Here is a 54,209-nt window from a genome sequence, read left to right on the forward strand (position 1 = left end):
GGCGCCCGCAGGACGGGGTCGCCGAAGAAGCGGATCTGCCGGACGGTCATGCTGCGGCCGCCGGGGAGCGCAGGCCCTCGACCACGGCCGCCGCGAGCTCGCGGGCGGCCTGACGGGTGCCGGGCTGAAGGTCGCGGAACGAGATCGCGCTGCCGGTGGCGATGAGCGGGTCGTACGGCATCCGGATGACCGCGCGCACGCGCGTGCGGAAGTGCGTCTCGAGCTCGCTCTCGCGGACCAGCGGGGTGCCGGGTCGCGCGTTGTTCAGCACGACGACCGCGTCGCGCACGCGGTCCGCGTACCCGTTGGTCTCGAGCCAGGTGAGCGTCTCGGATGCCAGGCGCGCCTCGTCCACCGAAAGACCGGCGACGATGACGAGACTGTCGGACTGCTCGAGCGTCGCCCCCATCACCGAGTGGACGATGCCCGTGCCGGTGTCGGTGAGGACGATCGAGTAGTAGTGGGCGGCCACGGTGGCGACGTCGCGGTAGTCGTCGTCGCTGAAGGCCTCGCTGACCCGGGGGTCGGCGTCGGAGGCGAGCACGTCCAGGCGGGTCGCGTCGCGGGCGACGATCGAGGACACGTCCGCGTAGCCGGTGACCTCGTCGCGGGCGCGGACCAGGTCGCGCACCGTGCGGCCGTTCGGCCGGCCGACGCGATCGGCGAGGGTCCCGCGGTCGGGGTTGGCGTCGACCGCGATGATGCGGTCGTCGCGGGCGTCGGCGAGGGCCATCCCGAGGAGGGCCGTGACGGTGGTCTTGCCGACCCCGCCCTTGCGGGAGAGCACCGGGACGAACCGCGCGCCGCCGGGCAGCGGCGACGAGATGCGGCGATCCAGCTCCTTGCGCGCGCGGGCACGGCGGCCGTCGCCGAGGTTGATCCGGTGGCGCGACAGCGAGTAGACGAGCTGCTGCCACAGGCCCTCGGGCTCCGGGCGGGCGATCTGCCGCGGGTCGAGCAGCCGATCGGCGGTGAGCAGATCGGGGCTCTCGCGGGTGTCGTCGAGCTCGCCGAGGCGCTTGGACGACAGCGTCACCTCGGGCGCCGACGTGCGGACGCGCTCCATCGCATGGGCGCGATCCACCCGGGCGGCCTCGTCCGCCTGGTGCACCTCGCGACGCGTCAGCGGGACGGTGCCGATGACGCCGGTGGCGGCCCGGCGCGTGGCGGGGGCGGGAGGGGATGCCGCGGCGGCGGCGTTCTGCGCCTCCGGCTGGGGGGCGCGCTCGGCGGCGGGGGCCACGGGCTGCGCGCTCGGCGCCGCCGCGGGCGCGTCGGGCTCGACAGCCGGAGCGACCGCGGGCTCCGCGGCGCGCGCGGCGGCGAAGGGCACGGATGCCGGCGCGGCGGCGGAGGGCTCGGATGCCGGCGCGGCGGCGGCGGCCTCGGACGCCGGCTCGGTGGCGGCGAAGGGCACGGATGCCGGCTCGGCGGCGGGCGCGGGAGCAGACTCCCCCGCCTCGTCGGACGGCGCGTCGGCGACCGCGGCCGTGACGCCGCCCTCCTCGGGGGCGACCCACGGAGCGCGGGTCAGCGGCTCCGCGGGCGCGTCGTCGTGCTGCTCGGGGGCGGCGACGGGCTCGGCGTTCTGCTGCGCGGGCGCGGCGGAGGGCGCGTCGACGGAAGTCCCGTCGATGCCGTCGGCCGGTGCGACGTCGTCGCCGCTCTCCGTGACGGACTCGTACGCGTCGACGGACTCGACGACGTCCGCGTCGTCCGGCGCTTCCGTGAAGGCGTCCGCCTCGGCCGCGGCGAGGGCGGCGTCCGCATCGGCCCCGACGTCATCCTGCCCGGCGTCCGCGGAGGCGGACGGGTCGGGGTCCTCCCCCGCGGCCGCGTCGGCATCCGGTGCGGGAGACGCGTCGTCGCCGCCCTCGTCGAGGTGGTCCTCGGACACGAGCTCGGCATCGACGACCTCGTCCTCGCCGTCACGGCCGTCGTGGTGCGCAGTGTCGTGACCGTCGTCGAGGGTGTGCGGCTCGAGGATGATGTCGCCGGTCGGGACCTCGTCGATGTGGGCCTCGACCACCGGGGCCGACGCGGCCTCGTCCTCGCCGTGCGGCAGCGCGGGGGCGGCATCCGGGATCACGATGTCGTCGACGGGGAGCTCGTCCTCGACGACGTCGTCGTCACGATCGTCGTCGACCGTGGACGGGAGGCTGACGTTCACCTGGGCGATGTGCCCGCCGAGGATCGAGATGCTGGCCGTGTCGAGGGTTCCGCTGTCGTCGAGGACGCCGTGTTCGGCGTTCTCCTCGGGGGTCTCGTCGAGGCGGTCGGGCGTCACTGCGGTCTCCAAACGGGAAGAGGGCGCGAGAAGCGCCCCCTTCCACGTTACTGCGAGGGACGGACGGTGAGCAAAAGGTCACCGGCCTCGACCTGCTGCGTCGCCCGCACCGCGATCCTTTCGATCGTCCCGTCGACGGGCGACGTGATCGCCGCCTCCATCTTCATCGCCTCGATCGACGCGACGGCCTGTCCCGCGCGGACGCGGTCCCCCGCCGTCGCCTTCACGGTCACCACGCCGGAGAACGGTGCGGCGACCTGACCCGGCTTGGACGTGTCGGCCTTCTCCGCCTGGCGCGCCTCCACCTCGATCGACCGGTCGCGGACGAACACCGGCCGCAGCTGGCCGTTCAGCGTGGTCATGACCGTCCGCATGCCCTTGTCGTCCGCGTCGCCGATGGCTTCCAGCCCGACGAAGAGCTGGACGCCGCGCTCGATCTCCACGATGTGCTCGCCGCCGGGACGCAGGCCGTAGAGGTAGTCCGCCGTGTCGAGGACGCTGAGGTCGCCGTAGGTCTCGCGCATCTGGGCGAAGGTGCGGGTGGGCCCGGGGAACAGCAGCGTGTTCAGGCGCGCGCGCCGCGTGGCGGCGTCGCCGGCGAGGGCCGCCGCGTCGTCGTCGGTCAGGGGCGTCACGCCCGTCTTGACCTCGCGCCCGGCGAGGACCTTCGAACGGAACGGCTCGGGCCAGCCGCGCGGCAGGTCGCCGAGCTCGCCGGCCATGAAGGACACGACGGAGTCGGGGACGTCGTACCGCTCGGGGTGGCGCTCGAAGTCGTCGGGGTCGGCCTTCACCGCCGCGAGGTGCAGGGCCAGGTCGCCCACCACCTTCGACGACGGCGTCACCTTGGGCACCCGGCCGAGGATGCGGTCGGCCGCGGCGTACAGATCCTCGATGAGCTCGAAGTCGTCGGCGAGCCCGAGGGCGATCGCCTGCTGCCGCAGGTTCGACAGCTGCCCGCCGGGGATCTCGTGACGGTACACGCGGCCGGTGGGACCGGGCAGGCCCGACTCGAACGGGCGGTAGAGGTGACGCACCGACTCCCAGTACGGCTCGAGGTCCGACACCGCGTCGAGGTCGAGCCCCGTGTCCCGCTCCGTGTGGGCGAGCGCGGCGACCAGCGCCGAGAGGGAGGGCTGGCTGGTCGTGCCCGACATGGGCGCCGCGGCGGCGTCGACCGCGTCGGCCCCCGCCGCCGAGGCGGCGAGCAGCGTGGCGAGCTGCCCCCCGGCGGTGTCGTGCGTGTGCACGTGCACCGGCAGGTCGAAGCGCTCGCGCAGCGCCGCGACCAGGCGGGCCGCGGCCGCCGGACGCAGCAGCCCCGCCATGTCCTTGATCGCGAGGACGTGCGCGCCCGCGTCGACGATCTGCTCGGCCAGACGCAGGTAGTAGTCGAGGGTGTAGAAGTCCTCGGACGGGTTCAGCAGGTCGCCCGTGTAGCAGACCGCGACCTCCGCGACGGCGGTGCCGGCGCTCAGGACGGCGTCGATCGCCGGCCGCATCTGCGAAACGTCGTTGAGCGCGTCGAAGATGCGGAAGATGTCGACCCCGGATGCCGCGGCCTCGCTCACGAAAGCGTCCGTCACCTGCGTCGGGTAGGGCGTATAGCCCACGGTGTTGCGTCCCCGCAGCAGCATCTGGATGGCCACGTTCGGCAGCGCGCTGCGGAGAGCGTCGAGCCGCTCCCACGGGTCCTCGCCGAGGAACCGGAGGGCGACGTCGTAGGTCGCGCCGCCCCAGGCCTCCACGGACAGCAGCTGCGGCGTCATCCGTGCGACGTGCGGGGCCACGCGGACGAGGTCGCGGGTGCGGACCCGCGTCGCCAGCAGGGACTGGTGCGCGTCGCGGAACGTCGTCTCGGTGACCGCCAGCGCGGTCTGCTCGCGCAGCGCGCGGGCGAAGCCCGCCGGCCCCAGCTCCTGCAGGCGCTGGCGGGACCCGGCCGGAGCGGGCCGGGTCGTGTCGAGCGGCGGGAGCTTGGTCGCGGGATCCACCGACACGGGGTTCTCGCCGTGCGGCCGGTTGACCGTGGTGTCGACGAGCCAGGAGAGGATCTTCGTGCCGCGGTCCTTGGACTCCCGTCCGCGCAGCAGCTCCGGGCGCTCGTCGATGAAGGACGTGCTGAGGTCGCCCGCGACGAAGGCCGGGTCGTCCAGCACCGCCTGCAGGAACGGGATGTTGGTCGAGACGCCGCGGATGCGGAACTCCGCGAGGGCGCGGCGGGCGCGCGCGACGGCGGCGCCGAAGTCGCGGCCGCGGCACGACAGCTTCGCGAGCATCGAGTCGAAGTGCGGGCTGATCTGCGAGCCCGCCGCCGTCGTCCCGCCGTCGAGGCGGATGCCCGCGCCGCCGGGAGAGCGGTAGGTGGTGATCTTGCCCGTGTCGGGGCGGAAGCCCTGCGTCGGGTCCTCCGTCGTGATGCGGCACTGCAGGGCGGCGCCGCGCAGGCGGATCTCGTCCTGCGTGAGGTGCAGCTCCGAGAGGGTCTGCCCGGCGGCGATGCGCATCTGCGACTGCACGAGGTCGACGTCGGTGACCTCCTCGGTCACCGTGTGCTCGACCTGGATGCGCGGGTTCATCTCGATGAAGACGACCTCGCCGGCCCGCGGTCCCGCCGTCTCGAGCAGGAACTCGACGGTCCCGGCGTTCTGGTACCCGATCGAGCGGGCGAAGGCGACGGCGTAGCGGTGCAGGTCGGCGCGGATCGCGTCGTCCAGGTTCGGCGCCGGCGCGATCTCGATGACCTTCTGGTGGCGACGCTGCACCGAGCAGTCGCGCTCGAAGAGGTGGACCGTCTCGCCCGCGGCATCCGCGAGGATCTGCACCTCCACGTGACGGGGACGCTGAACGGCCTGCTCGAGGAACATCCGCGGGTCGCCGAAGGCGCTCTGCGCCTCGCGCATGGCCTCGGCCAGAGCGGGGGCGAGCTCGCCGATCGACTCCACGCGACGCATCCCCCGCCCGCCGCCGCCGGCGACGGCCTTGGCGAAGAGGGGGAAGCCGATCTCGTCCGCCTGCGCGACGAGGTGGTCGATGTCGTCGGATGCCGCGGTGGAGCGCAGCACGGGCACCCCGGCGGCGATCGCGTGCTCCTTCGCGGTGACCTTGTTCCCCGCCATGGACAGCACCTCGGCGGGCGGCCCGATGAAGGTGATGCCGTTGGCGGCGGCCTTCTCGGCCAGCTCCGGGTTCTCGGACAGGAAGCCGTACCCGGGGTAGATGGCATCCGCCCCGCACTCGAGCGCGACGCGGATGATCTCGTCGACATCGAGATAGGCGCGCACCGGGTGTCCGCGCTCCCCAATCAGGTAGGCCTCGTCCGCTTTGAGACGGTGCAGAGAGGCACGGTCCTCGTAGGGGAACACCGCGACCGTGCGCGCTCCCACCTCGTAGGCGGCTCGGAACGCGCGGATGGCGATCTCTCCGCGGTTGGCGACCAGGATCTTCGAGAACATGCGCACCTCACGTCAAGCTGGCGGAGCTGAATGTGCTCACAGCCTAGGGGAAGGTAACGTAGACGCTCGTGCACGTACTCTCCGTCAGCTCTTTGAAAGGCGGGGTCGGCAAGACGACCGTGACGCTCGGGCTGGCTTCCGCCGCCTTCGCGCGTGGCGTACGCACCCTCGTCGTCGACCTCGACCCGCAGTCCGACGTGTCGACCGGCATGGACATCCAGGTCGCCGGACGCCTCAACATCGCCGATGTGCTGGCGAACCCGCGCGAGAAGGTCGTCCGTCAGGCGATCACCTCCAGCGGCTGGGCCAAGGTCCACCCCGGCACGATCGACGTGCTCATCGGCAGCCCGTCCGCGATCAACTTCGACGGCCCGCACCCCAGCGTCCGCGACGTCTGGAAGCTCGAGGAGGCCCTCGCCACCATCGAGGCCGACTACGACCTCGTGCTCATCGACTGCGCCCCCTCGCTGAACGCCCTCACGCGCACCGCGTGGGCGGCGAGCGACCGCGTCGTCGTCGTCACGGAGCCCGGTCTGTTCTCCGTCGCCGCGGCCGACCGCGCGCTGCGCGCCATCGAGGAGATCCGTCGCGGCCTCTCCCCCCGTCTGCAGCCGCTCGGCGTCGTGGTCAACCGCGTCCGCCCGCAGTCCATCGAGCACCAGTTCCGCATCAAGGAGCTCCGCGACATGTTCGGCCCGCTGGTCCTCAACCCGCAGCTGCCCGAGCGCACCTCGCTCCAGCAGGCGCAGGGTGCGGCAAAGCCGCTGCACGTCTGGCCCGGCGACTCCGCCCAGGAGCTCGCCGCCGACTTCGACGCGCTGCTCGACCGCATCGTCCGGACCGGCCGCATCCCCGTCGAGGGCGACGCCGCTCGCGCCTGAGGCGTCGTCACGAGAAGGACCCCGGATGCCGCGGCATCCGGGGTCCTTCTCGTCGAAGACGGTGGTGGTCAGGCGGTGCGGGCCGCGCGACGGGCGGCGAGCTCGTCGACGGCCTCGGGCGCGGCGGCCTCGAAGTCGACGAGCGTCGACTCGACCTCGCGCAGGACCTTGCCGACGGCGATGCCGAACACGCCCTGGCCGCGGCTGACGAGGTCGATGACCTCGTCGTTGGAGGTGCACAGGTAGACGGAGGCGCCGTCGCTCATCAGCGTCGTGCCCGCCAGGTCGCGGATGCCGGCGGCGCGGAGCTGGTCGACGGCGGTGCGGATCTGCTGCAGCGAGATGCCGGTGTCGAGGAGGCGCTTGACGAGCTTGAGCACGAGGATGTCGCGGAAGCCGTACAGGCGCTGCGTGCCCGAGCCGTTCGCTCCACGGACGGTGGGGACGACGAGCTCGGTGCGGGCCCAGTAGTCGAGCTGGCGGTAGCTGATACCGGCGGCGCGCGCCGCGACGGCGCCGCGATAGCCCGTGTCGTCGTCCATCTCGGGCAGACCGTCGGTGAAGAGGAGTTCCGTGGCGAACCGGGGTTCGCCGACTGTGTCGCCAGCGGTCATGCTCGCGTCCCTCCTCGTCGGGTCATTGGTTCCACGCTAGATCAGCGATGCCCGCCCGGCAACGACATCCGCCCGAGCGATTCGGCGTGTCGCGCTCAGGAGAGCACGCGGTCGATGGCGCTGCGCACGAAGATCGCCCGCACCTCGTCCAGCCGCGCGGCCAGCTCGGGGGCGAGCTCGCTCGCGCGGGCGCGCGAGGCGGCGTCGGGGCGGCGCAGCAGGGCGGAGAGGGCGGACTCGACGAGGGAGGCCTCGCGCTCCGCGCTCTGCCGCAGCGACCGCACGTGACGCGGCTCGATGCCGTGACGGTCCAGCGCGACGAGCGCGCGCAGCAGGGTCACGGTCTGCTCGGGATAGGACTCCGCCGCGGTGACGACACCGGTGCTGATGGCGTCGTTCAGCAGCTGCGGCGCGGCACCGGAGGCCGACAGCAGCTCGTCGCGGCGATAGCGGCGTGGGGCCGCGGTCATCGACGGCATGGCCGTGGGCGGGGCCGGGTTGCGGCCGGCATCCAGGTCCTCGAGGTAGTCGCGGATGACGGCGAGCGGGAGGTAGTGGTCGCGCTGCAGGGTGAGCGCCAACCGCAGCCGCTCGAGGTCGGCGGGCGAGAACTTGCGGTACCCGGAGTCGGTGCGCGTCGGCGAGACGATGCCCTGCACCTCGAGGAAGCGGAGCTTGCTCGAGGTGAGCGCGGGGAACTCGGGGGTCAGGCGCGCCAGCACCTGGCCGATACTCAGCAGCCCCGCAGCCGTGGGACGACCGCGGGCGGGGGCTGCCGCCATCAGTGCTCTGCCGCGGCGAGATCGACGGGCGAGACGAAGAAGTTCAGGCGGAACTTGCCGATCCGCACCTCGGCGCCGTTGACGAGCGCCGAGCGGTCGACCCGCTCGCCGTTGACGTAGCTGCCGTTGAGGGAGCGCTGGTCGACGATCTCGAACGCGGCGCCCTGACGGGTGATCTCCGCGTGCCGGCGCGAGACGGTGACGTCGTCGAAGAAGATGTCGGCCTCGGGGTGACGGCCGACCGTGGTGACGTCGGTGTCGAGCAGGTAGCGCGCGCCGGTGGTGGGGCCGGAGCGGACGATGAGCAGGGCCGCCCCGGAGGGCAGCGCCTCGATCGCCTCGAGCTCGGCCTCGCTCAGGTCGGCGCCGAAGGGCACGAAGGAGAGGTCGGCGTCGTGACCGAACGTCTGCGTCGTGTCGTTCGCGCGCGCAGCGGGGGCGGCGTCGGCGGCACGACGGATGTCGTCGCGTTCGAATCGGCGGGTCTCGTCCACGGCTTCTCCTTCATTTCCACCATAGCCGATCGATTCCGGCGCAGAACGGTCGTATCGACCATGGCGCGGACCGTGCTGGTGCGTCGTCGTATGTCCTCGTATGTCGGCGTCGGGCACCTCAGTTCGGGTGGCGGCCTAGCCTGACGGGACACTCGAACCTACCGAGCAGGAGACCATCGTGTCGAGTCCGCACCTCCGTTCCACGCCCGCACCGTCGACCCCGGTCGCCGCCTGCATGTGCGCCCGGGGTGCCGCCTGCTCGTCGTTCGCCCCCGGCCACGCCGTCCACCTGCTGCAGCGGCGCGTGGTCGCCGCCACCCCGTCCGAATGGATCGACGGCGTCGTGACGCACGCGGATGCCGCCGCCGGCGAGGTGGTCGTGCACGCTCTCGACGGAAGCGAGCTGCGGCTGTGGAACGCGGCCGGAGCGGCCGCCTCGGCCGTGGCGGGCGAGCCCGTCGCGGTGCACGGGCGCTATCACGCGCTCTGGGCCGCCGGACGCCTCTTCAACGTCGCGCGACTCGACCGGCTCTGAGTCAGGCCGTCTGCATCGACTCGCGCAGGGCCATGCAGGCGTCCATGCAGGCGCGGCACGACTCGGCGCACATCGCGCAGACCGCGCTGTGATCGGCGTGCGCGGCGCACTCGTCCATGCACGAACGGCACATCGCGATGCAGGCGTCGAGCATCGCCATGGCCGTCGTCGGCGTCATGCCCTGCATCCGCAGCAGCGACCGCATCATCGTGTGGCACATGTCGGCGCAGTTCATGCAGGCCGGCGCGCACGACATCTCCATGGTCGAACAGACGGTGCACGCCTGCTCGCAGGCCGCGCAGGCGTCCAGGCAGGCCTGCAGCAGGTCCTGGTCGATCTCGGCCATGGCCGACATCGTCGCGCTGTCGTTCTCCTGCATCATCCGCATCGCGTCCATGAGCGTTCCTTCCGAAGGGTCGACGTCGACGGACCCGCCGTCCGCCTGCGCTCAGGGTAGAACCGCCCCCGGCGGCGCGGTACCCCTTTGACGCGGCTCCCAGCCGGGTGCGAACGGGGGTGGTTAGGGTCGAGGAGTGACTTCCTCGGCCGCGCCGCGTCGGCGCCTCCTCCCCGCTCTCCTGGCCGCAGCGGCCCTCGCCGCCGCCGCCGTCCTCACCACCGCCGCCCCCGCCTCCGCGCACGACGAGCTTGTGTCCAGCGACCCGGCCGCCGGCGCCACCCTGGACGCCGTCCCCGCCGAGATCACGCTGACCTACAGCGCCGAGATCCTCGCGGAGGACGGCGCGACGCAGGTGCAGGTGACCGACGAGACGGGCGCCTCGCTCGCCGAGACCGCACCGGTCGTGTCGGGCACCGAGGTCACGCAGACCCTCAGCCCGGCGGCATCCGGAGTCGTCTCCGTCGTCTGGCGCGTCGTCTCGAGCGACGGCCACCCGATCTCCGGCGACTTCACCTTCACCGTCCCCGCCGCCGCCGCCGCCGCGCCCACCCCGACCCAGACGGCGAGCTCCGCCCCGTCCGCGTCGCCGAGCGCCACGACGTCCGAGACCGCTGCCCCGGCGGCCACCCCGGAGGCCACCGACCCGGCCACGGCGGAGGCGTCGGACGCCTCGCCGCTGCCGTGGATCCTGCTCGTGGTGGCGCTCCTCATCGTCGCCGGTGCCATCGCCTATCTCTTCGTCGCACGCGGGCGCCGCGGAGCCGGCGACGGCGGCTCGACCGGCACCCCCGGACGATAGGCTGGAGCCATGCCTCATTACGACTTGGTCATTCTTGGTGCGGGTCCCGGCGGGTACGTCGCGGCCGTGCGCGGCGCGCAGCTGGGGCTGTCGGTCGCGATCGTCGAAGAGAAGTACTGGGGCGGTGTGTGCCTCAACGTGGGCTGCATCCCCTCGAAGGCGCTGCTGCGCAACGCCGACCTCGCCCACACGTTCCACGCGAAGGCCGACCTCTTCGGCATCTCGGGCGACGTGCACTTCGACTTCGGCAAGGCCTTCGACCGCAGCCGGTCCGTCGCGGCCGGCCACGTCAAGGGCATCCACTACCTGATGAAGAAGAACAAGGTCACCGAGTACGAGGGTCGCGGTCACTTCGTCGACGACCACACGCTCGACGTGACCAAGACCGACGGCTCGAAGGAGCAGGTCACCTTCGACAACGTCATCATCGCCACGGGCTCGACGGTCCGCCTGCTCCCCGGCGTCACCCTCTCCGAGAACGTCGTCACGTACGAGGAGCAGATCCTCACGCGCGAGCTCCCCTCCTCGATCGTCATCGTCGGCGCGGGCGCCATCGGCATGGAGTTCGCCTACGTCATGACGAACTACGGCGTGAAGGTGACCATCATCGAGTTCCTCGACCGCGCCCTCCCCAACGAGGACGCCGAGGTCTCGAAGGAGATCCAGAAGCAGTACAAGGGCTACGGCGTCGACATCCTGACCTCGACCAAGGTCGAGTCGGTCACCGACCACGGCGACAAGGTCACCGTCGCGTACACCGGCAAGGACGGCAACGCCGGTTCGATCGACGCCGACCGCGTGCTCATGTCCATCGGCTTCGCCCCGAAGGTCGACGGCTTCGGCCTGGAGAACACCGGCGTGAAGCTCACCGAGCGCGGTGCGATCGACATCGACGACCTCATGCGCACCAACGTGCCGCACATCTACGCGATCGGCGACGTCACCGCCAAGCTGCAGCTGGCCCACGTGGCCGAGGCGCAGGGCGTCGTGGCCGCCGAGACCATCGGCGGTGCCGAGACGCAGACGCTCGGCGACTACCGCAACATGCCGCGCGCCACGTTCTGCAACCCGCAGGTCGCCTCGTTCGGCCTGACCGAGCAGCAGGCGCGTGACGCCGGTCACGAGATCAAGGTCGCCAAGTTCCCGTTCTCCGCCAACGGCAAGGCGAACGGCCTCGGCGAGCCGGTCGGCTTCGTCAAGCTGATCGCGGACGCGGAGCACCTCGAGCTGCTCGGCGGCCACCTCATCGGCCCCGATGTGTCCGAGCTGCTGCCGGAGCTGACGCTTGCGCAGAAGTGGGACCTCACCGCTCTCGAGGCCGCGCGCAACGTGCACACGCACCCGACGCTGTCCGAGGGTCTCCAGGAGGCCTTCCACGGTCTCACGGGACACATGATCAACCTCTGATCGCCCCGCGACACGACGACGCCCGCCCGGTTCTCCGGGCGGGCGTCGTCGTATGTGCAGGTCAGTGTCCCAATGCGCGTGCGAGCTTCGAGCCGGACGACGCCGGGCGGCCGCCGGCAGCGAAGACCGCCGCATCGACCGCGGCGAAGAACGCGGCGCGCTGCGCGGCGTCCTCCGGTCCGGCGGGACCGAGCTCGACCTCCCACTCGCGCCACGACGACTCCGTGCCGCTGCGCTCGTCGCGCGCGCGGACGTGGTCGTCGACGAACTCGGCCACCATCCCGCCGTCGGCGTCCCGGAGCGCGTACGCCGTGCGGTGGTTGCGGACCCGGGCCAGCGGCACGAAGGGCGGCGCGGCCCAGGAGGAGACGGCATCCACGATCTCGTCCGGCACGACGGGGTCGGCCTCGTCGTCCGCGACCTCACCGATCGGCCAGCCGGTCTCGGACCGCCCGCCCTCCGCCGGGGCCTTCATGTGCCAGCCCTCGTCCGGACCGCCGCGGCGGCGGCGCACGGCGACCCCGTTGCGGGCGAGGTCGAGACCGGCGGTGTCGACGTACCGGGCGTCGAGGTCGCGCGGCTCGGGCGCGCCGACCGCGACGATCCCGGGCAGCGACGACCAGTCCGGAAGCGGGGTCGCCTCATCGACGTCGTACTTGGACTCCACCTCGATCGAGGCGGAGCCGTGCCCGGGGTCTGCGCTCAATCGTCGCGCTCGTTCACGTCGCGGTTGATCTCCTCGGTCTCCTCCGCGTAGGCGAAGACCGCCTGGGTCGGACCGTCGGCGTCGCCGGTGTTCTCCAGACCGCCGTCGCGGCGGTAGACGATCTGCCCGTCGCTGTAGGGCAGGACGAGGGTGTCGTCGGAGTCGTTGTCGAGGGGGATGACCTGACCGTCGAGCGGTCCTCCGGTCAGTCGTGCGATAGCCATGTCCCCAGCGTAGGGGCGGGGCCCGCCCCGTCCGAGCGCCTTGACACCCGTCGCCTAGAATCGCTCGGGTGACCGCGCCCGCCCTGCCCGGGACCCGACCCTTCGTGCTGCTGGCCACGCGCGCGCAGGACGGCCCCGCCGACGAGGAGTACGCCCTCTTCCTGCGTTACACGGGCCTGCCGCCCGAGCGTCTGCGGCGCGTCCGCCTCGAGCGCGACTGCCTGCCCGACCTCGATCTCGACGAGCTGTCCGGCATCCTCGTCGGCGGCAGCCCGTTCAACGCGTCGGACCCCGTCGCGCGCAAGTCGGAGGTGCAGCGGCGGGTCGAGAGCGAGATGGCATCCCTCCTCGAGGACGTCGTCGCGCGGGACGTGCCGTTCCTCGGCGCCTGCTATGGCGTCGGCACCGTCGGGACGCATCTCGGGGCGCCCATCGACGGCACCTTCGCCGAGCCCATCAGCGTCGTCGACGTCAGCCTGACCGCGGCGGGACGGGAGGATCCCCTCCTGGCCGGGATGCCGCCGACGTTCCCCGCCTTCGTCGGGCACAAGGAGGCCATCGCGGCGCTGCCGTCCGCGGCGACCCTGCTGGCGTCGTCGCCGACCTGCCCGGTGCAGATGTTCCGGGTCGGGCGCAACGTGTACGCGACGCAGTTCCATCCGGAGCTCGACCTGGACGGCATCGTCACCCGCATCTACGCGTACGCGTCGTTCGGGTACTTCGCGGCGGACGAGCTCGACCTCACCCTCGCGGCCGTGCGTCGCGCGGCCGTCACGCACACCGGCCGGATCCTGCGCCGCTTCGCGGAGCGCTACGCGCGGTAGCAGGCCCTCCGCCGCGAGAACACGCGATCTCGTCGAGAGCGCACGTTCGCGCGCACCGGAGCGTGCGACGTCGGCGGGATCGCGTGATCTCGACGTCGACGACGCAGCAGCGGGACGTCAGGCGGGCTGCGTCGCCGGGATCGTCTGGATGTCGACGGGCGCGGTCGTCGCGGGCTGGACCCGCTGCAGGTGCGGCTGCAGCCCGAGGTCGACGAGGTGGATGCGTCCCGCGAGCCGCGGACCGTGCCCGCGGACGAGTCCGGCCTTGACCGCGCCGAACGTGACCGTCGTGTGGGCGGGGAGGACGGAGGCATCCGCGTCTCCGGTATCGGGATGCAGTCCGCTCGGCAGGTCGACGGCGATCACCCGGGTGCGCCCGGACGTCACGGCGGGCAGGAGCGCCTCGACCACCGCGCGCGCGGTGCCGCGCAGGCGCGGGTCGGCCGACGCCCCGATGCCCAGGATGCCGTCGAGGACGAGCGCGTAGTCCGCCGCGCCCTCGCAGATGTCGGATGCCGGGCGGATGACCGCCCCCGCCGCGCGCGCCGCCGCCAGGGATTCGCGGTGCACGCGGTCGCGGGTCAGCACGACGTCGACGCCGTCGGCGACCGCGGCGAACTCGGCGGCGGCGAACAGGGCGTCGCCGCCGTTGTCGCCCGACCCGACCAGCACCAGGACGCGACCCGGTCGCGTCCGCAGCTCGGCCAGGACGACGGATGCCAAGGCGGACGCCGCCTCGCGCATGAGCGGTCGACCCTCGGCGAGCAGCGGGGCCTCCGCGGCTCGGACGGCGGCGGCCGAATACGCCGCGACGCGTGCAGTGCTCATAGCGTCACCCTAGGACCGGGCCGGAGCCCCACGGGTGGCCTTGCCCCCGCGCCCGTCCTGTCCTAGACCCGCGTGGGGCGCGGGCGTCACTCCGCCTTCGCGAGCGTCTCCCGCTCGGTCTTCTCGGCCTCGCGCGCCGCGACGAGCTCGTCCGTCGCGGACTGCACGGCCCGCTCCGCCCGCTGGACCCGGAACTGCACGAACGTCGACGCCCCGTACTTGGCGCGCACGCGGTTCTCGTCCTCCTCCACGCCGACGGTGATGAAGGCGCCGGCGATGAGGATGACCTGGCTCGAGAGATTCAGCCACAGCAGCAGCGCGATGAGCGAGGCGAACACCCCGAACAGCGGGTTGCTCGTGGCACCGCCGACGAACAGCCCCGACAGCTGCTGCAGGACGACGAGCCCCACGCCGCCGAGGAGCGCCCCCGTCCAGAGGGTGCGACGGCGTGCCCGAACCCCGGACAGCGCGGCGAAGGCCACCCCGACCGCGAGCGTGTCGAGCGCCAGCACGACGGCGGTCGAGACCAGCCATGTGACGAACCCGGCGACGACGGAGTCCTGCGGGATCCCGAGCCACGACTCGACGAGGTTCAGGCCCGCGGTGGCGAGGAACGTCGCGGCGGCCGCGGCGACGAGGGCCGCGCCGATGCCGAGCGCGAGGAGGAGGTTGCGCAGGAGCACCCAGACGAAGAGCACGTCGTCGGTGCGGACGCCCGCGATCTGCCGCAGCGCCGCACGCAGCGAGCCGATGGCGCCGATGGCCGCGCCGGTCAGACCGAGCGACCCGAGGACACCCGCGACGGAGAGCGCGCCGGGCGCATCGATGTCCCGCACATCGATCAGCCCGTCGGTGCCCACCAGCCCCGGCACGACGCCGTCGACCGCGTCCGTGACCGACTGCAGCGCGGCGGGGTTGCCCGAGAGCCACAGGGCGGCGAACGAGAACCCGATGAACACGCCGGCGAACAGGCTGAACAGGGTGCGGTAGGTGATGCTGTCGGCGAGCATGGGGCCGCGGGCCCCGGCGTAGACGAAATAGGCGCGCACCACGCGGAGCGAGAGGGCCCAGGCGGTGACGCGGCGGATGAGGGCGGCCATGGCCCCACGCTATCGGCGGGGACCGGCCCCGGTCGGCGGCTTGACCCGCGCGCCGTGACGATACGTGGATGCCACCCCTCCCCGCCCCACTCCCCCTCCTTGCCGTGAGTTGGCGCAGATGTCCGCCGGGAGGGCGGTGGGGCGTACATCTGCGCCACCTCACGGGCTCAGCACGGCACGGCACCGGGGAGCGCGACGGCGGCGGAGCATGCGGGGTCGGAGGGCGGCGGAGCATGCGGGGTCAGAGGGTTGTGGCCAGACCCCGCCAGCACCCGGCGAGGGGGGCGGGGTCAGAGGGTCGCCGCCAGACCCCACCAGCACCCGGCGAGGAGGGGCGGGCCCAGCGGGACCTCTCCCCCGCGGCGGACGCTGAGCGCCCCGGCCCCCGCCGCCCCGCTCAACAGCGCGCCGGCCGCGGCGCCGAGGGCGATGACATCCATTCCTCGCCAGCCCAGGTGCAGCCCGACGAGGGCGGCGAGCTTGACGTCTCCCCCGCCCCAGGCGACGGGACGGGCGACGTGCACGACGAGCGCAGGGGCGAGGAGCACCCCCGCACCGAGGAGGGCGCCGGCGAGCCGTGCCGGGTCGTCGCGGCGGACGGCGGCGAGGAGGAGCAGCGCGAGCGCGACCGCCGCGGCGGGGAGGACGACGGCGTCGGGCAGGCGGCGGGTGCGCGCGTCGATGGCGGCGAGCGCAGCGCTCGCGACGGCGAACACCGCGAACGCGAGAACGGCCACGGGTCAGGCGTCGATGACGGCCAGCCGGACCGCGACGACGTCGTCGAGGCCGAACCCCTCCGCCTCGCGGACGGTCCGTTTGAGCGGCAGCACGTACGCGCCGTCGGCCTGGGGGAAGATCGACGTCCGCCAGACGGATCCGCCGATGGTCGCCTCGACGCGCACACCCCCGAAGCCGCGCCGGTACGTCTGCGTCTCGCGCACGGCCTCGCTGAGCTCGAGCGGCACGGACACGAAGAACCAGTCCGCGTCGCGCCGCGCGTTCCAGCGCCAGACCTCGCCCTCGAACTCCATCAGCATGCGCGACTCCCCTCGGTCGACCCCGGGCCGTCCGTTCCGAGGCGACGCCACTGTATCGGCGCCGGCCGCCGGCCGCGACGTCTCCTCCCCTGGGGAGGAGAGGTCACCGGATGACGACGGGTGTGCCGGTCGGCAGCTGCGCGAGGCGGTCGATCGCGGCGGCGTCGAGGCGGATGCAGCCGTTCGAGATCGCCCCGCTGTGGGAGTCGTGGTAGTGGAAGGCGGTGACGGCGACCGTCGCGCCGCCGAAGCCGTCGAGCGTCGGGGACTGCACGCCGAGGTAGACCAGCGGGTGGCCCCGCGTGTAGCCGAACGACGGCTCGGCGCGGACGAGCATGACGAAGGTGCGTCCGCGCGGGGTCGGGGTCGCGTCGGTCCCCCACGCGAAGTCCTGGGCGACCCGCTCGCGCGACCCGTCGGCGCCGACGATGTCGAGGGTCCGCGCCGCGATGTCGACCTCGATGGTCTGCGTGGTCGGCGTGAACTGCAAGTCGGCGACGCGCAGCCACCCGCTCAGCTGGGCGGGATCGCCCTGCGAGGGGACGGCCGACCGCCCGGCGAGGAGGACGCGCACCCAGTTCTCCTGGCGTTCGACCACGGGGAGGGTGGTCCCGTCGTAGGCGTCGTCGCGCGGCAGCGCGGCCACGGGGGCCGCCGTGGGGTCCGCGAACACCGGGACGAGGTCCGCCGACGCGCGCACCAGCTCGCCGGTGAAGGCGCCGCCCGGGTCGGGGTCCACCGGGAGCGCCGGCACGACCGCGAAGACGTCGGTGCGGGGCAGCCCCGACAGGTCGTACGCCGCGGTGTTCGCGGGGAAGCCCGTCGGGGTCGGGGTCGGGGTGGGCGTCGGCGTCGGTGACGGCGTCGGCGACGCGGAGGTCGGCACCGCGGTCGGGGTGGGCTGAGCGACCGGCTGCTCCGCCCACGGCCGCGTCAGCACGAGCACGAGGACGGCGACGGCCACGAGGACCCCGAACAGCACCCCGACACCGAGGAGCACGGGGCGGGGGCGGGAGGCGGTCACCGAACCATCGTCCCGCGGGCGGGGCGTCCCCGGCAAGGAGAACGGCGCGACCACTATGTCCGTTACCCCGGGCGCCCGCCGGCCCTGTGCCATGATCGGCGGAATGGATGCCGTCCCCGCGCTCACCGAGATCCCCGTCCCTCAGTACGTCATCGTGGGCGACACCACCCGCCTGGCCACCTACACCTGGGGCGACCCGGAGGCCGAGCCCGTGCTGTGCGTGCACGGCTTCGGCTCGAGCACGCGCGACAACTGGGTGAACACCGGATGGGTGCGGGACCTGCTGCGCGCGGGCTTCCGCGTCATCGCCGTCGACCAGCGCGGACACGGGGCCAGCGAGAAGCCCCACGACCCGGCCGCATACCTGATGGCGACCCTCGTCGCGGATCTCGTCGCCGTCCTCGACACCTATCTCGTCGACCAGGCGCGCTACCTCGGGTACTCCCTCGGTGGTCGCGTCGGCTGGCAGCTCGCCGTGGACGCCCCCGAGCACGTCGAGCGCGCCGTCCTGGGCGGCATCCCGGACGGGACGCCGCTCGCGCGCTTGAAGGTCGACCAGGCGCGGGCGTTCCTCGACCGGGGCGAACCGGTTCAGGATGCCGTGACGCAGAAGTACGTGAGCCTCGCCGAGCGCGTGCCGGGCAACGACCTGCGCGCGCTCGTGGCGATCGCGGAGGGGATGCGGCTCGGCGAGAGCGACCCGGACCCGGCGTCGCCGCCGCAGCAGCCGGTCCTCATCGCCACCGGGACCGACGACCCGATCTTCGAGCAGTCCCGCGGACTCGCGGCCCTGACGCCGCAGGGCGAGTTCGCCGAGATCCCGAAGCGGCACCACGTCAACGCACCGGGCGCCCGCGCCTTCCGCGAGGCGGGGATCGCCTTCCTCACCCGCTGACGCGGGAGGACCGTGGATGCCACCGCGGTGGCATCCACGATCCCGGTCAGGTCGCGGTGACGGTGAGCTTGGGCGAGGACGGCGTGCGCGTGGCCGCGACCTGCAGCCCGACCCGGACGGTCTGCCCCGGGGCGAGCGAGGTCGCCCAGCCCGAGCCCTTGCACGTGATGATCGAGGACTTGATGCTGCAGCTCATCCCCCACGTGTTCGTGATGGACACCGCCCCGCGCGACTCCCACGAGACCGTCCACGACTTCGCGGCCGTCGCGGCGGTGACGTCGAACTCGGCGACGTAGCCGCCGCGCCACGAGTTCTGCAGGATCCAGGTCGCCGAGACGCGGGCCGGCGCGGGCGTGGTAGTCGGCTTCGGCGTCGGGCTCGCGGATGCCGTGGGCGTGGGCGTCGGGGACGCCGTCGGCTTCGGCGTGGCCGTCGGCGTGGGCGAGGCGGTGGGCTTCGGCGTCGCCGTCGGCGTCGGGGACGACGTCGGCTTCGGGGTCGCCGTGGCGGTCGGCGTCGGCGTCGGCGTGGTGGTCGCCCGCGGGGTCAGGATCGGCCGCAGCGCTTCGAGCTTGGCCGTCTGCCACGTCTTCCAGTCGTCCTTGACGAGGCCGCCGGTGTCACCGCTGTCGGCGTTGTACGACCAGTAGGCGTAACTGATCCCGTTCTTCGCGATGTAGTCGACGATCGTCGCCAGCCACGTCTTGTCGCTCTGGGTCTCGTACTTCGTGCCGAACTCGCCGACGAGCACGGGCGCGATGTTCTCCTTGACGAGGTAGCCCCAGTTCGCATCCCACAGGGGCGCGAGGTTCGCCGGGTACTCCGGCGCCGAGAACCAGGGCTGGTTGTAGACGGAGGCGGGGTAGTCGTGGGGCGAGTACACGACCCTGTTCGGCACGGAGAGCGTGATCGGCGTCGTGCGGGCGTCCTTCAGACCGCCTCCCCACCACGTGTACGTCCCGTCGTTCTGCCGGTCGACGCCCTCCACGACGATCAGGAGGTTCGGGTTGACGGACAGCACGGCGTTGCCCGCCCGCGTGGCCGCGGCCGCCCAGTCGCGCGCCGGGTCGCCGCAGCCCCAGCACGCCGGGCCGTTGGGCTCGTTGTGCAGGTCGACGCCGATGACGGTGGAGTCGTTCTTGTAGCGGGCGGCGAGCATCTTCCAGTCGTCGATCCAGCGCTGCTCGCTGTAGGCGGAGGTGTACCAGAGCTGGCTCTGCGCGTCGGAGCCGGGGCGGTGCCGATCGAGGATCACGGACAGGCCGTGCGCCCGCGAACGCTCGATGACCTTGTCCATGAGCTGGAGCGGCGTCAGCGTCATCAGATCCGGGTTGATGTTCGGGTCGATCGCGGACGCCGAGCTCGCGGCGAGGCATTGGTTGGAGAAGGGCAGGCGGATGGTGTTGAACCCCATCGCCGCGATGTCGGTGAGGGCCTGCTCCATCGTGACCGCCCAGAGGCCGTGCGGCGCGCACTCCGGCGTCTCGAGGCCGAACCAGTTGGCAGCCCGGATCGTGTACGGCGTCCCGGACGCCGTGACGATCTTGGCTCTGTCCGTCTTCAGCCAGCCCGGCAGCGACTCCGCGGCGGAGGCCGGTCCCGCGGCGGCCGCCAGGCCGCCGACGATCACCATGCCGACCGCGCCGATCGCCGCCGTCCACCGCCTTCTGACACGTTCCCCTACGCGATTCATGGCACCCGAATCCCCTTTTTGTTGCCGTGATCATAATGGGCGCCCGCGTCCGGGAGAACGGCGGCAGGTTTCGAGATCGCAACATCTGGCCGGGAGGGGCCGGCGACGGGGCGGAAGAAGGGGGCGGGTAGGATCGAGACAGTGAGCAGCACCCGGACCGAAGCCGCATATCTGCGCTCGGTGACGGCCTTCAAGAACCCGACGCTCGACCTTCTGCACGGCCGGTTCGCCCCCTTCGTCGTCGCCGTCCTCTCGGTCGTGTTCACCGCCGACCGCCCCGCCGTCGCCGTCGCGGACGCGCACGCCGAGGTCGCCGAGGCGATCGAGGAGCTCCGCGCCGCGGGTCACGACACCGAGGACGACCGCCGCATCCCCGCCGGCACCGCGCGGGAGATCTGCCGCGGATGGGTCCGCGTGGGCTGGCTGAGCCTGCAGATCGAGGACGACGTCGAGGTGTACCGTCTCTCGGCGCACGCCGTCGGCGCGCTGGAGATCGCCGGCCGGGCGGGCGGCGGCCGCGCGCGGGTCTCCCGCTCCCGCATGCGCACCCTCCTCGACGCCGTCGAGCGTCTCGCCCGCGACGCCGAGTCCGACCCGGAGCGCCGCATCGAGCTGCTCACGGCGGAGCGGGACGCCCTGGATGCCGAGATCGCGGCGCTCCGCGCGGGGACCGTCGACCACCTCGACGACGAGCACCTCCTGGAGGAGGCCGAGAACGTCATCCATCTCGCCCGCGAGCTCCCCGCGGACTTCTCCCGCGTCGCCGAGTCGATCGCCGCGATGCAGCGCGACGTCGTGTCGGAGCTGCGCCGCGACGCGCGTCCCACGGGCGACGTGCTGCGCGAGTACCTCGAACGCGGCCGCCAGGTGATGCAGGCGACGCCCGAGGGGCGGGCGTTCCAGGGGGCGCTGCGCCTGATCGGCGACCCCGAGCACATCGACGACCTCACGGAGCAGGTGCACGGCGTGCTCGTCCAGCCCTTCTCGCGACTGCTGACCGCGGAACAGCGGGCGGAACTGGATGCCATCGCGCGGCGCGTCGAAGCGGGTGTGCACGAGGTGCTCACGGCGCAGCGGCGCGCCTCGCACGTCATCACGGCGCAGGTCCGCACGCACGACCCGATCCGCGACCGGCAGGTCGACGACCTTCTGCGCGGCGTCATGTCGGGCCTGCACCGCTGGAGCCAGACCCGCGCGCCCGGTCGCGTCGACCCGGTCCGGACGCTGCCCCTCGCCGACGTCGGGCACCTCCGTCGGTCGCTCGGCAGCGTCGTCCCGCCGGGTGCCCCCGCCCCTCTCGCCGACGACGCGGCCGACGTCGAGTTCGTCGACGCCGACACGCGCGCCTGGGGCGGTCCGCACTACGCCGAGCTGGAGCGGTACGTCGCGACGCTCGACGACGGGTTCGACCTCGCGACCGCCTTCGACGGCGTCGAGGCGGACTCGCGCCGGCCCGTCGACCTCGTCGGCCTGCTGGAGATCGTCCACCGCCGCGGCCTCGACGAGACGGACGAGGTGTCCGTCGTCTCCGCCCGCCGCCCCGACGGCTCCATCCGTCGCTTCGCCTTCGGGGCGGTCACCGCCGCCCGCACGACCAGAACGGACGCCGATGACTGACGTCGACACCCCCGTCCGCGCCGCCGACCCGTCCGCGGCGGACGCCGAGCCGGAGACCCCCTTCATCGCGCCCGTCGCGATGGAGAACGACCCCGACACCCTCTTCCCCGGCGACCGCGGGATCCTGGATGCCGACATCCGACGCGTCCTCGTCCGGGTGCTGCAGCGCCGGTTCCTGCTGGCCGAGAGCAGCCCCGCCGAGTGGAAGCTGCTGATCGCGCACCAGCAGATGATCGAGTCGCGCCTGAACGACCTGTTCGTCCGGCTCGTCGTCGACCACCAGCGCGGCGTGGCGTACAAGGAGCAGGTGCGCTCGGACGAGATGGACGTGCCCATCCTGCTCAAGGACGAGGCCTACTCCCGCGCCGAGACCCTCGTGCTCGTGTACCTGCGCGCGGTGTTCCAGCGCGAGACCACCGCCGGCGCCGCCTCCGCCCGGGTGGACGTGGAAGAGGTCGAGCAGACCGTCCTCACCTACTTCGCCGAGTCCGACGGCACGCGCGCGAGCCAGCAGCGCGCCGTCCGCACCGCCATCGCCCGCCTCGACCGCGAGGGCATCATCGAGGAGGAGTCCGAGGGCCGCTACCGCATCGGCCCCCTCGTCGAGGTGATCCTCAGCGCCGACACCCTCCGCGAGCTGCAGCGCTGGCTCGACGAGCGCACGTCGGAGGGGGTCCCGGATGCCGCCGCCTCGCGGCCCGGCGACACCCCCACGGCGGCCGGTCCGGGCGTGACGCCGGAGGGCGCGGCATCCCTCCCCCTCGACGTGGTCCAGGAGGACGCACCGTGACGATGCTCGACACCCTCTTCGGCCTGATCCCGGCCGCCTCGCGCGGTCAGCAGTGGGTCGCCGACGAGCTGCAGCTGATCAACTGGGGTGGCTACGACGGCCCGCACCGCGTGCGCTTCGCGCCCACCGCCACCCTGCTGTGCGGCGGGTCCGGGTCGGGCAAATCGACGCTCATGGACGCCTACGTCGCGCTCATGATGCCGCACACCACCCCCTTCAACGGCGCCTCCAACGGCGCGGTGGTCGGGCGCCCGCGCGGGCAGGAGCAGCGAAACATCCTCTCCTACGGCCGCGGCAAGCTCGACGAGTCCCGCACCGACGAGGGCACGCGCGTCCGCGTGCTGCGCGGCGACGGCACCGACACGTGGACGGCGATCGCGATGACGTGGCTCGACCACGACGGGTCGCGATTCACGGCGGTGCGCGCCTGGTACATCCCCGCCGGGGCACGCGTGCTCGACGACGCCGTCAAGGTGCGCGGCACGATCCACGGCGCGTTCGACCTGCGCGATCTCGAGCGCGCCGCCATGCAGCAGCTCAGCGACGCAGCGGTCCGGGCCGTGGGCCTCGACACCCTCGCCACCGATCGCGAGTTCTCGGCGCGGCTGCACACCGTGCTCGGCATCGGCGCGGCCGGCGCGGGCACGAAGGCGATGAGCCTGCTGGCCCGCATCCAGGCCGGGCAGCAGATCACCACCGTCGACGACCTGTACAAGCGGATGGTGCTCGAGGAGCCCGAGACGCTCGCCACCGCCGAGGCCGTCGTCGCGCACTTCGACGAGCTGGAGGGCACGCGCACCCGCATGCTCGAGGCCCGGCAGCAGGTGCGGGCGCTGCAGCCGATCCGCGACATCCGCGCCCGCATCGACGACGCCGCGGAGCGCGCGCGCCTGATCGAGGCGCTCGGCCGCTTCGGCGCGCCCGACTCGCGCGCGTCGCTGTGGCGCGCGCAGCGGCGCATCGACCTGCTCGGCGCGGTCGAGGCGGAACTGCGCGAGCGCACCCACGCCGCCGACCAGCTCGTCCGCGAGCGGCAGGCCCTCGCCGACGCCGCCGAGACCGAGCGCGAGAGCCTCGGCGACGTCCTCCGCGCCGCCGGCGGCGACCGCCTCGAAGCCGCGCAGCGCGAGCTCCGCACGCTCGAGCGGCGCCTGGCGGACATGCAGCGCGACCGCGAGCGGTTCGAGTCCGCCCTGACGGCCCTGGGCGCGGAGGCATCCACTCCCGCCCGCTTCGCGGCGCTGCGCGACGACGCGCGCACGGCCCTCGCGGACGCCGACCACAAGCGGCGGGTGCGCGAGGACTTCGTCGCCGCGAGCAGCCGTCACACCGAGCTGCGTCAGCGCCTGTCCGGGCTCGAGGCCGAGCATCGTCGCACGCAGACCCGCGACGACAACATCCCGCCGCGCCTGCACGAGGCGCGGGAGGCGCTCGCCCAGGCCGCCGGCCTGACCGCGGCCGAGCTCCCCTTCGTGGCGGAGCTCGTCGACGTCCGCACCGAGTTCGAGCCGTGGCGCGGGGCCTTCACCCTCGCCCTCGGCGGCTTCGCCACGACGCTGCTCGTCGACGCGGTGCACTTGCCCGCCTTCCGCGCGGCGATCGACGGGGTCCGCCTCGGCGAGCGCCTCCGGTTCGAGGGCGTGTCGACGGACCTGCCCGAGCGCGGCGCGCTCGACCCTCGCACCCTGCCGGGCCGTCTCGACTTCCGCCGCTCCCCCTTCGCGGGGTGGTTGCAGGACCGGCTCGAGCAGCAGTTCGCGTTCGTGTGCGTGGATGCCGCGGGCGAGCTGTCGCAGCATCGGCTCGCCCTCACCATCTCGGGGCAGACCAGCAGCGGTGCGCGCGGCGCCCACGGCGGCTCGGTGCGGCAGAACATCCTCGGCTTCTCCAGCCGCGCACGTCTCGGCGAGCTGGGCGAGGAGATCGCCGCCGTCCGCCGCGACCTCGAGACCGCCCGCGCCGCCGCCGACGCGGCCGCGGCGGCGCTGGACTCGCTCGACGAGCGGCGCAGCGCGCACGAGCGGATCGCCGACCTGTCCTGGGAGCAGGTGGACGTGGCATCCGTCCAGTCCGAGATCAACCGCTGGAACGAGACGATCGTCGAGGTCACGGCCGGGAACCCCCGCATCGCGGAGCTGCAGGAGCAGATCTCCGGCGCGCGGTCGCGGGCCGCGCGGCTGCGGGAGGAGATCGGCGGCGCGAAGGCCGAGCATCAGCGACTCGCCGCCCGGTGGGCCGACATCACCGACGAGGTCGACGACGCGCGGATCCGCCTGGAGGACGCCGAGGACGCGGATGTGGCCCTCACCGACGACGAGGCCGCCTACCTCGACGCCCTCTTCGTCACGCCGTCCGACGCCGACGTGTCGCCCTCTCAGCAGCTGGCCCGCTTCGACTCCGCCCTGGAGTCCGCCGGCAAGCGCCTCGCCGAGGAGCAGCGGGCCGCGCACGAGACCTGGGCGGACCAGCGCGAGAGCCTGCGCCGCACGCTGACCGCGTTCACGGACCGGTGGCCGAGCCCCAACCTGCTCGACGACCCGGACGAGTCGCTCGGCGACTTCGAGCGCATCCTCGCCGACCTGGAGGCCAGCGGCCTGCACGAGCTGGAGGCCGAGTGGCGCGACAGCCTGCTGCGCCTGTCCGGCAACGACCTGACCAACCTCGACTCGACGCTCACCCGGTCGCTGCGGGAGATCCGCGAGCGCATCGCGCCGATCAACCTGATCATGCAGGATCTGCCGTTCTACGACGACGAGCACCGGCTGCAGATCGTGCCGCGCGAGAATCAGTCCGAGGTGCGCCGCCGGTTCCGCCGCGAGCTGCGCGACGTCCGCGGGCTCATCGACACGGCCGGCAGCGACGACGAGCGGGAGGCGGTCTATCACCGCATGGCGCGGATCATCAATCGCATCCGCCCCACGGCACCGGACTACGCCGACCTCATCGACGTCCGCAACCACGTCCGGGTCAGCGCCGAGCGCTTCCGCGCGGACACCGGCGAGCACGTCGCGCTGTACGACCACATCGGCGAGAAGTCCGGCGGCGAGTCGCAGGAGCTCATCGCGTTCATCGTCGGCGCGGCCCTGCGGTACCAGCTCGGCGACGCGGGGGCCGAGCGTCCCCGCTACGCGCCGGTCTTCCTCGACGAGGCGCTCATCAAGGCGGACGCCCACTTCACCAAGCGAGCGATCGGCGCGTGGCGGGGCCTCGGCTTCCAGCTCGTGATCGGCGCCCCGAACGACAAGTACAGCGCCATCGAGCCGCACGTCGACGTCGAGTACGACATCCTCAAGGACACCCGCGGGCGCTCCTGGGCGAAGGCGAAGGTGGGTCTGCCGGCCTAGCGGATCCCGGATGCCGCTCCCCCGGCGTCGCGATCGGGTCTGGGGAATGTCCGCGGGCCTGTCTACGCTGTGCCCTGGGGGCGCGAGGAAGGCGGTACGCATGCAGGGTCTCGAAGTCACGGTCCTCCTCGGTGTCGCGATGCTCGTCGGCACCGTGCTCGCGCCGCGCCTGCGGGTCGCGACCCCGCTCGTGCTGCTGGTCATCGGCCTCGCCCTCGGGTTCGTGCCCGCGCTGCGCGCGATCGAGCTCCCGCCCGAGACGGTGCTGCTGCTGTTCCTCCCCGTCATGCTGTTCCGTGAGGCGTGGACCACCTCGCTCCGCTCGGTCCGCCGCTCGCTGCGGTACATCGTGCCGATGAGCACGCTGCTGGTCGTGGCATCCGCCTTCGCCGTCGCCGCCGTCGCGACCTGGATGGGCGTGCCGTGGGAGGCCGCGCTCGTCCTGGGCGCCGCGGTCGCCCCGCCCGACGCGACGGCCGTCGCCGCGCTCGGCCGTCTGCTCCCCCAGCGCACGTTCCAGAAGCTCAAGGCGGAGAGCCTCACGAACGACGGCACGGCCCTCGTGCTGTACGCGATCGCGGTGACGCTCCTGCTCGGCGACCACATCACACCGCTCGAGATCACCGGCATGGTGCTCGTGTCCTACCTCGGCGGGGCGGCGGCCGGCATCCTCGTGGCCGTGCTCGCCTACTTCGCGCTGCGCCGCATGGAGTCGACGCTGACGATCAACCTCACGCTGCTGATCGTCCCCTTCCTGTCGTTCCTGCTGGCCGAGCTCGTCGAGGCGTCGGGCGTGCTCGCCGTCGTCTTCGCCGGCCTCATCGTGGCCTGGGTCTCGCCGCGCATCACCACGGCGGTGTCGCGTCGCGCCGCCGACGCGACATGGCCGTTCGGGGTGTTCCTGCTGAACGGCGCCCTCTTCGTGCTCATCGGGCTCGAGGTGCAGCTCGTCGCGCACGAGATCTCCGGGTCCGAGATCGGCATCCTGCTGCTCGTGACGGTGGCGGCCTGGGTGGCGCTGTTCGTGGTGCGCTACCTGTTCCAGTGGCTGTTCTCGCCGTTCTCGCGGCCGCCGGCCGGGACGGACCGGTCGCTGCGCCATCGTTCCCGGGTGGTGAGCACGGTCGCGGGCTTCCGCGGCGCCGTCTCGCTGGCCATCGCGCTGTCCGTGCCCACGACGATGGCCGACGGCTCCCCCGTGCCGGGGCGCGACGCGATCGTGTTCGTCACGGCCGGCGTGATCGTGCTCACCCTCCTCGTGCAGGGGCCGCTGCTCCCCGTGGTGATCCGGTGGGCCAAGCTGCCGTCGGACGACGCCGCCATCGAGGAGTACGAGCTCGCCCAGCGCGCCATCTCGGGCGCGGCCCTCGCGGCGCTGGACGACCTCGCCGTCGAGCACGGCATCAGCGACCGGGTGCGCGACCGCGCCCGCCGCGAGGGCTACGAGCAGCTCGAGCTGGCGAACGCCCGCGCTGTGGCGCGCGTCCGGGCCGCGGAGGAGCGCGAGATGGCCGAGCTGGACCAGATGATGGATGCCGCCGACTCCCCCTCCGCGATGGGCCCCGTCCCGCCGGGCACCGGTTCGGAGGACGGCCGGCGCACCGCGGGACCGTTGGAGATGATCGCGGTCAGCGACGACATCGACCTCACCCAGCGGTCGCCGCTCACCCGGCACCAGGAGGCGCAGCGGCTGCGCCTGGCGATCCTCGACCGCAAGCGCGAGGTGCTGCTGCGGCTGCGCCGCGAGGGCACCATCGACGACCTCGTCGCGCGCAAGATCCTCGCGGGTCTCGACCTCGAGGAGATCCGCGCCCGCGGCATCGAGAAGCCGACCGACTAGGACCGAGGGCTCACTCCAGGACGAGGTCGATGTTCGGGTGCCCCGCGAACACCTGGCGCACGAGGTCGAAGTACGTCTCGCCGGTCCCCGCCTCCAGGGCGTCGAGCGCCCGCCGGGCCGGACCGGCGGCGTAGATTTCGGGGCGCGCGAGCTTCGCCGCGTACCATGCACGGGTCGCCGCGGTCCCGAGCGCCTCCGCCGAGACCGCATGGTCGGCCCAGACCACCCGCACCGGTGCCGCGCCGTCGAGCACCCCGAATCCGCCGTAGAGCAGGTCGTCGAGGGCGTCGAGGGACTCCCCCAGCGTCCAGTCCTCGTCCGGCATGAAGACGCGGTTCAGCTCGCCGTAGAGCGACGGGATGCCGCTGATCCGGGCACCCTCGATCCGCAGGGTCGCGACGGTCATCGTCTCGCCGTCCGCGCCCGCGGGACGCCGCCGGGAGCTCCGCGCAGGTCCCGACGGAGGCGCCCCTCAGCGGCCGGCATGCAGCAGCCCGCTCTCATACGCGGCGATCACCAGCTGCGCGCGGTCGTGCGCGCCGAGCTTGACCATCGTGTTCTTCACGTGCGACTTCGCCGTGTGCGGGGAGATGAACAGCTGAGCGGCGATCTCGTCGTTCGACCATCCCCGGGCGACGAGCAGCAGCACCTCGCGCTCGCGGTCGGTGAGCGCGTCGAGCGCGGCCGTCGTCGTCCGACCGGTCGGCGCGGACCGGACGTACGTCTCGATGAGCGCCCGCGTCGCGGTCGGCGAGAGCAGCGCTCCCCCGTCCTGCACGGCGAGCACGGCGCGGACGATCTCGTCGGGCTCCGCGCCCTTACCGATGAACCCGCTCGCCCCGGCCCGCAGCGCCGCGACGACGTACTCGTCCTCCTCGAAGGTGGTGAGGATGAGCACCCGCGTCTCCGCGAGGTCAGGATCGGCGCAGATCGCCGCCGTCGCGTCGATGCCGTCCATCCGCGGCATCCGGATGTCGCACACGACGACGTCGGGCCGCAGCCGCCGGGCCAGCTCGACCGCGGCCTCCCCGTCGGCCGCGTCGCCGACGACGGAGACGCCGTCGGCGGCGTCCAGCAGGTCGCGGACGGCGGAGCGGATGAGCGGCTGGTCGTCGACGACGATCACGGTGGTCACGAGGAGGTCTCCGATGCGGCGGGGGCGGGAAGGGGAAGTCGGGCGGCGAGGCGGAAACCGCCGGGAGCGAGACCGGCCTCGAGCTCGCCGCGCACGGCCTCGACGCGCTCGCGGAGGCCGATCAGTCCGAAGCCGGAGGTCGGCGGCGGGTCGGACACGGGCAGACGGTCGAGCGGGTTCGTCACGACGATCTCCAGCGCCTCGCCGTCGCGGCGGAGCAGCAGGTGGGCACGGCGGGTGGTGCCGTGCTTCATCGCGTTCGTCAGCCCTTCCTGCACGACCCGGTACGCCACGATGCCCGTCCCCATCGGGATGCCGGCCGCATCGGCATCCGCACCGACCTCGTCGCGCACGGCCACCTCCCACCCCGCCACCCGCACGGATTCGACCACCTCGGCCACGCGGGCCAGTCCGGGCTGCTCCTGCGGCGCGGCATCCTCCGGCGCGCGGAGGACGCTCAGCATCGCCCCGATCTCGCCCAGCACGTCGCGCGAGGTGGTGCGGATCGTGGCGAGGGCCTCCCGCGCCCGTTCCGGACGGGTCTCGAGCGACGACGACGCGACGCCGGCGTTGAGGCTGATGACCGAGATGCGGTGCGCCACCGCGTCATGCAGGTCGCGCGCGATGCGCAGCCGCTCCTCGGTCACCCGGCGACGGGCCTCGGCCTCGCGCGTCTGCTCGGCGCGCCGCGCGCGCTCCTCCACCGCCTCCACGTACGCCCGCCGCGAGCGCGCCGCGTCGCCGAGGGCGCCGGCCAGCGCGAGGGCCAGCCCGACCTGGATGACACGCGTGTCGGTGCCGGTGACCAGCGAGAGGACGATGCTCACCCCGGCGGTGACGACGACGGCCAGAAGCACCGCCGGGGCCGAGATCCGCCGGGGCGCCCACTGGGCGACGGCGTACGCGGCGACGATCATGGCGACCGTCGCGCCGGGCGACAGGGTGCCCAGCGCGAGCGCGCCGAGGAAGAGGGCGACGCAGGCGGCGAGCGCGAGACGCGGGCGGACGCGGCGGAACGGGAGCACCACGGCCGGCAGCAGCACCAGCGCGAGCACGGCGGGCGTCTCCGGGCGCAGCTCGGCGGCCGGGATCGGCGCGAAGGCGGGGGCGGCCACGAGCAGGGCGAGCCCGAGGTCGACCAGCCGGCGTCGCGCGGGCCGCGCGGCGCGCGGGGACGTCGTCGGGTCGGGGGCGCTCACCGGTCCAGTCTGTCCCTTCGCGCCCGTCCGGACGATCGCCCCGTCGGGGGCATTCGCAGATCACCCCGTGGGGGGAGGCGGTCCGCCCGCCGAGGGGACGCGTGCACGAGGCGCCGGCGGGAGGGTGGGGTCATGGCATCCGATCATCCTCCCCCGCTTCTCTCGGTCACCGATCTGCACAAGTCCTACGGTCGCGGTTCCGCGCGCTTCGATGCGCTCCGCGGCGTGAGCCTCGACATCCACCGGGGCGAGAGCATCGCCGTCGTCGGCAAGAGCGGCTCGGGCAAGTCCACGCTCATGCACCTGCTGGCCCTGATGGACGCCCCCACCCACGGCACCGTGCGGATCGACGGGGTGGATGCCGCGACCCTGCGCGGGCGTCGCCTGAACGCCACCCGCAACAAGATGTTCGGGTTCGTGTTCCAGCAGTTCTTCCTCACCCCGACCGCGTCGGTGTTCGACAACGTCGTCCTGCCGCTGAAGATCGCCGGCATCGGCCGCGGCGAGCGCTCCCGCCGGGGTCTGGCGGCCCTGGCCGAGCTGGACATGGCCGACAAGGCCCGTAACAAGGCGACGGCGCTCTCGGGCGGTCAGAAGCAGCGGGCCGTGATCGCTCGCGCCCTGGTCAACGACCCGCAGGTGATCTTCGCCGACGAGCCGACCGGCAACCTGGACTCCGCCACCGGCGCGGTGGTCGAGGACATCCTGTTCCGCCTGAACCGCGAGCATGGGATCACGCTCATCGTCGTCACGCACGACGAAGACCTCGCGGCCCGGTGCGACCGGCGCGTGCAGATCCGCGACGGCCTCGTCGTCTCCGAAGAGCGGAGCGCGGCATGAAGACCCTCGATCTGATCGGCACCGCCGTCGCCAACACGTTCCGTTCGAAGACGCGCACGATCCTGACGGTCCTGGCGATCTTCGTCGGCGCGTTCACCCTGACGCTGACGAACGGCCTCGGCACCGGCATCAACGCCTTCATCGACGACACCGTCGGCGCGATCGGCGCCTCGGACACCCTCACCGTGACGAGGACGGACGCGGACGCGGCGGCATCCACCGATCCCCAGGAATACGATCCGGATGCCATCGCCTCGGCGCCGCAGGCCGGCCCTCCGGGGACGACGAGCGCGGTGACCGCGCTGACCGACGACGACATCACGGCGCTGGCGGAGCTGCCCGGCATCGCGCGGGTGGTGCCTGTGCGGGCCGTGTCGATCGACTACGTGCAGGCGGACGGAGGCGACCCCTACGTCGCCCGGGCGGGAAGCCTGGTCGCGGGGCAGACGCCGCAGCTGGCGGCGGGCGCGGCGCCCGACGTGGATGCCGCGGCGCTGCAGGTCGCGCTCCCCGACGCGCTGGTCGTGCCGATGGGGTTCGCCGACGCGGACGCGGCCGTCGGGGCGACGGTGACCATCGCCGTCACCGATCCGCTGCGCACCCAGCACACCGTCGAGGCGCAGGTGACGGGTGTGACGGAGGACGCCTTCGGCAGCGCCACCGCGCTCACCCTGAACACCGCGCTCGAGGACGCCCTGTCCGCCGCGCAGAACACGGGCGTCCCCCTCGACCAGCAGGACCGGTACGCCTCGGCGAGCGCAACGATGGCCGCGGGCGCCGACGCCGACACGGTCAAGACCACCCTCGCCGACGCCGGCTACACCGGCAGCACGGTGAGCGATCAGCTCGGCACGTTCACGGCGGTCATCGACGGGATCGTCCTCGTCCTGAACGCGTTCGCGGTCATCGCGCTGCTGGCAGCGAGCTTCGGGATCGTGAACACCCTGCTCATGTCCGTACAGGAGCGCACCCGCGAGATCGGGCTGATGAAGGCGATGGGCATGGGCAGCGGCCGCGTGTTCACGCTGTTCAGCCTGGAGGCCGTCTTCATCGGCCTGCTGGGCAGCGCGATCGGCGCCGTCGTCGCGATCGTGGTCGGGACCGCGGTCAGCGCGCAGCTGGCATCCACGCTCCTCAGCGACCTGCCGGGCCTGCAGCTGATCGCCTTCGACCCAGTGTCGATCGCGCTCACGATGCTGGCGGTCATGGCGATCGCGTTCCTCGCCGGGACGCTGCCGGCCGCGCGGGCCGCGCGGGCCGATCCGGTCGAGTCGCTCCGCTACGAGTGAGCCGGGGGCGCTGTGCGCGGGCACCATCCGGGCGCCGCGATGGTGGGCCAGGAGCACATCCGATATCGGGACGGCCCTTCCTAGCCTGGGGAGGAACGCCACCGACACGAAGGAGTGCCTGGCCATGGACATCGCCGACGACATCGACCGTCGAGACCTGAACCCCCGCGCGCAGCGCCGCCGAGCCGTCATCGGAAGCTCGGTCGGCACGGTGATCGAGTGGTACGACTTCACGTTGTACGGCTTGGCATCCGCCCTCGTCTTCGCTCCCCTCTTCTTCCCGGGAGGCGGGCAGTTCGCTGGTCTCCTCGGCGCCTTCGCCACGTTCGCCGTCGGCTTCGGGGCGCGCCCGATCGGCGGACTCGTCTTCGCGCACTTCGGCGACCGCATCGGCCGCAAGGGGACGCTGCTGGCGACCCTGCTGATGATGGGCATCGCCACCACGCTCATCGGTCTGCTGCCCACCGCGGAGAGCATCGGCGCGTGGGCGCCGATCCTGCTCATCGTGCTGCGGCTGTTCCAGGGGGCGGGCGCGGGCGCGGAGTTCGCGGGGGCCATGACGATGGCCAGCGAGTCGTCCGAGACCCGGAACCGCGCGTTCGTCGCCGGCTTCCCCGGAGCGTCCGTCTACCTCGGCATGGCGCTCGCGACCGCGACGTTCGCGCTCATCAGCCTGCTGCCGCTCGAGCAGTTCCAGGCGTGGGGGTGGCGCATCCCCTTCGTCGCCAGCATCGTGATCGTCGCGTTCGCGCTGTACTTCCGTCTGCGCGTCACCGAGACGGCGGCCTTCACGGCAGCCGAACGTCAGGGCGAGGTGTCGCGGGCGCCGCTGGCCACGGCGGTGCGCTCGCACTGGCGGACGCTGCTGGCCGGCATGGCGTTCTTCGTCTTCGCGCTGCCCTGGGTCTACATCGTGCAGACGTTCTCGATCTCGTACACGACGGGGACGCTCACGGTGAACCCCACGCATGCGCTCATCGGCCTCATCGTCGCGGAGCTGATCACCATCCCGGCGACCCTGGGCTTCGGGCTCCTCGCCGACCGCATCGGCCGCAAGCCCGTCCTGCTGGGAGCGGCGGTGTTCGCGATCGTGTTCGCCTTCCCGATGTTCCTGCTGTTCCAGACCGAGAGCTCGTTCCTCGTCGCCGTCGGTCTCGTCCTGGGCCTCGCGATCGTCCAGGGCGCGACGATCGGCGTGAGCGCGGCCATGCTCGCCGAGCTGTTCCCCACCCGCATGCGATGGAGCGGCATCGCGATCTCGCGTGAGATCCCCGCGGCCCTCGTCGGCGGCACGGCACCCCTCGTGGCGACGGCGCTCGTCGGCCTGACCGGCGGCACGCCCTGGCTCGTCGCGGGCTACCTCGTCGGCCTGAGCATCATCGGCGTCGTCGGCATCAGCGCGCTGCCCGAGACCCTGCGACGCGACGAGCCGCTGTCCACCGGGGGCGCTGTCGCGGACGGAGCCGCCGTGCGGCGGTGACGACCCGGCCGGCTGCGGCCCGGGGTCCGCGCGCGGTGACGGACGGAGCAGGTCGTAAAACGCCGGGCGCCGACCGCACTCACCCGCGGGCGAACACCGCGGGCGTCACGCCCAGCACCCGACGGAAGTGCCGGGTGAGATGCGCCTGATCGTGGAAGCCCGCGAGGACCGCGGCGTCGGCGGGGCGGCATCCATCGATTCCACGCGTGACGCGGTGTGCGGCGTCCGGCGCTCATGCCGCTGTCAGGGGGTGGGCGCGTACTCGGGACAGAGGTGGATGCCGCTGATCACGACGACCGCGCTCGCCTCCTGCTGGGTCACGGAGCCGCCGCTCATCGAGTCGTAGACCTGCTTCGGCGTGAAGCCGCTGTCGAACGCCTCGCAGACCGCGTGTCCGAGGTCCAGCCACACGCTCGCCGGCGACCGATCGATCGACGGGAGCTCCGCGCGCAGCGCCGCCATGTACGCCGACTCCTGCGCGAGGACGTCCTCGACGGGAGCCTGCGCGGTGGGGACCGCGTCCGGGGTCGAGGTCCGCGGCGCCGGTGTGACGGGCAGCGCCCCGCACCCGCTCAGCATCGCGGCGGACGCGAGGGCGACCACGACGGCGCCGGCTCTCCTCATGCCGCGAGCGTAGGCGAGGGATGCCGCCCGCGCGAGACCCCTTGTGGCGACGACGCCCGCGCGGTCGATCGTGTCGCCGTCCTGGTGCCTCCGGGGCAGGATTCACGTGCGCCGCCGGATGCTGTCAGACGTCTGTGAAGGACCGACCGTGAAGCGCCGCGCGCCGAATATCACGTGGGTGACCCCCTTGTTCCGCGCCCCTTGCACTCAGGGGGGTCATCCCCCTCCGACGCCCCGCACAGGCTCCGTCGCGGGCACCGCATGATACCCATTCGGGCGCAGAACACCAGCGGTCCGTTGCTCGCAGGCGGCGACCATACCGTTTCGATTCGTCCGAAGACGGGCGACGGAAAGGACACCACCCCCATGGGCAAGAACATCGGCTACGCGACCCCGGACAAGACCACCCCGCTGGCTCCCTTCATCTTCGACCGGCGCGATGTCGGTCCCGAGGACGTGCGGATCGACATCGCCTACTGCGGTGTCTGCCACTCGGACGTCCACCAGGCCCGCGACGAGTTCGGCGGCGCCCTCGCCACGCTGTGGCCGTGCCTCCCCGGCCACGAGATCGCCGGCACGGTCGCCGAAGTCGGTGCTGACGTCACGACCTACGCCGTGGGCGACCGGGTGGGCGTGGGCTGCCTGGTGTACTGGGGCGACGAGTCGCAGCGGGGCGTCCCCGAGGAGCAGTACCAGAACCCGCCGGCCATCTTCACCTACAACGGCCAGGACCCCGATACCGGTGCGGTGACCCTCGGCGGGTACTCGGACGAGATCGTCGTCAATCAGCACTTCGTGCTGCGCATCCCGGATGCCATCCCGCTCGAGGAAGCCGCTCCCCTCCTCTGCGCCGGTGTGACGACCTGGTCGCCCCTCGCCCATTGGAACGTGGGGCCGGGGAGCACCGTCGCCATCGCCGGCCTCGGTGGGCTCGGCCACCTCGGTCTTCAGCTGGCGAAAGCACGCGGCGCCGACAAGGTGATCGCCCTGACGACCACCCCCGACAAGGCGGACGACCTGCGCGAGCTCGGAGCCGATGAGGTCGTCGACATGAACGACGACGAGGCGGTCGAACGACTCGCCGCGAGCGTCGACTTCATCCTGTCCACGATCCCGACGCCGTTCGACATGAAGCCCTACCTCTCGCTCATCCGCCACGACGGCGCCCTCGTGACCGTGGGGATGCTGGAGCCCATCCACGAGGAGGGCATCGACTTCGGGGCGGTCTCGATGAGCCGCATCACCATCGCCGGCTCGCTCATCGGGAGCATCGCCGAGACGCAGGAAGTGCTCGACTTCGCTGCGGAGCACGGTATCCGCCCGGAGGTCCAGGTCATCCCCGTTCAGGACGTCAACAGAGCGTTCGACGAGATGGTCGCGAACAACATTCGCTTCCGCTACGTCATCGACAGCAAGACCCTCGACGCGGACCGCGAGAAGGCGGACGAGCTCCCCACGTCCTGACGTGCACGGTGCGTTCGCCGTGCCGAGGGTCGCGATCGTGCGCCGCATGACCGCAGAAGGCGGCCCCGTGCGTCAGGGCTCGGGGATCGGGCGCAGGCCGATGGCGCCGGTGGCGTCATCAGCCATGGCTTTCAGCCAGTTCTGATTGAGAGGTCCGTGGGGTTCGGAGTCGAAGGCGAAGTACAGCGAGCTCGCCTTGGAGATCCAGATCGTTCCCCAGCGTCCGCTCTTTCCCTCGAGGGCGTCGTCACCGTGCACCGCCGGCTCGTCATTCCACGTGAAGCTGAAAGACTCGTCGCGGCGGAGTTTGGTGACGATCACCGCTCGGAGGTGGCGGAGGGTGCGGTCGTCGATGTTGATGGCGGGCGCGACCCCGTAGATCAGATGGCCCATGAGCGATGCTTTCTCTGGTGGTCCACGGCTGATGAGTGGACCGGCGGCGAGTGTCCGGGAGGAGCCGACGGCTCAGCGTACTCCTGAAAGCCCGCGCCGTGAGGATGGCCGGCGAACGAGACGGGGACGGGTGCACCGCGGCTCCGCCGTGCGAGTGGGGTGTCGGCTGCCGAGATGCAACCCCCGTCCGCTCGAAGGACGAGCAGGGTGAGACTTGCATGATGCGTCGGGTCAGGTATGCGGGAGGCGAGTTCCTCACCACGGATGAGATCGCGTCTGTGCTGCTGCGATTGGCCTGGGGTGTCAGCGTCAACGGCGGAGCGGAGATCGTCGAGGTACCAATCGCTGCGCCCGGTCCTCCCGCGTCACGGGAGGTGGCGCAGCTGATCATCAACGCGTCCTCCGAGTTCCTCTCGTTACCCGCGCCGTGGGACGAAGAAGAGCCCGACTTCTCCGGCGAGGCGATGATGCTGCAGATGCTGCCCGCCTATCCGCGCACGGTCGCCGTGGCCGTGCCCGCCAAGCCGACACCACCGCCCCAGGATGGCTGGGACCCCGAGTTCGGGGACTGGTGAGCCGCTCCATCGAGCGCAGGACCCGCCCGCACCCCCCTGCGGACTAGACGGTTCGCAGCTCCGAACCGGTTCTGTCGGCGGCGAGGGTTCGCCGGTTCGCGAGAGTTGTCTCGAGGAACGCAGCGAGCTGCGTTGCGACATCCTGGTCGAGACCTGACGCCGCGGTCTGGCAGTCATCGTCGAACTCCGTCAGCAACGACCACGGTTCCGCCGTGACGTCGATGACGAGATGGATGTGGTTGACGCGACGGTCGTTCTGATCGAACTCTCGGCGGAAGATGCCCCGTTGCACCAATCGCTCCACGAGGGTCGTGACTCCCGCGGCGGTGACACGCAGATGATCCTTGAGCTGCGAGGGGCGAGCGCCGGGATTGTCCGCCACGAACAGGATGGCCTTGGCATCCATCTCGTTGATGCCCAGCTGCTTTCGCGCAGCTGCGAGCGAGATGGTGCGGCACTGCAGATAGGTGGCCAACGCGGCGATCAGACGAGATGAACCGTCACTCTCCACGTCCAGCGTCCCTTCCTCGGCTGTCTCGTACACCCATCTTACCTTCGCGTTCTTAGCTTCTCGCACGAAGAACGTCCCCCGTTGATCTTCAACAGGGTTGATGCTCAACCCGATTGGTTCTCAAGTCCGTTGAAGCTCAACGTTGTTGGTCATTCAGAGTGATGGTGTTCAAGCGCGCTAACTATCTGCTAGGTTGAGTATCACCGGGGTTGAGTACCCCGAGCCACGAGACGAGAGGCCACGACATGAGCACCGCATTCCCCGTTCTGGGTCGCCCCGCCCGCCGCCGCTCCACCTACATCCCCGGGCCGGCACGGATGTCCGCTGTCAGCGTGACCGCCATCGCCGTCACCGCCCTGGTCGGCGCGACCACCGTCGCCGCCGCCGCCCTGCCCTTCTTCGTCTGATCCCGCACACCCTTACCGAGGAGTCATCATGGGAAAGCTTTTCTACGGTTCCGACCCCCAGCCGGTCGAGATGGATGACCGCCTGCTGCAGTACGTACAGACGCTGGTAGCCACGAAGCTTCGACGGTCCGAGTCGTTCACTCTGACGTGGACCGACCGCGACAGCACCGCCGGTCGCACAACGCTGTGGATCCAGCCCGCGATCCCCATGCGCTTCAGTTACACCACCGACACCCCCGCCCGACTCTCCGGGGCGTACCTGCGCCAGCTCGCCGACCAAGCCGCGCTGTCCGCCGGTCTCGTCATCGACGCCGCCACCTGGGAGCAGCAGGAGAGCGCGCGACAGCAGCCGCAGCTCGTCGCCGCATGAGCGTCACTCCGATGAGCTCCACCGTTGAAATGATCCCCTTCACGCCGGCGCTGGCCGCCGAGGACGTGAATTGGGCGCGCGTCGAGGAAGGCTTCTACGTGGGCAACCACGCGGGAGTCTTCATCGGATACATCGAGAAACAGTCGGGCGTAACGCACTTCGCCGCTCATGACGGCGAAGCCAACCTCCTCGGACGGTTCGCAACGTTGATCGAGGCGATGACTGCCTTGACCACGAGCGCGTCCCTGCGTCACGGCAGCGGCGCCGCCTGACCCAGCCGCCGGTCGGCGCCGTGCCGTCCTGCCTGAGAGATATCGAGACTGAAGATGATCGAGACGATGACGAGCGAGTCCCCCGTGGCGGGGGCGTTGCAGCGGTACATGCGCGAGAGGACGAGCTGCCTGGCTGACGCTCGTCGACTTCTCGGACTCAACGAGCTGGATGTGACCGCGGTGCTGCACGTCTCGAAGCACCCCGGCATCCGGCCGTCGGAGTTGCGGAACCACCTCGGAATCACCTCAGCGGGGGTCACCACCATCGTGGAGAGGCTCGTCCGACGAGACATCCTCCGGCGCGAATCCGATAACGAAGATCGTCGAGCCAGTCACATCTACGCGCAGGTCGAGCTCAGTGTCGAGCCGTGGAACTGCCTCACCCGCTTCGACGACACCTTCAACACCGCCATCTCACAGCTCCATCCGGAGGTGCAGCGCGATGTCGCTGAGTTCCTCGATGCCGCCACCACCACCGCAGCCGTCAAGAACTCCGCAGGCTCGGTGCCTTGACCAACGCCCGGAAGGCGCGAAGACCTCACTGTGCCCGTGTTCCGCTCCGGCGGACGTTCAGGACCAGGTGAGGTGCGACGAAACACGAGAGGCCCCCGCGATCCCGCAGGGGCCTTTCGTTCTTGCTTTTTCGCCGGACTGTCGAGCGATTTGCGCTGCCAACAGCCTGTGCTGTCGACATCGTCTACCTCTGTTCCAATAAATCAGCGACCTCTGTTACGTCCGCAGAGATTCAGCGGATTTCCGCGGCAGTCGGGGATTCTGAGCGGAAGTTCCAACCACGTGTCAAGCGTGGTTGGAACCGCCTGAGCGCCGAGCAGCAAGCCACTGTAGTTGCACGGTACAGCAGCGGTGAGACCTCAACCGTGCTCGCTGACGAGTACGGCGTCGCGAAGTCCACCATCTTGCGGATCCTCCGTGAGTCCCGCGTTGTCCTGCGTCGTCAGTCACTGACGGCCGAGCAGGTGAGCGAAGCCGCGGACTTGTACGAATCCGGCCTCTCGCTCTCGCAGGTCGCCAAGCGGCTCGACGTAAACCAGGAGACAATGCGGGTGGCAATCCTCGAGGCGGGCGTCATACTCCGCGAGCCGACGAAGGCGAAAAGCGCGTAGATGCCGAGGATGAGCTCAGGACCCCCAACTGTCGTAGCTCGGTCCATCGGACGCTGGAGGCGCGACGGGCTTCTGAACCCGCACGCTCACCGGAACCGGGAAGTCAACACCCATCAGAATTGCCTCCCCTGGAACCAGTCCAGGAAGGAGCTTGGTGGCGGAGTGATCGAGTTCGGCGGCGGCTTGCTCGACACGTTGACGATCGCGCCCATCGGCGAGTCGGTGCACGATCGTCATCCCGACCTGGCTGAGGACGCCAGCGGGCAAGTCACCGGGACGCTGGGTTGCGACACACACGGTGAGGCCGTACTTGCGCCCCTCCTTCGCGATCGCATCGAAAGCGTTGAGGTGGGTGCTGGCGAACTCGTCACCGACCGTGACGTCAAAGAACTGGTGCGCTTCGTCGACAGCAACGACGACAGGCGCTGAGGCGTACGCGCCGTCCCGCGCCCAGGTGAGCAACGTCTGTCCGAGGATGTTGACGACGATTTCCCGCAGGTGATTTGCGAACGTCAGGTTCTTGAGCGAGATACGCAGCACATGCTGATCTTGGTCCTGAAGCCACTTCTCGATCTCGTCGATGACATTGCTGACGCCGGCCGGGGGATCGATCACGTTCATGATCTCCGGCGTCTGGAGCAAGTCGCTGATCCGGCTGACCAACGATGCTACGTATCCGAGCGACGTCTGGTCTGTATCGCCAAATTTGGCCGCATTGTTGCGATCGGTTCCCCAAATGCACTCGTTCTGAACCTGCGCCGCAAGCAGGCGGATGTTGAAGGGCGAGTTTGGGTCTTCCACTGTCGCGATGTACTTGTTAACCGCGGCCTGGTGAACGGCGATCGTGCCGTTGCGCTTGACGATCTCGCCCGAGGCCTGCACCATTCGTTGGTGTGCAGGGTCGGCAGTGCCGTCCGCCTGGATCGCTTTGGCCAGCCGCAAAGAGCGGACGGCTTCTCTCAATCGCGGCAGTTGAGAGCCGCTCGAAGGGTTCAGGAATGCGTTCCGATCCGACTCCCGCATCATGTAGTGGGGGATGCCGACTGCGACAGTTCCCGTTGGTTCGCCGGCGGTTGAGCTGAACGCGAGATGAGTGGCTCTGTCGGCGAGCGTGCGGAACTCACCAGTCGCATCGATGAGGATCATCTTCCCCCGCAGCGCGGCAACGCTCTCGGCAAGATGACCGACCGTCCAGCTCTTGCCCGATCCCGTAGCGCCGACTACAGCGAGGTGCCTACCGAATAGCCGCGACAACGGCACGGCAACTGGAACGGACTCGTCGACGGATAGCCGTCCGAGCGGCAGTGTTGCGGCTCCAGAGCTAGAGGCGGCGCCGATCACGGCGAGGATCGCTTCCGAACTCGCGGCGTAGACAGCGTCGCCGACCTTCGGGTACTTTGCGATGCCTCGAGTGGTCGCGCCGCTCAGCTCAAGGGTCGAGAGCAATTGCACTCGACCTTCGATCGGGATCTTCTTGTCGCCTTGCGCGGAGACGTCGTCTGCACGGCCAAGTGCCGTGCCGACGCGCAGAAGACGTCCGAACGTGGCAACTCCCCCGACGTCCACGACGACAAACTCGCCGACTTCGCCGCGGCCGAGGTACTCACCAAAGTGGGCTCGCGGCAGCTTGTTCGCCGCGATGAGCGCGACGTCCGCAAACGAACCCTCAACCTGGTAGACGTACCCGATCCGGCGCTCCGGGCTGAACGGGTGCAGCTTCATCATGAGCGAGTGGCGCCATCAGCAGACACCCGGTCGGCGTGGGCGTCGCGCTCGTCACGAGCGGGGATGTCCGGGAGAAGCTTGACGAGGTCGTCGTAGGTGCCGTTCAGCAGGCTGAGGCGCCGGTCGCCGCGTGCGATCAGCTTCTCGAACCAGGCGAGAGTCTTGGAGCGCTTCTTGTCGCGCGCTCCCGGTGTCACGACGACGGCTCGGAGGCCAATGTTGCTCCGCAGCGCTGCTTCGATCGGCGCAACCAGATGATCGTCATTGAACCCGAAGCCGACGACGATCAGGCCGACATCAGGCTGACGAAGAGCGATCTGGAACCGCGACATGAATTCCAGATAGGGCTGCTGATACGACAGCTGGTACTTCGCTGACGACGGATAGATCAGCACCGGGCTGTCGGGCTTAGCGAAGCCCGGAACCTTCCGGACTCCGGCATTCGTAGCATCCCAGTCCACCGATCCGTGAAGTTTGAGCAGATGGAACACGCTGGGTTCGAGCGCAAGGGGCTCATGTGGTCGACGGCGTACGTAGTCGAGATCAAACGATGCGCCGTCAAAGTCCTGGCCGCCGTAGCCAAACCCGTCGATGACGTTGAACCGCGCGCGACGGGCAGCAACCTCGAACGCGAGATCGTAGTTTGTGGTGAACAGCTGGGTTCGCTGCAGACGTGTTGATCGGCGCGCAACCTTTCGCAGGAACAGCTCATGGCCTTCGACCTCAGAGTGATCGTCGACGAAACTGCAACTCCGCCAGACCACGTCCTCTGCTTCCTGGACGAAGGCATCGAGCTCGGTGTTCTTGGGGTTCAGCGCCAAGCGCGCCTGCGCATCGGAGAGGACGTGCTCGAGATTTTGCTCTTCGACGAGATCGGAACTGAGAAGCGCTTTCACCGCCGCGAACGAAGCAAGCTTCTCTACGTCCGCCCACAGGTCCGACATCTTGGGCGCAGTTCTGCCTGCATCCTTCGAGTTGGTGATCCCTAGAGAAGTGCCAAGACCAGCGAGCACCACAAGGTTCTCTGCGTTCGTGATCAAAGAGAGTTCTTCGCGGAGCGCGCGAGAGGCGACTTCCTGAAGCGCTAGAGCGTCCTGATCACCAGCATCGGCTCCATCAAGTGGCTGCCATCCGCCGTTGGTGTACCCACCGATCACTTCAAGGTTGCGCGTCATGCGGTGCTGCTCTCTTCCGGCGAGGGTGAAGTGGATGTGGGCACTCTCGATGCCGCGATCGCATAGAGCCCGACGGGCAGCCCGGAACCAGCGAGGAAGGACGCTTCGTCCACTCCCGCCTCATGGAGCACCTCGCGGGCGCGCGGCAGCATCGACGGCATCTCCAGCGATGAGATCCGCCCTGGCTCCGACCGGCGCCAGCCGTTCTGCGACATGCGGATGACCGCATTGCGATACGAAACGTCATTCATGATGCCGAGCGCCCGCGCGCGGTAAAGAAGCGCGGCGAGGCTGACCCCCCAGTACTCCTTCAGCTCGGCAAGCTGCGCCCACGCCTTGCCTGCGGTCGACGCCGGAAGGGACGGAGCGATCTCTTCGGCTGGCGTGAGGAACTCGGATGCGAAACGGTTGGCTTGCTCCTCGGCGACTTTCCCGCCCGGTTCAGCGTCGTGGTGCATGATCAGGTGCCCGAGCTCGTGAGCGACATCGAAGCGCTGGCGGTAGTAGTCGTCCTTTACTGGGTTCAGCACAATGATCGGCCTGGTCGCCGAGTGCAGCGAGTACGCGTCGATTGAGGCCACACCTGGCTCGCTGAACACCACGACGACGCCGTTCCGCTCGACGAGCCGAACCACATGCTGCAAAGGACCAGGTCCAACGCCGAAGAACTCGCGGGCTTCCCGCGCGGCCTCCTCTGGCGTCATCGAGCGCTCGTCGGGGTCGACCGGGATGTCCGGCAACAGCGCCTCCGGGAACTCGACCGCGTTCTCGAGCATCCCGGCGATCTCAGCCACGAACCGGCCGTACGCCTCCGCCTCGTCTTGAGCGATCTGCGGCGTCGAGCGCAGCGACCGGAAGTTCGGCTTATCCGTCTTGGGGGGTGCACCTCCCCCGAAGAACTGGGGCTCGACCTGCAGCGCCAAGGCGAGCTTCGCCACCGTCGCACGGTTGGGCTGCTTGGCACCGCTCTCCCATGCGGTCACCGAGGCCGGCGACATCTCGATGAGCGTCGCCAGATGGGACTTCTTGAGCCCTTTCAACTGACGGGCCATGGTGAGGCGCTCACCGTTGAAGAACGAAGCTGCTGCGGCGAGCGTCTGGGACGGTCGACGCACGTCAGCCATTCGCCGCGCCCGACCCTTCGCCCGCACCCGAACGCTTGAGCCGCACCGGTACATCTTCGACTTCGGTGGAGGCGCCCCCGCTCGGCATCTGCGGTGTGACCGGCAAACCAATGCCGCCGGTGGGGGTGCCGCCCGTGAGGAGCAACTTCTTCCAGTACCAGCAGGAATCGCCCGGGTACTCCGGGTTCTTGCTCTGCCCGATATGGAGCTCAAACTGCTTAGTCGTCGGGTCGAAGGCGTGCGCTACGACGAGGGTGACGCCGACGAAGTCGTCGTCGTCAGGAATTCCAGCGATCGACTCGAGGCCGAACTCCTCGTCGTCGAACAGCGCGTTTTCGCGGATAAACAGCTGCGAGGCGACACGGCGCTTCGCGTCGCTGCGCTGCACCCACTTGATGTCATCGACCTTGCCGTACGGATACGACTGCAGCAGCACGCGGTAGCCCTCGATCGCCCAGCCCGGGGACTGCTTGTAATCCCGGCGCACCACCGCATCCGACGAAAGGAGCGGCATCGCTCGGAAGGCATCCGGCGTGATACCTCGCTCGAGGACATCGCCACCAAGACTCTCGATCCCTTCGCCCACCTTGAACCGACCGTTCGAGGTCGCCCGATCGATGAGGTCCTTGAAGTGCTTGAAATTGAGGTAGCCGACGACACCCTGGTCGTGTCCCTGGTCCTCGTCGTACAGCTGATCCGTTGCAGTGAACGCCACGGGCGCGCCCCACTTCAAGACATCGATCAGTCCAGAAGCCTGGAAGGCGGAGAGTGCGTCATCTTCTGCGGTCATGAGACAAAGATACACGCAGGTCAGTAGAGTGCGTGCTCATTTTCACTCTCGGCGTGTCGAATCGGATCCTGTTTCGCCCGTGGCTATTCAACGAAGGGATCGGGGCGAAGAGTGCCTGGCCGATCGCCGGTCGGCTTGTAGACGCAGGAGTACGCGCTTCGGGGTCTCCGTGCACCATGCCGATGAGCACCCGAGCGACCGCAGTCTCGCCTGCCGGACGATTATCGATGACCTCGCTGAAGAGGTTCTAGCCACGGATGTTGAAATACCCCACGGCCGCGTCGATCCGATCCGACTCGGCAAGCGTCTCTACGAGATGGCTCCCAAGGGCCAACTCGATGTTGTCGAAAATCCGGGTCACGGCGCTCCTTCGTCGCTTCCCGGACTACCAGGAAGATGGTTTTCCCTCAGGGTAGCGAGACGCACAGACACGACCGAGAAGTGCGCGTTCGGGCGTGGCGAATGCTTAGGAGAGTGCTCCGGCGGCGTCCAGCACCTTCATCGTCGCCAGCACAGCGTTGTCGCGGTATTGCTTGGAGCCGGCGACCTCGCGAACGGTCTTCACCACCTCGGCAGCACCAACCACCGTGATCGGGCCCGCACCGACGATCTGCTGGGCGGACCACTCGCGCACGGCAGCCTCGCTCCCGCCGCTGGCGAACTTGCCGACGTAGAGTCGCAGCTCGACTTGCTCGACGGTAAAACCGAACCGATCCGCAGCAGCCGCGACGACGGTGGAACGAATCTGGTCGTCGTTGAGGAGTGCGTACGCGGCGTTCCAAGCGCGGTTCTCGCTCTCACCGCGCACGTGCGCCGCTACGACCCCGCGAGAGCCGAAAAAGGACTTCACCGTCGCGAGCACGAGCCTGTCAGCGCGAGCGGCGACGAGATCCACCTCGAAACCGTGGGTCTGCCACTCCTCGTAAGCGGTCTTGCGTGTGCGGCGCTTGACCGGGAACTTGAGCGCGCTCGAGACGACCAACCCCTCGGCTTCCAGCGCGAGGGCGACGAACTGCTCAAAGGCTTCCACGCTTTCGAGGGTAGCCAGCGGCACCGACGCCGCCTCGGAACCAGCACGGGGCGACGTCGTGCTACGGCGCTTTGCGCACCGCGTCGGCGGGGCGGTCTTCCACTGCACCCTCGGCGCGCAACAGCTCGATCTCCACATGCACCTCGCTCGCAGCTGCCTTCAGCTGAGAGATCGTGAGGTCAGGTGTCTTGACGTACTTCAGGACAGACGAAGGGGCGAAGTGATTGAACTCTTTGCGTCCCGCGGCCGTTTGTGGCAAGTGGGCAGGGAAGGTGTAGAACTCCGGATGCTCACGGCTCACGGCCTCTCGGAGACGATGTGACTCCTCGCTTCGGCCACGAACGGATTCATCATGGTAGATCGCAGTGCGTCGAAACTGGCTGCCTTGAAGTTGCCAGCCCAGATGCGCATGGATCCCGCTTGTGAAGGTGTACTCGAAAGACTCGACGAACGGCGTCGCATTGGTCATGCCACTTCCAGCGGGCTGCTCCAGCCCCGGGAGGAACTCGTTGAGCACCCGCGCGACGCGCTGTGCACGCGCCTTGTGGAGCGCCGCGCGCATCTGCGAGCTGGAGATCGCAGAGAGGAGCGACGCGGGCAGCCAGACCGCCTCGTCATCAGACTGCACGTCGACAGCCGAGACGAGCTGATGCAAGTCGGCAACGAGCGCGGTGTATCGGCGCATCGTCTCGACCTCGTAGGAGGAGTCGGTGGGGAGCGCGTCGAGGATTCGAGTAGAGAAGTTGGCGTAGCTCAGGTAGTGCCACTCCCCCAGGTCGAAGTCCGGCGCGCTGACGGAGAGCAGCACGAGGGCCGGTGTGTGCGGCCACTTCGATGTGGCGGCTTGATACTCGTCGAGCTGGTCGCGGTGGGGCAGAGAGAAGACCTTGTTCTCAATGACGAGCGGAGCACGGTCTGGCCAGCGGAACACGAGATCCAAGTGACCTCGCTCGCGCTCTACGAATCGACCAGAATCCGTGCCGGGTGATGTGAGTGGTCGGAACGTCGCGTCCGCAGCCTCAGGAAGCTGGTCGAAGAACCAGCCGACGAGGTTGGAATGGAACAGTTCGCGCTGACCGTACATGAGCCGGCCGAGCGGGTTCGCTTCAATGCGGCGGGCGACGTCTTTGAAGTCCTCAGTCATGATAACTCTCAGGCTACGGGTGTGGAGTGGCGCTGCTGACGAAGCAGTGCCTTGCCCGCTTCCGTGATCTCCCACGCGATGACGACTCCCCGGGCGCTGGGATGTCTTGCTGCGGGGCGACCAGACCGTCACGACCCAGACGCCGCACGGTCGTGACACGCACGATCTCGTACGCCGGCGCGGGGAGATCGAGGTGCGCCATCGCGAAAAGGCCGTCGAGGCTCACCATCGCTGAACTCACTCCACTCGCCGAGCGGATGCACGGCACGCTCGTCAAAGCAGACGTTGATGTCGCCCGTGGCGTGCTCGTGCTCGACATGGACATGCACGCCGACGGCGAAGCGTTCCTGCTGGAGCAAGGATCACGTCAGGAAGACCTCTGGGGCATCAACCTCCACCCCGAGCACTACGGCACGGATGCGTTCATCGCCCGTCAGCAAAGCGCCCCGCACGCCCGCTCTCACCCAGCGCACTTGCCAAGATCCTGCGCGACCCCTACTACACGGGCGCGATTCGCTACAAAGATGCTCTCTACGATGGCCGCCACCAAGCAATCGTGGAGAAGACAACTTTCCTGACCGTGGAGCGCATCCTCGACCGCCGAAACCGCAAAGGCGACGGTGACATCGTTCATTTTCACTACCTGAAGGGGATGCTATCTTGCGGCCTGTGTAGCGGTGAAGGACGGTCAAGCAGGCTCATCTACAGCCAGAATGTTGGAAACGGCGGGACGTACGAGTACTACCTCTGCGCAGCGAAACAGCGCGGCAAGTGCTCATTGGGCGCCGTCCGAATGGACGACATCGAGGCGGCCGTTGCTCGAACTGTTCACCTGGAAGGCCTTCATTCCGCGGCCGCGGAAACGATACGCCGAGAGCTGTCGACACAGATGGCTTCGCTGCAAGCCGCAGACCGAGAGCTGAAAGAGAACCTGCGACAGCACCTAACCAAGCTCGAGGCACAAGAAGAACGACTCATCGACTTGGCTGCGGACGGCACGATGCCTAGCGACAAGCTTCGTGATCGGCTGAACGACATCACGCTTCAAAAGGGTGCGATCAAGGAACGTCTTGCGCGCACGGAGACCCACCTGAGATCAGGCGCAGAGAAGGTCCTGGCCTACATCGATCTGCTCGAGAGTCCCGGGGACCTATACGCAAGCATCTCCCCCAACATCCGCCGGGACGTGCTCTCCGCGTTCTACGAGCGACTCGTCGTCCATGTGGAAGACGATGCGATCAGCCTGCAGCCCGTGAGGACTGAGGTAAACGACGCGATTCATGCATGGAACACCGCGGCCGCAGAAGCTACAAACGAAGAGCCTCCCACGTTCCCGTGGAAGGCTCTTCGTTGTCGACCATCAAGGGGGACAACTTGTCCCCTGGTTTGAGTAACACTCAATTGGTCGGGATGACAGGATTTGAACCTGCGACCCCTTGACCCCCAGTCAAGTGCGCTACCAAGCTGCGCCACATCCCGTCGCCCGCGAGCGGGCAACTCCCCTATATTAGCCTCTCCGCGCCGCGCCCGCGAACCGGCCTCCGCCCCGGGCGCGCCCCGCCGCCGCCCCGACCCCTTGCCGCTCACCCCACCCGCCGCTAGCGTCGCCCCATGACGGTCGAGATCCTCCCGGCGACCGGCGACCGCTTCGACGACGCCGAGAAGGCTCTGGACAGCGGCGACGGACCGGAATGCCAGTGCCAATGGTGGCTCCTCCCCAACGCCGAATGGCAACGCACTCCCCACACCGAGCGCGAGCAGCTCCTCCGCACGGAGCTCGACGGCGAACGCTCTCCCGGCCTCATCGCGTACGTGGACGGCGATGTCGCCGGCTGGGTGCGCGTCGGACCCCGCATCGACCAGACCCGCATCCTCCGCACCCGCGAGATCGTCGGCGCGACGGCCGAGCCGCTCGACGCCGCGGACGTCTGGTCCGTCTCGTGCTTCGTCGTCCGAAAGCAGCACCGGGGCCAGGGGCTCACGGCGAGGCTCCTGGATGCCGCCGTCTCCGTCGCCCGGGAGGGCGGCGCCCGCGTGGTGGAGGGCTATCCCCTCGACCCCGCGGTGGCGAAGAAGTCGTCGAATCAGCTGTTCCGCGGCATCCTGCCCGTCTTCGAGTCGGCCGGCTTCGACATCGTCGCCCGCCCGAAGCCCGACCGCGCGCTCGTCAGTCTCACCCTCCGCGACTGAGCGCTGTCAGCGGCAGACGTCCGACACCACGGCCCGCTACCACGTCGAGACGCACGCCACCGACCCCGCCCTGTACGCGGCCGCCGTGATGCCGGTCGAGGGCTGAGCGCCGCGACCCCGCCTACGATGGAGGTCCCCGATCGAAGGACTCCGGACGATGGATGCCACCCCCTCAGCGCGCGTCGACGCGTGGCTGTGGGCCGTTCGCGTCTACAAAACCCGCTCGGCCGCGACGACGGCGTGCCGCGCCGGGCATGTCCGCGTGAACGGCGAGCGGGCCAAGGCTGCGCAGCCGGTGCGCCCGGGAGACGAGCTGCGGGTCCGGATCCAGGGGTTTGACCGGATCCTGGTGGTCAAGAAGACGATCGTGAAGCGCGTCGGCGCGGCGCTCGTCGCGGAGTCGGTCGACGACCGCACTCCCCCGCCGCCGCCGCGCGAGAGCATGCCGTTCGTCCCCGTGCGCGACCGGGGCGCCGGCCGTCCGACGAAGCGGGACCGCCGCGAGATCGAGAAGCTGCGCGGCCGCGAGCTCGACTGACGCCGGCCGCACGCTTCTCGCAGCGGCATCCCCTCCTCGCAGGATCCCGCCGGAACTCTGCGAGGAACGCGCGATTCTGCGAGTTGCGGTCCGACGGACCCGCGAGCGCGGGGTCAGGACAGCTGGTCGAGCAGCCAGCGCGTGCCGTGCACGGTCGCGCCGAGGGCCTCGACGCGGGCCGCGAGGCCGCGGTCACTCGTCACGACGACGACGGGATGCCACGACGGATCGAGGTCGCGCACCGCGTCGACGATCGCGTCGTCTCCCGAGCCGGGGGCGCGGACCACCCGGACGAGATCGGCGTGAACATCGGCGGCCTTCGCGTCGCCCTCCAGCACCGCGATGACGAAGGGGAACCAGCGGGTGGCGGTGAGACCGAGGGCCGTGGCATCCATTCCGGAGACGGCGAGCGCGGACAGGCGCGTGAGGAGGCGTTCCGCGGCGCCGGAGCGGTCCTTCCACCAGCCGTCGGGCACCGAGCCCATGACGTTCGCGACGTCGACGACCACGGCGGGGCGGACGGCGAGTGCGGCGCGCAGGGACGGCCAGGAGGCAGCGAACCCGGGATGCAGCGGCAGGTCGTCCACTTCGTCGACGGGGACCCACGCGAGGGCGACGCTCTCCGGGTCGCTGATCACCGGCTCGAAGGGGGCCGTGACGTCGGCGACGACGGTCGTGTACGACCAGATGCCGACGTCGAGGACGCTCTCGAACCGGGCCTGCACGGCGTCGACGGGCACCCCCGCCTCCTCCCCCGATTCGCGGAGCGCGCCGTCGCGAGCGGACTCGCCCTCGTGCCGCGCGCCGCCCGGAAGAGCCCACGTGTCGCCGAAGTGGCTCCAGGCCACGCGGTGCTGCAGCAGCACGCCGCGGTCCGCGTCGAGGGCGAGGAGGCCGGCCGCGCCGAAACGTCCCCAGTACTTCTCGCCGGTGGGCGCGACGACCCACGCGTCGCCGGGGTCGCGGGGCCCGTGGGGACGCCGCGGTTCACCCGGGGCGGGAGGCTGGATCGTCATCGCGTCCAGCCTGGCACACGTCACCCGCGGCGGCGCCGACCCGCGACACATACCGCCGTGAGCCGTGGCATCCCTCCGCCCTCCCACGCATCGGGAACAGGCACCGCGCCCGGGACGGGCAGCGAACCGGGAACTCCCACGCACCGAAAACAGGCACCGCGCCCGCAACAGGCGGAACGGCCGCGAAACGCCCTGTCCCGGCCGCCCCGCCTGCCCCCGCACCCCCCGCGCCGCGAACGGCGGGGAACGCACCCGCGGACGCGCGCACGCACAACGCACGAACGCCCCGACCCTCAGGGGGCCGGGGCGTCCGCAGACCTCAGCGCTGACGCTTCTCGCGGATGCGCATGTTCAGCACGATCGGCGTTCCCTCGAAGCCGTAGATCTCGCGCAGGCGCCGCTGGATGAAGCGGCGGTAGCCCGGGTCGAGGAACCCGGTCGTGAACAGCACGAAGGTCGGCGGGCGGGTGGCCGCCTGCGTCCCGAACAGGATGCGGGGCTGCTTGCCGCCGCGCAGCGGGTGCGGGTGCTCGGCGACGAGCTCCGACAGGAACGCGTTGAACTTGCCGGTGGGGATGCGCTGGTCCCAGGACTCCAGGGCCGTCTCGAGCGCAGGGACGAGCTTGTCGAGGTGGCGCCCGGTGCGGGCGGAGATGTTCACGCGCGGCGCCCACGTCACGTGCGCCAGGTCCTGCTCGATCTCGCGCTCGAGGTATCGGCGACGGTCCTGGTTCTCCATGTCGTCGTCGTTCAGGCGGTCCCACTTGTTGAACGCCAGCACGAGCGCGCGGCCCGACTCGAGCACGAGGTCGATGATGTTGAGGTCCTGGACGCTGATCGGCTGCGACACGTCGAGCACGACCACGGCGACCTCGGACTTCTCCAACGCCGTCGAGGTGCGCAGCGAGGCGTAGAAGTCGGCGCCCTGCGACAGGTGCACCCGACGACGGATGCCGGCGGTGTCGACGAGCGTCCAGAGCTTGCCGCCGAGCTCGACGACCTCGTCGACGGGGTCGCGGGTGGTCCCGGCGAGCTCGTTGACGACGACGCGCTCCTCCCCGGCGGCCTTGTTCAGCAGCGAGGACTTGCCGACGTTGGGACGGCCGAGGATCGCCACGCGGCGGGGGCCGCCGATCTCGTACTTCGCCACCGCCGAGACCTCCGGCAGCACCTTCATGATCTCGTCGAGCAGGTCGGCCACGCCGCGGCCGTGGATGGCCGAGACGGGGTGCGGCTCGCCGAGGCCGAGGTTCCACAGGGCCGCGGCCTCGGGCTCCTGACGGGCGTCGTCGACCTTGTTGGCGATGAGGAAGACGGGCTTCTTGCTCTTGCGCAGCAGACGCACGACGTGCTCGTCGGTCGAGGTCGCGCCCACCGTGGCATCCACGACGAACAGCACGATGTCGGCCAGGTCGATCGCGACCTCCGCCTGCGCGGCGACGGAGCGGTCGATGCCGCGGGCGTCGGGCTCCCAGCCGCCGGTGTCCACCAGCGAGAAGCGGCGGTCGAGCCACTCGGCCTTGTAGGTGACGCGGTCGCGGGTGACGCCGGGGGTGTCCTCCACGACGGCCTCGCGGCGGCCGAGGATGCGGTTCACCAGCGCGGACTTGCCGACGTTGGGGCGACCGACGATCGCGACCACCGGCAGGGCCGGCAGGAACTCGATGCCGCCCTCGCCGGACGCGAGACCGGCGAGCAGCGCGGCGTCGTCCTCGTCGAGGTCGAAGTCCTCGAGGCCGGCGCGCAGCGCCTCCGCCCGCTGTTCGGCGAGCACCTCGTCGAGCTGCTCCATCTTCTCGGCGAGCTGGTCGGGCCCGCCTTCGTATTCGTCTTCAACGCCCATCGCGGGCTCCCATCGTGTTGTCGACGACGTCCAGCACGGCGTCGACGGTCTGTTCGAAATCGAGGTGGGTCGAGTCGACCACCTGCACGCCGGGGGCGGCGGTGAGGAAGTCGACGACCGTGGAGTCGGCCGCGTCCCGCTTGTGCAGGGCGGCGGCGACCTTGGCGGCATCCTGGTCCGTCAGCTCGGCGCTGCGGCGCGCGGCGCGCACCTCGGGCGCCGCTGTCAGCAGGATCCGCACGGGGGCGTCGGGGAACACCACGGTGGTGATGTCGCGTCCTTCGACGACGACCCCCGGAAGACCCGCGGATGCCACGAGTCGGCGGAACATGTCGTTGACGGCGTGCCGTACGGCTCCGACCCGGGCGACGCCGCTGACGGCCTCGGTCACGCGCGGCTCGCGGATGGCCGCGGTCACGTCGGTCCCGCCGACGCGCACCCAGCGGTCGGCCGGGTCGAGCGAGATGGCGTAGTCGAAGTCGCCGAACACCTCCAGCACCGCGGTCGCGTCCGACGTGTCGGTGCCGTGCGACAGCGCGTGCCAGGCGAGGGCCCGGTAGGCGGCGCCGGTGTCGAGGAAGCCGTAGCCCAGGCGACCGGCGGTGGCCTTCGAGATGCTCGACTTGCCGCTCCCGGCGGGGCCGTCGATGGCGACGACGAGGGGGAAGGATGCCACCCCGCCGGCGGCGGGCTTGGTGATCGGCTCGGAGGCGTCAGTCATGGGTGGTGCTCGCAATCCGCCATCCGCGCTGCTGGAGCCCGTCGGTGGCTCGGCGGACGGCGTCGGGGACGACGCTGATCTCGGCCAGGCCGAAGGGAGCCCCCGGCGAGTGCTCGAGACGCAGGTCTTCGACGTTGACGTCGAGGTCGCCGAGCTCGCCGAAGAGGCGGCCGAGCTGTCCGGCGGTGTCGTCGACCATGACGACGAAGGTGTCGAAGCGGCGGTTCTGGCCGTGCTTGCCGGGAAGGCGCTCGACGCCCTCGTTGCCGCGGCGGATGGTGTCGGCGATAGTGCGGCGGGCGCCGGGCACGTCGGGGTCGCGCAGCGCGGCCGCGACGTCGGAGAGGTCCGTCGCGAGCCGGTCGAGCACCTCGACGACCGGGGCGGCGTTCGCGCCGAGGATCTGCACCCACAGCTCGGGGGCGGATGCCGCGATGCGGGTGGTGTCGCGGACGCCCTGCCCCGCCAGGCGCAGCGAGCCGTCGGGCGCGGTGACGAAGCGGCCGGCCAGGAGGCTCGCGACCAGCTGCGGCACGTGCGACATGAGAGCGACGGACTCGTCGTGCTCCTCGGGCGTCATCTCGATGAGCGTGGCGCCGAGGTCGAGGGCGAGACCCTCCACGAGCGAGAGGTCGTGCGCGGAGGTCTCGCCGTCGCGGCAGACGACCCAGGGCCGTCCGACGAAGATGTCCGCGCGGGCGGAGATCGCTCCCCCGCGCTCGCGACCGGCCATGGGGTGGGACCCGATGTAGTGGGTGAGGTCGACGCCGCGGGAGCGCAGCGTGCGCAACGGCTCGAGCTTCACGCTCGCGACGTCGGTGACGATGGCATCCGGGAACGCCGCCAGCTCGCGCTGCACGACGTCGGCGGTCACGTCGGGCGGCACGGCCACGACGATGAGGGAGGGCCGGTCGTCGTCGCGCTCGGCGCGGCCGGCGCCGTAGTCGATGGCGAGGCGCAGCTGCGACGGCGAGGTGTCGGCGAGGACGACGTCGACGCCGAGCGCGGTCAGCGCGTGACCGATGCTCGCGCCGAGCAGTCCCGAGCCGACCACGCGCACGGTGCCGCTCGTCCGGGTCGCCAGAGGCGCCTCCGCGCGCGCGGACGTTCCGTTCGTCTCGGTCATCGGGTCTCCTGCTGCCCATCGCAGCGCCGGGGGCGCCGCACGGCACCCCGGAGGATCATTCGGCCGGATCGGCCGCGGTGCTGTCGTCCTGACGGGACAGCGTGAGGAGGGCGCCGCGTTCTACTGTAGTCAACTCCCGCGCCTTGCCCACCGGGAGAGTTCCCAGGTGCAGCGGGCCGAACTGCCGTCGGACCAGCTCCACGACCGGGTGGCCGACCTCGGCCATCATCCGCCGGACGATGCGGTTCTTGCCCGAGTGCAGGGTCAGTTCGACCAGGCTCTCGCCCCGCGAGGCGTCGAGCAGGCGCGCCTTGTCCGCCGCGATCCGGCCGTCCTCCAGGTCGACGCCCTTGAGGAGGCGCTGGACGGTCTGCGGCAGCACCTGGCCCTCGACCTTGGCGATGTACACCTTGGTCACCCCGAACGAGGGGTGCGCGAGCACGTGCGCGAGGTCGCCGTCGTTGGTCAGCACGAGGAGCCCCGAGGTGTCGGCATCCAATCGTCCGACGTTGAACAGGCGCTCCTCCC

56 protein-coding genes, 1 tRNA gene and 2 pseudogenes (2 of these 59 running past the window's edge) are annotated in these 54,209 nt (G+C 70.7%); 25 read left to right on the forward strand and 34 right to left on the reverse strand.

Annotation, left to right across the window (positions count from 1 at the left end):
• The 3 genes in view from def to MRBLMI1_RS05560 are tightly spaced (at most 47 nt apart) and all read right to left on the reverse strand, a layout consistent with a single transcriptional unit that may run on beyond the window.
• Positions 1-50: the beginning of a peptide deformylase gene (def, locus tag MRBLMI1_RS05550; RefSeq protein WP_367727408.1), read on the reverse strand. It extends 442 nt beyond the left edge of the window; the window shows 50 of its 492 coding nt (coding positions 1-50); its start codon is at positions 48-50; the stop codon falls past the left edge of the window.
• A complete protein-coding gene (locus tag MRBLMI1_RS05555) occupies positions 47-2,287 on the reverse strand; it encodes a MinD/ParA family ATP-binding protein (RefSeq protein ID WP_367727409.1) in 2,241 nt (746 codons plus the stop codon). Before MRBLMI1_RS05555 ends, def begins: the two co-directional genes overlap by 4 nt.
• Positions 2,288-2,334: 47 nt before the next feature.
• On the reverse strand, positions 2,335-5,742 hold the full coding sequence (locus MRBLMI1_RS05560; protein ID WP_367727413.1) for a pyruvate carboxylase: 3,408 nt from the start codon (positions 5,740-5,742) through the stop codon (positions 2,335-2,337).
• Positions 5,743-5,810: 68 nt separating this feature from the next.
• On the opposite strand from MRBLMI1_RS05560, the gene MRBLMI1_RS05565 reads away from it, so the two are divergent.
• Positions 5,811-6,623, forward strand: a complete 813-nt coding sequence (locus tag MRBLMI1_RS05565; protein WP_367727414.1) for a ParA family protein — start codon at positions 5,811-5,813, stop codon at positions 6,621-6,623.
• 68 nt (positions 6,624-6,691) lie between these two features.
• On the opposite strand, the gene MRBLMI1_RS05570 is transcribed toward MRBLMI1_RS05565, so the two are convergent.
• The 3 genes from MRBLMI1_RS05570 to MRBLMI1_RS05580 all read right to left on the reverse strand — a co-directional run bounded on the left by MRBLMI1_RS05570 (position 6,692) and on the right by MRBLMI1_RS05580 (position 8,513).
• Complete coding sequence (locus MRBLMI1_RS05570; protein WP_367727415.1) at positions 6,692-7,237, reverse strand: MerR family transcriptional regulator; 546 nt, start codon at positions 7,235-7,237, stop codon at positions 6,692-6,694.
• Between the two features lie 95 nt (positions 7,238-7,332).
• Entirely contained in the window at positions 7,333-8,019 is a 687-nt protein-coding gene (locus MRBLMI1_RS05575; protein WP_367727416.1) for a MerR family transcriptional regulator, read from the reverse strand.
• Positions 8,019-8,513 carry an FHA domain-containing protein gene (locus MRBLMI1_RS05580; protein WP_367727418.1) on the reverse strand — a complete coding sequence of 165 codons (495 nt, stop codon included), beginning with the start codon at positions 8,511-8,513 and terminating at the stop codon, positions 8,019-8,021. The genes MRBLMI1_RS05575 and MRBLMI1_RS05580 overlap by 1 nt, the downstream gene beginning before the upstream one ends.
• 178 nt (positions 8,514-8,691) lie before the next feature.
• Between MRBLMI1_RS05580 and MRBLMI1_RS05585 the strand changes: the two genes are divergently transcribed.
• Positions 8,692-9,048, forward strand: coding sequence for a hypothetical protein (locus tag MRBLMI1_RS05585; RefSeq protein ID WP_367727419.1), 357 nt, complete (start codon positions 8,692-8,694; stop codon positions 9,046-9,048).
• Between the two features lies 1 nt (position 9,049).
• Here the strand turns inward: MRBLMI1_RS05585 and MRBLMI1_RS05590 are convergent, their stop codons facing one another.
• Positions 9,050-9,445: a hypothetical protein gene (locus MRBLMI1_RS05590; protein ID WP_367727421.1), complete on the reverse strand. Its 396-nt coding sequence runs from the start codon at positions 9,443-9,445 to the stop codon at positions 9,050-9,052.
• A gap of 136 nt (positions 9,446-9,581) precedes the next feature.
• Between MRBLMI1_RS05590 and MRBLMI1_RS05595 the strand changes: the two genes are divergently transcribed.
• Together MRBLMI1_RS05595 and lpdA are read left to right on the forward strand one after the other, a co-directional pair.
• Positions 9,582-10,247, forward strand: a complete 666-nt coding sequence (locus tag MRBLMI1_RS05595; RefSeq protein ID WP_367727423.1) for a copper resistance CopC family protein — start codon at positions 9,582-9,584, stop codon at positions 10,245-10,247.
• Positions 10,248-10,256: 9 nt separating this feature from the next.
• Complete coding sequence (gene lpdA / locus MRBLMI1_RS05600) at positions 10,257-11,654, forward strand: dihydrolipoyl dehydrogenase (protein ID WP_367727424.1); 1,398 nt, start codon at positions 10,257-10,259, stop codon at positions 11,652-11,654.
• A 61-nt stretch (positions 11,655-11,715) separates the two neighbouring features.
• Here the strand turns inward: lpdA and MRBLMI1_RS05605 are convergent, their stop codons facing one another.
• Both MRBLMI1_RS05605 and MRBLMI1_RS05610 read right to left on the reverse strand, forming a co-directional pair.
• Positions 11,716-12,360 carry a CYTH domain-containing protein gene (locus tag MRBLMI1_RS05605; RefSeq protein ID WP_367727425.1) on the reverse strand — a complete coding sequence of 215 codons (645 nt, stop codon included), beginning with the start codon at positions 12,358-12,360 and terminating at the stop codon, positions 11,716-11,718.
• Positions 12,357-12,584: a response regulator gene (locus tag MRBLMI1_RS05610; protein ID WP_367727426.1), complete on the reverse strand. Its 228-nt coding sequence runs from the start codon at positions 12,582-12,584 to the stop codon at positions 12,357-12,359. Before MRBLMI1_RS05610 ends, MRBLMI1_RS05605 begins: the two co-directional genes overlap by 4 nt.
• Positions 12,585-12,652: 68 nt before the next feature.
• Between MRBLMI1_RS05610 and MRBLMI1_RS05615 the strand changes: the two genes are divergently transcribed.
• Complete coding sequence (locus MRBLMI1_RS05615) at positions 12,653-13,408, forward strand: glutamine amidotransferase (protein WP_367727427.1); 756 nt, start codon at positions 12,653-12,655, stop codon at positions 13,406-13,408.
• A 117-nt stretch (positions 13,409-13,525) separates the two neighbouring features.
• Here MRBLMI1_RS05615 and MRBLMI1_RS05620 read toward each other — a convergent pair whose 3' ends face one another.
• The 5 genes from MRBLMI1_RS05620 to MRBLMI1_RS05640 all read right to left on the reverse strand — a co-directional run bounded on the left by MRBLMI1_RS05620 (position 13,526) and on the right by MRBLMI1_RS05640 (position 17,397).
• The gene (locus MRBLMI1_RS05620) at positions 13,526-14,236 is read right to left on the reverse strand and encodes an NAD(P)H-hydrate epimerase (protein WP_367727428.1); all 711 of its coding nucleotides are present in this window, start codon (positions 14,234-14,236) and stop codon (positions 13,526-13,528) included.
• 86 nt (positions 14,237-14,322) lie between these two features.
• A complete protein-coding gene (locus tag MRBLMI1_RS05625) occupies positions 14,323-15,336 on the reverse strand; it encodes a YhjD/YihY/BrkB family envelope integrity protein (protein ID WP_367727429.1) in 1,014 nt (337 codons plus the stop codon).
• Between the two features lie 290 nt (positions 15,337-15,626).
• Positions 15,627-16,073 carry a prepilin peptidase gene (locus tag MRBLMI1_RS05630; protein ID WP_367727430.1) on the reverse strand — a complete coding sequence of 149 codons (447 nt, stop codon included), beginning with the start codon at positions 16,071-16,073 and terminating at the stop codon, positions 15,627-15,629.
• Positions 16,074-16,076: 3 nt separating this feature from the next.
• A complete protein-coding gene (locus MRBLMI1_RS05635; RefSeq protein ID WP_367727431.1) occupies positions 16,077-16,373 on the reverse strand; it encodes a DUF1905 domain-containing protein in 297 nt (98 codons plus the stop codon).
• Positions 16,374-16,476: 103 nt separating this feature from the next.
• Positions 16,477-17,397, reverse strand: coding sequence for a L,D-transpeptidase (locus MRBLMI1_RS05640; RefSeq protein WP_367727433.1), 921 nt, complete (start codon positions 17,395-17,397; stop codon positions 16,477-16,479).
• Between the two features lie 103 nt (positions 17,398-17,500).
• On the opposite strand from MRBLMI1_RS05640, the gene MRBLMI1_RS05645 reads away from it, so the two are divergent.
• Positions 17,501-18,292, forward strand: coding sequence for an alpha/beta fold hydrolase (locus tag MRBLMI1_RS05645; RefSeq protein ID WP_367727436.1), 792 nt, complete (start codon positions 17,501-17,503; stop codon positions 18,290-18,292).
• Positions 18,293-18,338: 46 nt separating this feature from the next.
• Here the strand turns inward: MRBLMI1_RS05645 and MRBLMI1_RS05650 are convergent, their stop codons facing one another.
• A complete protein-coding gene (locus MRBLMI1_RS05650) occupies positions 18,339-19,925 on the reverse strand; it encodes a cellulase family glycosylhydrolase (protein ID WP_367727438.1) in 1,587 nt (528 codons plus the stop codon).
• 201 nt (positions 19,926-20,126) lie between these two features.
• Between MRBLMI1_RS05650 and MRBLMI1_RS05655 the strand changes: the two genes are divergently transcribed.
• From MRBLMI1_RS05655 to MRBLMI1_RS05670, 4 genes are all read left to right on the forward strand, one after another.
• Positions 20,127-21,602 (forward strand): DUF3375 domain-containing protein, encoded by a 1,476-nt coding sequence (locus MRBLMI1_RS05655; protein ID WP_367727440.1) that lies wholly within the window; start codon positions 20,127-20,129, stop codon positions 21,600-21,602.
• Positions 21,595-22,392, forward strand: coding sequence for a DUF4194 domain-containing protein (locus MRBLMI1_RS05660; protein WP_414685797.1), 798 nt, complete (start codon positions 21,595-21,597; stop codon positions 22,390-22,392). The genes MRBLMI1_RS05655 and MRBLMI1_RS05660 overlap by 8 nt, the downstream gene beginning before the upstream one ends.
• Complete coding sequence (locus MRBLMI1_RS05665) at positions 22,389-25,736, forward strand: ATP-binding protein (RefSeq protein WP_367727442.1); 3,348 nt, start codon at positions 22,389-22,391, stop codon at positions 25,734-25,736. Before MRBLMI1_RS05660 ends, MRBLMI1_RS05665 begins: the two co-directional genes overlap by 4 nt.
• 100 nt (positions 25,737-25,836) lie before the next feature.
• Positions 25,837-27,576, forward strand: a complete 1,740-nt coding sequence (locus MRBLMI1_RS05670; RefSeq protein ID WP_367727446.1) for a Na+/H+ antiporter — start codon at positions 25,837-25,839, stop codon at positions 27,574-27,576.
• Positions 27,577-27,586: 10 nt separating this feature from the next.
• Here MRBLMI1_RS05670 and MRBLMI1_RS05675 read toward each other — a convergent pair whose 3' ends face one another.
• From MRBLMI1_RS05675 to MRBLMI1_RS05685, 3 genes are all read right to left on the reverse strand, one after another.
• Complete coding sequence (locus tag MRBLMI1_RS05675) at positions 27,587-27,982, reverse strand: ribonuclease inhibitor (RefSeq protein WP_367727449.1); 396 nt, start codon at positions 27,980-27,982, stop codon at positions 27,587-27,589.
• 66 nt (positions 27,983-28,048) lie between these two features.
• The gene (locus MRBLMI1_RS05680) at positions 28,049-28,711 is read right to left on the reverse strand and encodes a response regulator (protein ID WP_367727451.1); all 663 of its coding nucleotides are present in this window, start codon (positions 28,709-28,711) and stop codon (positions 28,049-28,051) included.
• On the reverse strand, positions 28,708-29,910 hold the full coding sequence (locus MRBLMI1_RS05685; RefSeq protein ID WP_367727454.1) for a histidine kinase: 1,203 nt from the start codon (positions 29,908-29,910) through the stop codon (positions 28,708-28,710). The genes MRBLMI1_RS05680 and MRBLMI1_RS05685 overlap by 4 nt, the downstream gene beginning before the upstream one ends.
• A gap of 132 nt (positions 29,911-30,042) precedes the next feature.
• Between MRBLMI1_RS05685 and MRBLMI1_RS05690 the strand changes: the two genes are divergently transcribed.
• From MRBLMI1_RS05690 to MRBLMI1_RS05700, 3 genes are all read left to right on the forward strand, one after another.
• A complete protein-coding gene (locus MRBLMI1_RS05690; protein WP_367727456.1) occupies positions 30,043-30,750 on the forward strand; it encodes an ABC transporter ATP-binding protein in 708 nt (235 codons plus the stop codon).
• Entirely contained in the window at positions 30,747-32,039 is a 1,293-nt protein-coding gene (locus MRBLMI1_RS05695; RefSeq protein ID WP_367727457.1) for an ABC transporter permease, read from the forward strand. The genes MRBLMI1_RS05690 and MRBLMI1_RS05695 overlap by 4 nt, the downstream gene beginning before the upstream one ends.
• A 124-nt stretch (positions 32,040-32,163) precedes the next feature.
• On the forward strand, positions 32,164-33,519 hold the full coding sequence (locus tag MRBLMI1_RS05700; protein ID WP_367727468.1) for an MFS transporter: 1,356 nt from the start codon (positions 32,164-32,166) through the stop codon (positions 33,517-33,519).
• 79 nt (positions 33,520-33,598) lie between these two features.
• Here MRBLMI1_RS05700 and MRBLMI1_RS16050 read toward each other — a convergent pair whose 3' ends face one another.
• On the reverse strand, positions 33,599-33,718 hold the full coding sequence (locus MRBLMI1_RS16050) for a hypothetical protein (protein WP_414685807.1): 120 nt from the start codon (positions 33,716-33,718) through the stop codon (positions 33,599-33,601).
• 44 nt (positions 33,719-33,762) lie between these two features.
• Positions 33,763-34,143: a DUF732 domain-containing protein gene (locus MRBLMI1_RS05705; RefSeq protein ID WP_367727470.1), complete on the reverse strand. Its 381-nt coding sequence runs from the start codon at positions 34,141-34,143 to the stop codon at positions 33,763-33,765.
• Positions 34,144-34,509: 366 nt separating this feature from the next.
• Between MRBLMI1_RS05705 and MRBLMI1_RS05710 the strand changes: the two genes are divergently transcribed.
• The gene (locus MRBLMI1_RS05710; protein ID WP_367727475.1) at positions 34,510-35,607 is read left to right on the forward strand and encodes an NAD(P)-dependent alcohol dehydrogenase; all 1,098 of its coding nucleotides are present in this window, start codon (positions 34,510-34,512) and stop codon (positions 35,605-35,607) included.
• 72 nt (positions 35,608-35,679) lie between these two features.
• Here MRBLMI1_RS05710 and MRBLMI1_RS05715 read toward each other — a convergent pair whose 3' ends face one another.
• Complete coding sequence (locus MRBLMI1_RS05715; RefSeq protein ID WP_367727479.1) at positions 35,680-36,000, reverse strand: hypothetical protein; 321 nt, start codon at positions 35,998-36,000, stop codon at positions 35,680-35,682.
• Positions 36,001-36,218: 218 nt separating this feature from the next.
• On the opposite strand from MRBLMI1_RS05715, the gene MRBLMI1_RS05720 reads away from it, so the two are divergent.
• The gene (locus tag MRBLMI1_RS05720) at positions 36,219-36,575 is read left to right on the forward strand and encodes a hypothetical protein (protein ID WP_367727480.1); all 357 of its coding nucleotides are present in this window, start codon (positions 36,219-36,221) and stop codon (positions 36,573-36,575) included.
• A 43-nt stretch (positions 36,576-36,618) separates the two neighbouring features.
• Here MRBLMI1_RS05720 and MRBLMI1_RS05725 read toward each other — a convergent pair whose 3' ends face one another.
• Positions 36,619-37,119, reverse strand: a complete 501-nt coding sequence (locus tag MRBLMI1_RS05725; RefSeq protein WP_367727482.1) for a MarR family winged helix-turn-helix transcriptional regulator — start codon at positions 37,117-37,119, stop codon at positions 36,619-36,621.
• A 212-nt stretch (positions 37,120-37,331) separates the two neighbouring features.
• On the opposite strand from MRBLMI1_RS05725, the gene MRBLMI1_RS05730 reads away from it, so the two are divergent.
• The 5 genes from MRBLMI1_RS05730 (at position 37,332) to MRBLMI1_RS05750 (ending at position 39,259) form a co-directional block, all read left to right on the forward strand.
• Entirely contained in the window at positions 37,332-37,493 is a 162-nt protein-coding gene (locus tag MRBLMI1_RS05730; protein ID WP_367727483.1) for a hypothetical protein, read from the forward strand.
• A 28-nt stretch (positions 37,494-37,521) separates the two neighbouring features.
• A complete protein-coding gene (locus tag MRBLMI1_RS05735; protein WP_367727485.1) occupies positions 37,522-37,863 on the forward strand; it encodes a hypothetical protein in 342 nt (113 codons plus the stop codon).
• Between the two features lie 11 nt (positions 37,864-37,874).
• Complete coding sequence (locus MRBLMI1_RS05740) at positions 37,875-38,135, forward strand: hypothetical protein (RefSeq protein WP_367727486.1); 261 nt, start codon at positions 37,875-37,877, stop codon at positions 38,133-38,135.
• 54 nt (positions 38,136-38,189) lie between these two features.
• Entirely contained in the window at positions 38,190-38,648 is a 459-nt protein-coding gene (locus MRBLMI1_RS05745; protein ID WP_367727487.1) for a MarR family winged helix-turn-helix transcriptional regulator, read from the forward strand.
• A gap of 122 nt (positions 38,649-38,770) precedes the next feature.
• Positions 38,771-39,259: a helix-turn-helix domain-containing protein gene (locus MRBLMI1_RS05750; protein ID WP_367727488.1), complete on the forward strand. Its 489-nt coding sequence runs from the start codon at positions 38,771-38,773 to the stop codon at positions 39,257-39,259.
• Between the two features lie 15 nt (positions 39,260-39,274).
• Here MRBLMI1_RS05750 and MRBLMI1_RS05755 read toward each other — a convergent pair whose 3' ends face one another.
• The 6 genes from MRBLMI1_RS05755 to MRBLMI1_RS05780 form a co-directional block, all read right to left on the reverse strand.
• A complete protein-coding gene (locus MRBLMI1_RS05755; protein ID WP_367727490.1) occupies positions 39,275-40,984 on the reverse strand; it encodes an ATP-binding protein in 1,710 nt (569 codons plus the stop codon).
• Positions 40,981-42,159 carry an SIR2 family protein gene (locus tag MRBLMI1_RS05760; RefSeq protein ID WP_367727491.1) on the reverse strand — a complete coding sequence of 393 codons (1,179 nt, stop codon included), beginning with the start codon at positions 42,157-42,159 and terminating at the stop codon, positions 40,981-40,983. The genes MRBLMI1_RS05755 and MRBLMI1_RS05760 overlap by 4 nt, the downstream gene beginning before the upstream one ends.
• Positions 42,156-43,283 carry a helix-turn-helix domain-containing protein gene (locus MRBLMI1_RS05765; protein WP_367727492.1) on the reverse strand — a complete coding sequence of 376 codons (1,128 nt, stop codon included), beginning with the start codon at positions 43,281-43,283 and terminating at the stop codon, positions 42,156-42,158. Before MRBLMI1_RS05765 ends, MRBLMI1_RS05760 begins: the two co-directional genes overlap by 4 nt.
• Positions 43,276-44,073 carry a hypothetical protein gene (locus MRBLMI1_RS05770; RefSeq protein ID WP_367727493.1) on the reverse strand — a complete coding sequence of 266 codons (798 nt, stop codon included), beginning with the start codon at positions 44,071-44,073 and terminating at the stop codon, positions 43,276-43,278. Before MRBLMI1_RS05770 ends, MRBLMI1_RS05765 begins: the two co-directional genes overlap by 8 nt.
• A gap of 466 nt (positions 44,074-44,539) precedes the next feature.
• Complete coding sequence (locus tag MRBLMI1_RS05775) at positions 44,540-45,103, reverse strand: hypothetical protein (RefSeq protein ID WP_367727494.1); 564 nt, start codon at positions 45,101-45,103, stop codon at positions 44,540-44,542.
• A gap of 61 nt (positions 45,104-45,164) precedes the next feature.
• Positions 45,165-46,247, reverse strand: coding sequence for a hypothetical protein (locus tag MRBLMI1_RS05780; protein ID WP_367727495.1), 1,083 nt, complete (start codon positions 46,245-46,247; stop codon positions 45,165-45,167).
• A gap of 101 nt (positions 46,248-46,348) precedes the next feature.
• Here MRBLMI1_RS05780 and MRBLMI1_RS05785 point away from each other — a divergent pair.
• The 3 genes and pseudogenes from MRBLMI1_RS05785 to MRBLMI1_RS05795 form a co-directional block, all read left to right on the forward strand.
• A pseudogene (locus MRBLMI1_RS05785) lies at positions 46,349-46,666 on the forward strand (DUF5674 family protein); the annotation flags it as partial.
• A 65-nt stretch (positions 46,667-46,731) separates the two neighbouring features.
• Positions 46,732-46,791: pseudogene (locus MRBLMI1_RS05790) on the forward strand (hypothetical protein); the annotation flags it as partial.
• 12 nt (positions 46,792-46,803) lie between these two features.
• The gene (locus tag MRBLMI1_RS05795; protein ID WP_367727499.1) at positions 46,804-47,637 is read left to right on the forward strand and encodes a zinc ribbon domain-containing protein; all 834 of its coding nucleotides are present in this window, start codon (positions 46,804-46,806) and stop codon (positions 47,635-47,637) included.
• A 12-nt stretch (positions 47,638-47,649) separates the two neighbouring features.
• Here the strand turns inward: MRBLMI1_RS05795 and MRBLMI1_RS05800 are convergent.
• A tRNA-Pro gene (locus MRBLMI1_RS05800) sits at positions 47,650-47,726 on the reverse strand.
• A 132-nt stretch (positions 47,727-47,858) separates the two neighbouring features.
• On the opposite strand from MRBLMI1_RS05800, the gene MRBLMI1_RS05805 reads away from it, so the two are divergent.
• Both MRBLMI1_RS05805 and MRBLMI1_RS05810 read left to right on the forward strand, forming a co-directional pair.
• Positions 47,859-48,437, forward strand: coding sequence for a GNAT family N-acetyltransferase (locus MRBLMI1_RS05805; RefSeq protein WP_367727500.1), 579 nt, complete (start codon positions 47,859-47,861; stop codon positions 48,435-48,437).
• Between the two features lie 157 nt (positions 48,438-48,594).
• Positions 48,595-48,975 (forward strand): RNA-binding S4 domain-containing protein, encoded by a 381-nt coding sequence (locus MRBLMI1_RS05810; protein ID WP_367727501.1) that lies wholly within the window; start codon positions 48,595-48,597, stop codon positions 48,973-48,975.
• A gap of 113 nt (positions 48,976-49,088) precedes the next feature.
• Here MRBLMI1_RS05810 and MRBLMI1_RS05815 read toward each other — a convergent pair whose 3' ends face one another.
• The 5 genes from MRBLMI1_RS05815 to MRBLMI1_RS05835 form a co-directional block, all read right to left on the reverse strand.
• Positions 49,089-49,991 carry an NUDIX domain-containing protein gene (locus MRBLMI1_RS05815; RefSeq protein ID WP_367727503.1) on the reverse strand — a complete coding sequence of 301 codons (903 nt, stop codon included), beginning with the start codon at positions 49,989-49,991 and terminating at the stop codon, positions 49,089-49,091.
• Positions 49,992-50,310: 319 nt separating this feature from the next.
• On the reverse strand, positions 50,311-51,834 hold the full coding sequence (der, locus tag MRBLMI1_RS05820) for a ribosome biogenesis GTPase Der (RefSeq protein ID WP_367727504.1): 1,524 nt from the start codon (positions 51,832-51,834) through the stop codon (positions 50,311-50,313).
• The gene (cmk, locus tag MRBLMI1_RS05825; protein WP_367727505.1) at positions 51,824-52,555 is read right to left on the reverse strand and encodes a (d)CMP kinase; all 732 of its coding nucleotides are present in this window, start codon (positions 52,553-52,555) and stop codon (positions 51,824-51,826) included. Before cmk ends, der begins: the two co-directional genes overlap by 11 nt.
• Positions 52,548-53,681 (reverse strand): prephenate dehydrogenase, encoded by a 1,134-nt coding sequence (locus MRBLMI1_RS05830; protein ID WP_367727507.1) that lies wholly within the window; start codon positions 53,679-53,681, stop codon positions 52,548-52,550. Before MRBLMI1_RS05830 ends, cmk begins: the two co-directional genes overlap by 8 nt.
• A gap of 55 nt (positions 53,682-53,736) precedes the next feature.
• Positions 53,737-54,209, reverse strand: the 3' portion of a protein-coding gene (locus MRBLMI1_RS05835) for a pseudouridine synthase (RefSeq protein ID WP_367727508.1). The gene runs 298 nt beyond the window's last position; only the last 473 of its 771 coding nucleotides appear in the window; its start codon lies off the right edge, out of view; its stop codon occupies positions 53,737-53,739.

Origin of the sequence: Microbacterium sp. LMI1-1-1.1 (assembly GCF_040815675.1) — a bacterium.
GTDB lineage: Bacteria > Actinomycetota > Actinomycetes > Actinomycetales > Microbacteriaceae > Microbacterium.

What these genes read in the sequence shown, in the direction of transcription:
- MRBLMI1_RS05560 (WP_367727413.1), bottom strand. Translation starts at nt 5,742, where the DNA reads ATGTTCTCGAAGATCCTGGTCGCCAACCGCGGAGAGATCGCCATCCGC.
- MRBLMI1_RS05570 (WP_367727415.1), bottom strand. Translation starts at nt 7,237, where the DNA reads ATGACCGCTGGCGACACAGTCGGCGAACCCCGGTTCGCCACGGAACTC.
- MRBLMI1_RS05575 (WP_367727416.1), bottom strand. Translation starts at nt 8,019, where the DNA reads ATGGCGGCAGCCCCCGCCCGCGGTCGTCCCACGGCTGCGGGGCTGCTG.
- MRBLMI1_RS05590 (WP_367727421.1), bottom strand. Translation starts at nt 9,445, where the DNA reads ATGGACGCGATGCGGATGATGCAGGAGAACGACAGCGCGACGATGTCG.
- lpdA (WP_367727424.1), top strand. Translation starts at nt 10,257, where the DNA reads ATGCCTCATTACGACTTGGTCATTCTTGGTGCGGGTCCCGGCGGGTAC.
- MRBLMI1_RS05610 (WP_367727426.1), bottom strand. Translation starts at nt 12,584, where the DNA reads ATGGCTATCGCACGACTGACCGGAGGACCGCTCGACGGTCAGGTCATC.
- MRBLMI1_RS05620 (WP_367727428.1), bottom strand. Translation starts at nt 14,236, where the DNA reads ATGAGCACTGCACGCGTCGCGGCGTATTCGGCCGCCGCCGTCCGAGCC.
- MRBLMI1_RS05625 (WP_367727429.1), bottom strand. Translation starts at nt 15,336, where the DNA reads ATGGCCGCCCTCATCCGCCGCGTCACCGCCTGGGCCCTCTCGCTCCGC.
- MRBLMI1_RS05635 (WP_367727431.1), bottom strand. Translation starts at nt 16,373, where the DNA reads ATGCTGATGGAGTTCGAGGGCGAGGTCTGGCGCTGGAACGCGCGGCGC.
- MRBLMI1_RS05645 (WP_367727436.1), top strand. Translation starts at nt 17,501, where the DNA reads ATGGATGCCGTCCCCGCGCTCACCGAGATCCCCGTCCCTCAGTACGTC.
- MRBLMI1_RS05650 (WP_367727438.1), bottom strand. Translation starts at nt 19,925, where the DNA reads ATGGTGATCGTCGGCGGCCTGGCGGCCGCCGCGGGACCGGCCTCCGCC.
- MRBLMI1_RS05660 (WP_414685797.1), top strand. Translation starts at nt 21,595, where the DNA reads ATGACTGACGTCGACACCCCCGTCCGCGCCGCCGACCCGTCCGCGGCG.
- MRBLMI1_RS05670 (WP_367727446.1), top strand. Translation starts at nt 25,837, where the DNA reads ATGCAGGGTCTCGAAGTCACGGTCCTCCTCGGTGTCGCGATGCTCGTC.
- MRBLMI1_RS05675 (WP_367727449.1), bottom strand. Translation starts at nt 27,982, where the DNA reads ATGACCGTCGCGACCCTGCGGATCGAGGGTGCCCGGATCAGCGGCATC.
- MRBLMI1_RS05690 (WP_367727456.1), top strand. Translation starts at nt 30,043, where the DNA reads ATGGCATCCGATCATCCTCCCCCGCTTCTCTCGGTCACCGATCTGCAC.
- MRBLMI1_RS05695 (WP_367727457.1), top strand. Translation starts at nt 30,747, where the DNA reads ATGAAGACCCTCGATCTGATCGGCACCGCCGTCGCCAACACGTTCCGT.
- MRBLMI1_RS05700 (WP_367727468.1), top strand. Translation starts at nt 32,164, where the DNA reads ATGGACATCGCCGACGACATCGACCGTCGAGACCTGAACCCCCGCGCG.
- MRBLMI1_RS05705 (WP_367727470.1), bottom strand. Translation starts at nt 34,143, where the DNA reads ATGAGGAGAGCCGGCGCCGTCGTGGTCGCCCTCGCGTCCGCCGCGATG.
- MRBLMI1_RS05710 (WP_367727475.1), top strand. Translation starts at nt 34,510, where the DNA reads ATGGGCAAGAACATCGGCTACGCGACCCCGGACAAGACCACCCCGCTG.
- MRBLMI1_RS05715 (WP_367727479.1), bottom strand. Translation starts at nt 36,000, where the DNA reads ATGGGCCATCTGATCTACGGGGTCGCGCCCGCCATCAACATCGACGAC.
- MRBLMI1_RS05720 (WP_367727480.1), top strand. Translation starts at nt 36,219, where the DNA reads ATGATGCGTCGGGTCAGGTATGCGGGAGGCGAGTTCCTCACCACGGAT.
- MRBLMI1_RS05730 (WP_367727483.1), top strand. Translation starts at nt 37,332, where the DNA reads ATGAGCACCGCATTCCCCGTTCTGGGTCGCCCCGCCCGCCGCCGCTCC.
- MRBLMI1_RS05735 (WP_367727485.1), top strand. Translation starts at nt 37,522, where the DNA reads ATGGGAAAGCTTTTCTACGGTTCCGACCCCCAGCCGGTCGAGATGGAT.
- MRBLMI1_RS05740 (WP_367727486.1), top strand. Translation starts at nt 37,875, where the DNA reads ATGAGCTCCACCGTTGAAATGATCCCCTTCACGCCGGCGCTGGCCGCC.
- MRBLMI1_RS05745 (WP_367727487.1), top strand. Translation starts at nt 38,190, where the DNA reads ATGATCGAGACGATGACGAGCGAGTCCCCCGTGGCGGGGGCGTTGCAG.
- MRBLMI1_RS05755 (WP_367727490.1), bottom strand. Translation starts at nt 40,984, where the DNA reads ATGATGAAGCTGCACCCGTTCAGCCCGGAGCGCCGGATCGGGTACGTC.
- MRBLMI1_RS05760 (WP_367727491.1), bottom strand. Translation starts at nt 42,159, where the DNA reads ATGACGCGCAACCTTGAAGTGATCGGTGGGTACACCAACGGCGGATGG.
- MRBLMI1_RS05765 (WP_367727492.1), bottom strand. Translation starts at nt 43,283, where the DNA reads ATGGCTGACGTGCGTCGACCGTCCCAGACGCTCGCCGCAGCAGCTTCG.
- MRBLMI1_RS05770 (WP_367727493.1), bottom strand. Translation starts at nt 44,073, where the DNA reads ATGACCGCAGAAGATGACGCACTCTCCGCCTTCCAGGCTTCTGGACTG.
- MRBLMI1_RS05780 (WP_367727495.1), bottom strand. Translation starts at nt 46,247, where the DNA reads ATGACTGAGGACTTCAAAGACGTCGCCCGCCGCATTGAAGCGAACCCG.
- MRBLMI1_RS05805 (WP_367727500.1), top strand. Translation starts at nt 47,859, where the DNA reads ATGACGGTCGAGATCCTCCCGGCGACCGGCGACCGCTTCGACGACGCC.
- MRBLMI1_RS05810 (WP_367727501.1), top strand. Translation starts at nt 48,595, where the DNA reads ATGGATGCCACCCCCTCAGCGCGCGTCGACGCGTGGCTGTGGGCCGTT.
- MRBLMI1_RS05815 (WP_367727503.1), bottom strand. Translation starts at nt 49,991, where the DNA reads ATGACGATCCAGCCTCCCGCCCCGGGTGAACCGCGGCGTCCCCACGGG.
- der (WP_367727504.1), bottom strand. Translation starts at nt 51,834, where the DNA reads ATGGGCGTTGAAGACGAATACGAAGGCGGGCCCGACCAGCTCGCCGAG.
- cmk (WP_367727505.1), bottom strand. Translation starts at nt 52,555, where the DNA reads ATGACTGACGCCTCCGAGCCGATCACCAAGCCCGCCGCCGGCGGGGTG.
- MRBLMI1_RS05830 (WP_367727507.1), bottom strand. Translation starts at nt 53,681, where the DNA reads ATGACCGAGACGAACGGAACGTCCGCGCGCGCGGAGGCGCCTCTGGCG.